Genomic DNA, 57671 nt, shown 5'->3' on the forward strand with positions numbered 1-57671 from the left:
CCCGCCGATGGAATCCTTCAAACGCGGCCGTGACTTTGCCGCATGGCTTGGCCTCGTTCCGAAGCAGCTCTCGACAGGCGGGAAGACCCGCTTGGGCCGGGTGAACAAGATGGGGCAGTCGGATATGAGGCGACTGCTCGTAAATGGCGCGACCGTCTGCATGCGATGGGCCGCTGCCAAGGGTGTCGATCCAGACAGCTGGCTCGGCCGCCTGATGGCAAGGAAACCATGGAAGGTCGCCGCGATCGCACTCGCGAACAAGATGGCGCGAGCACTTTGGGCCATGGTCACGAAGAAAGAGGAATACGCGGGCGGCCTGGTCACCTACGCCTGATCAAGCCACCTGAAGGATTTTGCCGAGGGCGCAACGCCTGAGGTGAAGCGCAAGGAGTTCTGAGGGGATTATGGGCTAACTGATCTCACGTTCAGCTTCGGGAAAACCATACTCTGGTCCAGGACCTTCGAGTCCGGAACGCTGATTTTGGAACCGGAGCCTCGAACACCATAACGGCCCGTGGCGGAAGGTGTCACATCGAGAGGCCTGACACACGGGCGATACCGATCACGACGCCAGGAATCCGAACCAGAGCAGACTTGCAAAACCGGGAGCATCCACACACGATCAGATCGAAGGTCTGCCGGACAGCTTTCATCCAGACCCCGCGCCGCCGCACAGTCACGCGATGCATGAACCCATCCCGCACATGCAGGATTTCTTCGAGGCGATCGACATTGTGACCAGCTTCACCGGGCGGGAGGTCTACTACATGGCCTCGGTCGACAAGGTCTACATGCCCGACATCTCCGGCATTATGGAGCAAGCTCACCAAATAAGGTTAGATAGCTATTCTACCTTTATTTGAAGGTCCATTGCCGCAAGGCATTGAAGCAAGAACGCGGAACTAAAGCCACCCCGGCTTATCTTGTTCGCCACGCCCCCAGAACTCATATCGACACCTATCAGAGCCAGACGGGCAGTAAGCTGGTCAACGGTCACGCCTTTTGATCGCATGGCCTCACGGACTAACTCACGCGCCCTATCTTCATACTCCGCATTCACCGGGCTAGCCTTACGCGCAACCGGCTTGGGTGGGGCAGGCCTCTGCGCTCTATCAATCGTATTCATGGATCACCTTTTTTGGAATAACCATATTCGGTGAATATAGTTCTTGACGCGGGTTCTGTCCACTGCCATAAGAAACTCACCAAATAAGGTGAGTATCATGTCACAGCACTTCCTCTTGTCACCCGCCGCAAAAACGCTTTCGCTTGTGAAAGTCATGCGCATGTCGCACGACGAAGCCCGTGATGCTTTCCGCAACATTCGCTTTGCTGACACCGATGGCGCACCATACTGCCCAGAATGTGGCTGCTGTGAAGCCTACGACCTCAAAACACGCCAAGTATACAAGTGCAAAGGCTGCGCTAAGCAATACAGCCTGACCTCCGGCACGATCTTCGCAAGCCGCAAACTGGCAATCCGCGATATTCTGGCGGCAATCGCTATCTTCATAAATGGCGCGAAGGGCTACAGCGCGTTGCAATTGTCCCGCGACCTGTCGGTTGATTACAAAACCGCGTTCGTTCTGCTACACAAGGTCCGCGAAAGCATAGAGATTGCCCGTGATGCTGGCGCTCTTTCTGGCTCGGTTGAGGTCGATGGCGCATACTTCGGTGGCTACGTGAAGCCTGCCAATGAAAAGAAGGATCGCAAGGACCGCCGCAAGAAAGTCCACCAGTCAGGCAAGCGCCAAAGCGTAATCGTGATGCGTGAGCGTGGCGGGCGCACACTTACATACGTGACAGCCACAGAGGCCGAGGGCGTGGCGCTGGTGGCATCCAAGGTGCAGCACGGCGCAACCGTACACGCTGATGAAGCCTCACATTGGGATCGGTTGGCCGCTTACTTCCCTATAAAGCGGATCAACCACCAAGTTGCGTATTCGAAGGACGGTGCCTGCACCAACCAAGCGGAGTCATTCTTTAGCCGCCTGCGTCGTGCAGAAGTTGGCACACACCACCATATCGCAGGCAAGTATCTGGGCGCGTATGCCGCTGAAATGGCGTGGCGTGAGGACGTGAACCGTCAAGCCAACGGCCACCAGTTCGCTATGGTGATCGGCGCTGTGACTGCCGCCCCCGTATCCCGCCAGTGGAAAGGATACTGGCAGCGTCACGCGCAATAAAAACGGGCGACGGTTTCCCGCCGCCCTAGTTGGATTCATACAAGCTACATGGACCGCTAACGCCTAGCCCAGTGCGGGGTTCAGATCAGCGCGAGTTAACGGCTGCGCCAGTGAGCGCAGACATGTTCAACTCGGCCAAAGCGGACGCGTTCATACGCGGTCACAAAGACACCAGTTCTCATGTCCCATTCTCCTTACGAGAGGGATTCCCCTTGAAAAGGGGCAGAACTTTTGTCATATTACGAGTGTCTAGTCCGCATTTTGACTTGGGCTCTGCCCCAACCGATTTGCCGCTAAGGGGGTCGATCCGCACTTTGCTGGTCGGCCTTTCCTTTCAGTCTCCCTGCAACGCCGCACGGCTTACGGAGCAGGGCTAGACAGGTATCTTCATTTTCGACTCCTTCTACATCTTGGGGCTCAACGCCCTGATGCCCATATTGCATACAGCCCAATCGGGCGTCAAGCCTGTATTCGGTCTGTATTCGATTGCAAGTTGACCAAGGCACCCCCTGTGTGCGATAAGGCTTGCAAGAAGGAGTGACTAAGATGTCTGATGAAGTCCAAGTAGAAAAGAAGAAACGATTCCGCTCCCCACCTTACCCTTCGTTTGATCTCGAGCGCGCAGTGGAGCGTACCACTTTGCTTGACAAGGTAGCACAGCACCACGAGGTCGGCGTGAACGCGCTGACGGAAGCGTGGGGCATGAAGTCAACAGACGGGCAGGTATGGCGAAGCGTAGCTGCGCTAATCCAATATGGGTTGGTCACAGATTCGGGAACCGGCAAGTCCAGGAAATTCAAAATTAGCGACTCTGGACGCCGAATCGTTCGCGACCCCCACCCTGATTCCGAAAAGCGCCTCAATGCTCTAAAGTCAGCCGCATTGCTTCCTATGATTCATAAAACGCTTTGGGATAGGTTTGGCGCAGCGCGTGATTTGTCTGAAACTGTTCTCAAGGGATACCTTACTCTAGATCGGCTTGATGAGGGTGACACGCCTTACAGTGACAGCGCCGCCGATGAGGTGATTTCTTGCTATAAGAAGACTTTGGCCTTTGCTGGACTCTCTGATTCCGATAGTATTCGTGATGAAGGCAGCGATGAAGCGAATACGAAACCTGAAGGCGGGGCTGCCACGCCAAATACAGTAGGTGTTAAGGTTGGTGACTACATCAAATGGACCTCAGGTGGCGTTGATCAGTTTACATCAAAGCCCGTTGATTGGATCGCAGAGGATGAAACTCATTTGCGCGTGTTCGGAAGCCCCACAGGAATCCCAATGAATGAAGTAGAAGTTGTCTCGGCACCAAAGATCCCCGCAAGTCCGCCAAGGACACCGGCATCTGGTCTTTCAAGCGCAGCGCAAGCTACCGGCGGGAAGGCAAATCTGAATGCGACGGGTTATGTTGTTGATGGAAGACTACAGCTTAGCGCTGACGTAGACGCGGATGAAATTGACGCTCTGAAAGACATGCTTACAAAGTATCAGGAAATCCTGCGTATGATGAATTAAGGCGGCTCACTTGCCGCCCTTTTTCAACTCCCAAAGTTTGCACACACCATCCATGCCAGCCTCAAAGATAAGTCCATCCTTCTTGATGGTGTTTATGGAAATGCCGATACGCTTCCGCAGCAATCGCAAGGTATCCGCATCACCATCTATCATCTGATCTATAACCCAAGCGTCCGCGATCTGGCGGGCTGACAGCGGATCAGAGGCTTCCCTTAACTGTGTCAGGATGAACCGCTTCAAGTGACCCTTGGGCGCTGTGTGGCGCGGCATAAACCCGTCATGGTAGGTGGTTGGTGGCTTGGCGCTTGGATCAAACAAGGCAACGCAGGCGTCGATATGCTTGATGCTAGTTCGCACCCGCTCTGCCTCTGCCATGATTTTGCCAAGCATCTTGGTCAGCTCTTTCCGCTTGGCGTTCAAGCCTGATACGGTGTTGGGGCGTTCATATTCTACAGTGTTTTCCATGCCCCCTTATGTCTAACCATTTAAGATTATGCAATAACCTTATTTGGTGAGCTTGCTCCATAATGCCGGACATCTCGCTCTTCGAGGATCCACGATCCTTCTACGGATTATGGGCGCATGAGCTGGCCCATGCCACGAAAGCACGACATCGGCTGAACCGATCCTATGGAGACGCGCGGTTTGGCAACACGGCTTATGCGCGGGAGGAGATCGTTGCCGAACTCACCTCGTGTTTTCTGGGGCAGGAGCTTGGGTTTTCTGCCCATACGCTTGAGATGAGTGCTGCCTATCTCGACAACTGGCTCCGTGTTTTGCGCTCGGACAAGACCGCGATCTTCAAACATGCCGCCGATGCGCAACGCGCCTGCGACTGGCTCATCATCGCGTCGAAAGCCGGTCGCAGAGCCGCGACCGATAAGGTTGCCTGACCCCCGTGTGAAGGAGATTTAGATGAGCCGCAGAGAACCGAAGACCTTGCGTGTCGCCTGCTTTCCTGATGGCGTGCGCACAACCATCACCTTCCGTCGTGGCGCGTGACCTGCTTCCACCGACATCGACTTCTGGGTCGCTGCGACGTCGCGCCATTCTGGGTGACAAAGGTCCGAATTGGGCAGATCGTTCCAGTTCTGACCCCGCGGTATGCCAGCCGTTTGCGGCGACCGGCAGCATTGCCTTTTCACAAGGCAGCCATACCGGCATCGAGTACATCATCGCTGTTCCTGTCCATCATCAGGAAATGGCTCCCGCCTCTGGCAACTGTTTTTGCGGTGTCGATGAAGCATGCGGAAACACCGCGCGCGCGCAGCTTGGCCACGGAGTCACGCCAGCCCTCCGCGCGATCAAACCAGTGTTGTGCGGTGTCGAGGTAGTCGCCGGCCAGAAGCGTGATGGGACAGGTCACATCGGATGGCGGAAATGCCGAAGGTTCGACGGCCAGAATGCCGAATACCTTGTCCGGTCTCGCTCGGAAGGCATCAAAGCCGACCTCTCCGCCTTGGCTGTGACAGACGAGACTGGCCGCGCCAAGGCGGTCGATAAGGGCGATCACCCCATTGGTCTGCAACTGTGTGGTGGAAAGCCAGCGCGGCACGATACGCTGCAGGAAACCGTCCAGCGCCGATACGGGAAACTGAGTGCCTTCAAAGGCGCGACGGCGGACAAACCCGTCAGACGGCCCGATGCGAAAGAGCGTCCAGGCCTCTTCAGCGGAGCGCAGGATGGGTGCATCGTCCCAAAGACCGGGCGCAAAGCCGGATCGGCCACGTTCGACCATATCAACCACGTGAACCTCCCGCCCCCGGTCGAGCAGCAGGTTGATCCATCCCGGCCGCCCGTCGGGTGTGGTTTCCCATGTGCTCCCGTGCATGCCGCCGCCATGGACCAGAACGACCGGCGGCAGATCCCGAGCGCGATCGGGGATGAAATACTGCACATAGGTCTGCTCCACCGCGAAATGGCCACGGGGATCGTAGGTGTAGCTTGCGGTACGGGTGAACTGCACCTCCTGCGGTTCGCCTTCCATCACCCGGTGCATCCGACCGCCCACGGTGTAGCTCCCGAAATCGCGTAGAGTGTAGCTCATCCGGCCTCCGGTTCGTTGCAATTGAAAGCTGGCCCCACCTGTACGTGGAGGCCAGCCTTGGCATCAGTCGAGGGAGGACAGCGACTGATACTCGTTATAGGCCGCCGCATAGGTGCGGTAGCTTTCGATCACACGGGCGAACATCTCATCCTCGGCGGCCTGTTCGGCGTAGACCTCATCCGCCGCGGCGCGCAGCGCCTCCAGAACGCTGTCGGGGAAACGTTGCACGATGGTGCCGCCATCGCGGAACTCCTGCAGGACCTCGGCCTGCGCGCCGGCGGCCACCCCAAGCGTCCAAAGGTTGATGTCATTGCACGACACTTCGATCGCGGTTTGCTGTTCTTCGGTGAAGCTGTCCCAGAGGTCCTTGTTGACGTAGAACTCGATGAAGCCAGCGGGCTGGTGCCATCCGGGGAAGTAATAATAGTCGGCCACCTGATTGAAACCGAGCAAACGGTCGACGAGCGGGAAGCTCAGCTCGGTTGCGTCCAGACGCCCGGTTTCCAGCGAGGTCGAAATCTCGCCAACAGGCAGGGACATTGCATTGGCACCGAGCCGCGACAGGATCGCGCCGCCAAGCCCACCGATGCGGATGTTGAGCCCCTGAAGGTCTTCGGGGCTGTTGATCTCGGACGTGTACCAGCCGCCAGCCTCGCTCAGGATCACGCCACAGGCCATGGGAACAAGGTTGTAGGGCTCGTAAAGCTCGCGCCACAGCTCGATCCCACCGCCATGATTCAGCCATGAGATATAGGACAGGGGGTCGCCGCCGAAGGGCACCGAACCGAAGAGCGCGGCGGCCGGTTCCTGACCAGAGGCGTATGCCGCGAAAGACCAGCCCGCCTCGATCGCGCCAACGCCGACATTGTCGAAGATCTCGAAGGGCGGCGACAATTCGCCCGCGCCCAGATGCTCGAAATTCACCTCGCCATTGGTCAGCAGCGACACATTGGCAACGAACCGGTCGGCCGCCGGGCCAAGAACCGGCAGCGTCGTGCCAAAGGCGCTTTGCATGTTGTAGTCCTGTGCGAGGACGGGTGTGGCGGCCACGGCCAGCGCCGCGGCGGTCAGATGCAGTTTCATGGGTCTCCTCCTGGGTTGAACATCTTTGTTCTTGGGTATTGTCATGTCAGTCCGGTGATCAGGCCGGGAAAGGCGACCAGCAGCCCGAGAATGAGGAGCTGCAGGCCGATGAACGGCAAGACACCGCGGTAGATCTCGGATGTGGTCAGCCGCTCACCGACGGCACCGCGCAGATAGAACAGCGAAAAGCCGAAGGGCGGGGTCAGGAAACTGGTTTGCAGGTTCACTGCCACCAGGATGCCGAACCAGATCAACAACGTCTCTCCGCTCAGGCCATTGGCGAAATCCAGCCCGGCGATAATAGGCGCGAAGATCGGGACGAGGATCAGTGAAATCTCAAGCCAGTCCAGCACGAAGCCGAGTACGAAAATCGCCGCCATAACCACGATCAGAACCGTGTAGGGCCCGTCGCCGAACGCCATCAGCCCGACCTCGACCACGTCGTCGCCGCCAATGGCCTTGAACACGGCCGCAAAGCAGGTGGCTCCGATCATCACCAAAAGAACCATGGAGGTCGTCACCACAGTCTGCCGGGCGGCCTCGAAAACCGTGGCCCAGTGGAACTTCCCGTAAATCAGTGTGATCAGGATCGCCCCGAAGGCGCCGAGCCCGCTGGCCTCGGTCGGGGTGGCTAGCCCGGCAATGATCGAGCCCAGAACACAGACCACCAGCGCGATCAGCGGGCCAAGGTCGATCAGCAGTCTCAACGGTGATGGCGGCGGCCCGGAGCGGACCTGACGGGCCAGGCCACGCGCGCGCCAGATGACCAACGCTCCGTAAGCTGCGACCAGCAACAGGCCAGGCCCGATGGCGCCGGCGAACATGTCGGGCACCGGGGTCTGCAACTGATCTCCAAGCACGATCAGCATGACGGAGGGCGGGATCAGAATAGCCAGCGTACCCGAAGAGGCAATCAGCCCGGCGGATGTGGCATTGTCATAGCCGGCATCCTGCAACTGCGGCAAGGCGAGCATCGCCAGCAAGACAACCGAGGCGCCCACGATCCCTGAAGAGGCTGCCAGCAACATCCCGATCACCAGAACCGAAATGCCCATGCCCGCCGCCGATCCGCCGAGCGCCGTTTGCGCGGCCCGCAGCGCCCGCTGTGCCACGCCGGATTTTTCCAGCACCAGCCCCATGAATATGAACATCGGTATCGCCACCAACAGCCAGTTTGACAGGACGTTGGCGTAGATCCGGCTGACCAGCAGGTTGAAATACGCCGTTGGCAGATCCGACAGCAGGATAAAAAGCGCCGCCGCCCCCGCAAGCACCATGCCGACGCGATAGCCCGCAAGGATGCCGGCCAGCGTCAGCGCCGCCATGGCCAGAGGCAAGACGGCTTCGCTCATTTCGCGGCCCGGATGAGACGCAGGGTTTCAAAAGCGATGTAAAAGGCCAGGATCGCAAGGCCGAGCGGCAGGACCGATTTGATCAGCCACAAATCCTCCAGCCCGCCATTGCGCGAACCTTCGTCCGAGCGCCAGGCGCGCTGCATGAAGGCCCACGAGGCAGGCAGGATCAGCGCAAAGAACGGTACTGCGAAAAGCAGATTTCCGGCCAGGTCCACCCGCGCTTGCCAGTTCGGGCGGTAGGCCTGATAGAGGAAGTCGACCCGGACATGGCGATCGCGGTGCCAGACCAGCCCGGCCGGGACCAGCCCCAAGATCACCAGCAGATGCCATTGCAGGTCCAGCAAGCTGTTCAAGGTCACGGCGCGCCCGATCAGCACCGCTGGCTCGGGCCGCGTCAGCAGGGGATTGATGTCCAGCGCATTGCAGATGACCTGCACGACCACCGCCAGCATCAGCACGATCAGGAGGACGGCCAACATCGCCTCGATTCTTCGCGACACGCGTTCCATGACAACTTGCATTCGGTCTCCCCTCCCCGACGAGACTTATTCGTTCCATATGGAGCAATATAATTCCACTTGGATCAATCTATTTCTTCGGCTTAAGGTCTTGCCATGAAGCTGATCGACATCGTAAGTGCGACGCCCTTCGAAATCGGGTATCGCATCGCCTTTCTGACAAACTTCCTGCGTGAACCGATCCTGCGCCGAATGGAGCGCGAGAAGGGGCTGATCCGGCCGGAACTGACGGTGCTGATGTGCCTCAAGTTCCGCAATGGACTAAACGCGCGTGACATAAGCGAAATCACCGAGCAACCGTCGAACACGATCAGCCGGGCAGTTGGCGCGCTTTTGGCGAAAGGCATGATCTCGCGCCGTGACGACCGCGAGGACGGACGGCGAAAGCTCCTGTTTCTGGAGCCGGAGGGTGAACGCGTTCATGATCAGGTGATCGCAATGTTCGTCGAGGCCGAAGACCATCTGACAGCATGCCTCAGCCCCGAAGAACGTGCACAACTTTTGTCGATGCTCGATCGAATGGCCAGGGATGTGCCGCGCTGGCAGAAATTACCGCCCTACAGGGACAAGCACCCCGATGACTGAAAACCTCTGCCCAGTCTCAAGGCCGGTCGTCTGTGCGGGCTTCGGGCGCGCGGTGAATGGAGCAATCGCCACCGAACCATTTTCGATTACAACGGCGACCGTCGTCATTCCCGCATCAACTGGCTCGACGTGGGCGGTTTCATCTCGCCGGCCGGGAAAGGCCAATGACCTCAGCGAGCCAATCTATCAGGGCAGTGCAACAGTGGAACAGATCAGGACTGCCAAGCGTCTGGCCGATGGCATGAGACTATTGCTCAAGCATGACCACCGTTTGCCCAAATGCGCTCGCCTGCTCGACGTGAAGATGCGCCTCGGCGCAGCGGTCGAGCGGAAATGTGGCGGCGATGGGGATTTCCAGCTCGTGGGTCGCAAGCCAGCGCTGGCCTTGCTTGCGCGCGTCTTCGGGTATGGCGAAGCCCTGGATGAAGCGGATATTCGCGCCTTTGGACGCGAAGGCGTAGTAGTCGAGGGCCGGCGTCGGATCCGACGTGCTTGAATAGCTGGCGATAACCCCGTTCGGTTTGATCAGCCGCACATCCACCGTCTGATTGGCCGCAAAATCGACTTCGACGATGCGATCGACGCCTGTCCCATCGGTGAGATCCCGGACTTTGCCGACGACGTCTTCGTCGTGGCGGTTGATCGGCGTACCGGCCAGGGCCCGCACGCGTTCGGCGTCCGTCGATCTGCCGACCGTTGCAATGACACGGGCGCCGTCCTTTCGGGCGATCTGCACCGCGAGATAGCCGACAGCGCCCGCACCGCCCTGAACCAGAACCGTTTTGCCCGCGACCGGTCCATCCGACAGGACCGACCGGTGGGCGGTCATCGCAGGCACGCCCAGACATGCGCCTTGCGCCATCGTGAAATGATCGGGTAGGGGGACTGCCTGCGCTTCGGGCAGCGCGACGAACTCGGCCGCCGTCCCGAAGGCGCGTCCGGCTTGTCCGTAGCCCCCTTGGGCATTCCACAGCCAGACGCGCTGGCCCACCCGATCGGCGCTGACGCCTTCTCCGACCGCTTCGATCGTGCCTGCACCGTCGCAATGCGGGATGATCAGCGGGTGGTTCATTTGCATGCCGCCCCAGCCCGCCCGGCGCTTGACGTCCGCAGGATTGATGCCGGAGGCCGCGACACGCACCAGGACGTCCCCCGGGCCTGCGACCGGCGTGGGGAAACGTCCCAATTGCAGCACTTCGGCCGCGGGGCCCGTGGTTTTATAGTGAACCGCGCGCATCAACCGGCGACGAGCGAGATGTGCCGCGTTGCCTGTCTGAGGGCGGCGACCAGCCGGTTCTGGCCACGCACCAGCTGGTTTTGAGCAAAACCGAGCGTGTCGTCGTGCTGGTCGAGCTCCGTTGCCGTGTGGATCGTCGGCAGGGGCGGGATCGTGGCCGCAGGGTCGTGGCGAAAGCGCGGCTCGCGACAGAAGTTGATCGGCACGAGAATGCGGGCAAGGTCCTGAATGACCGTGTTCGCCTTGTCTTCCGCCACTTTTCCCGCCCCGGCCGCTCCATAGAACGTCTCAAGCGCATCCAGAAGATGCTGCGCAGCCTCGGCCGACGGAGAGAGGTCGAACCGGTCGCCTGCGGCTGCCTGATACTGTTTTATCGTATTCTGAAACTCCCGCGCCGTTATACGCCAGTCGAAGGGCAGGATCCCGGCATTGACCGTGCGCAGGATTGCCAGGAGGTAAACCTTGATGTCGCGCTCAAGGATGTCCTTGTCGGCGATTTCGAGTGTGTCGTTTTCCGTATGCCAGGCGATGTTGGCGCCGCAGCCACCGACCGTGTAGTACCCCTTCTCTTCCCGCAAGACCGTCGGCATCGTGGAGGACAGCATGAAGTAGCCCGAGATCCCGATGTTGTTGAAGGAATAGTCGCCCGCCCTGTGCGGCCGTTCCCCTTCGGCGGTCTTGCCTGCAACCTCTTGGATGACGGCGCTGATCATGTCGTCGGTCTCTGGCATGCGCGACAGGTTCAGGAACTCGGTCGCCCAACGGCAGCCGGGGCTGTCGCAGTTGACCTGGGCCACACAGTTTTCTTCGAGGTCGAGAGCGAAGGCATCCGCGTACCATGTCGAGCCCGCATAGCGCCCCGTGGAGTGGCCGGGCCACCAGCAGATCCGCACCGACCGGCGCAGCTTGTCGCGGTTCGCCCAGAGGATGCGGGCAATCTCCAGCATGCAGGCATCTCCGACGGCATTGTCGCCGACGCCCACGTCCCAACTGTCGAGGTGACCGTGCAGGAGGACGTATCTGTCGGGCTCTTCCGTGCCGGGGATCACGACCTCGACCAGCTTGCTGTCGAACCAGCCCTCTTCCATTTCGGTGAATATCGTGGCGTCGCCGCCGTTCTTGGCCAGCGCGATCAGCGCCTCTCCGTCGGGCTTGTTGACCGCGACGGCGGGGATGCCCGGCTTTCTCGGCAGATCGTCAAGGTCCGGGACGCCCCAGATCGTCGTGCAGATCCCCCAGTGAATATCGACGCCCGGGTTGATCGCGATGACGCCGACGGCGCCCAGATCCTCGAACTGGCGCACCATGACCGGGCTTGCGAAACCCTCGGAGATCACGATTGCGCCTTTTGCAAGGCCTGCCATATCCGCCGCGCCATCAATCTTGATGTCGAACATGTCGTCGATGTCATCCACCGCATTGGCCCCGAGATATACGAGCGGGGCCGTCACCCCGCCACGGGCATCCGTGGCATAGGCCGGCGGCTTGGCGCGGTAGGTCGTGCCGGATGCCTCTACCCGCGCGGCACCGGGCAGGCTGAGATAGAGAGATGGCTTGTGGACCGTCGCGGGGACGCCATGGCGCGAGAGGCGCTCAACCACCTCATCCATTCCGCGGTTCACATCATCGGGGTGCTCCCGCTTGAACGTGGCGAAGCTTTCCACCAGACCCCAGGGCTCTTCCATTGTTACCTGGTCGAGAATTGCGGTTTCAGAAGTCTTCATGGCACACCTCGTTGTTTCATCTGTCAAAACATAGTTTCATCAAATGAAGCGTGACAGCCGAGGGGTGATTCGACAAGCGTGGGGTCGATTCGGATCAGGTGGCGCCCGTGAGACCGAGCTTGCCACTGATTTCAGCAGCGGCGTCTTCAATAAGCGCAAGATAGCGGCGGCGGCGGGTTTCATCGTACCGCGCCATCGCGCCCGCAACGGACAAGGACGCGATGACGTCCCCGGAGGCGCTTCGGATCGGCGCCGCGATGGAAAACGCCCCATCGTCGAGATCGTTGATGGCGATGTGGAAGCCATCAGCGCGGATCATGTCCAGCCGCGCGCGGAGGTCATCTGGGTCCGTTGCCGTGTTGGAGGTAAAGCGCTCCAGCGGTTCGGCCAGGACGGCTTCCCGGACATCTTCCGGAGCAAATGCGAGGAGCAGCATGGATCCTCCCCCGGCGTGCAGCGGCCCGTAGCGCCCCGGATTGGCGAAGATTCGCATGGCGTGATGGCCGGCGAGGGTCGCCAGAACAAGGGATTGGTGCCCATCCCGCAGAATCAGGTTGATGTTTTCCGTCGTGTCATCGCGCAAGCGCTCCATCACCGGACGGGCGGCCGTCATCAGGGTATTCTGCGCTCCGGCCTGTTCGCCGAGAACGCCTATCCGATAGCCCAGAGAATAGACGGCCTTGTCACCATCCCGAACCACGAAACCCCGTGCCTCAAGGGTCGAAAGCAGCCGGAAGACGATGGTTTTGGTCAATCCCAGGCGGGTGGCAAGTTCCGTCACGCCTTGTCTCGGATGGCTTGCCAAAGCTTCAAGCACGCGCAGGGCGCGGTCGACGGCAGCGATGGTGTAGTCGCGGGGTTCAGACATTTTCGGCCCTACTCTTTTTACGTGAGGCTTGCTTTGCAATAAATTTGCCGCATACTGACTTTAAAACAATGTTTCGCTTAGTGAAACACTGTTCTTGCGGGGGAATGGCGATGAAAATTGCATATGTTGTACCGGGGCCGATGTCGAAGGGTCCGATGGGGCGAACGGAGATGCAGCGCCGGGAAGCGCTGATGAACGACTGGGCGTTCGATGGCACCGAGGTGTCGGTGATCGATGTGCCCTCCGGACCGGCCTCGATCGAGATCCGCCTACGAGGAGATGCTCGCCATCCCACCGACCCTCGATCTGATCATGGAGTGCGAGAAGAAGGGTTTTGATGCGGCCATCATCGGCTGTTTCGGGGACCCGGGGCTGGAGGCGGCTCGTGAACTGGTCACGATGCCCGTTATCGGTCCATGCGAAAGCGCCATGCTTCTGGCCGCGGCGCTCGGGCACAAGTTCAGTGTCCTGACGATTTTCGAAAGCCTGATCGCCGGGCAGGAAATGCTTGCCGTTCAAGCCGGGGTCCGTGCGAAACTGGCGTCGGTCCGTCCGACCGATATTCCCGTTCTGGAACTCATGGCCGATCCCGAGGTGACAAAGAAGCGGCTGATCGACGTGGCCCGCGCTTGTGTCGAAAAGGACCGCGCCGACGCCCTTCTGTTCGGCTGCATGACAATGTCGTTCCTCGATATGGGCGATGAGATTGCCGCCGAGGTTGGCGTGCCGGTCGTCAATGCCGGGCGAGCCGCCGTGAAACATGCAGAAATGCTGGTTTCCATGGGATTGGCCCATTCGAAAAAAGCATGGCCCACGCCTGCAAAGATGAAGGCGGGCAAAACCGCCTCTGACATGCGCGTCGCTTGAACCTGCGCACATCCAACGTCGTCCGCCGGACGCCAACAGGAGAACCACAATGATACTGCCCTTAAGAACATCTGCCTTTGCCGCCATGCTGTCGGCCACCGTGCTGTCGCCCGTGATGGCCGATGAGATCCGAACCATCAACCTCGTCACACGACCGCAGGCCGCGCAGCCTGCCGAGTTCCAGTTCACCCAGCTGATTGCCCAGGAGTGGCGCAGGCTCGGTCTGGATGTGAATGTCGAGGTGATGCCCTGGGAGCAGATGATCCAGGCGATCTGGTTCAGCCGCGATGACTGGGACACGACAGCCTGGCAAATGGTCGGCCGCCCCGAACGTTCCGACCCCGACGAGATCGTCTACAACCTGTTCCATTCCACGACGGCGGAGCAGGGCTTCAACTTCATCGGCTACAACAACCCCGAATACGACGCGCTGGTCGAACAGCAGCGCGTGACGCTCGACCCCAACGAGCGGCGCGAGATTGTCCGGGCGGCACAGGCGCTGCTGGCCGAAGATCAGCCCAACATGATGCTTGCGCACCCGCAATCGACCTACGCGTTCAATACATCTGTCTGGAACCCCGACACCGTGGTGGACCAGTCCGGCATCGGCATCCGCAATACCTGGAGCTATCTCCAGATGGAGCCGCTGGGCGATGTCACCGACATCATCCTCAACTCGTCGGATAATGTCACCGCGATCAACCCGCTCTACATCTCCGGGGGCACGGATAGCTGGATCACGGAGCTTGTGTATGATCGTCTGATGCGGATCGGGCCCGATGGCCTGCCGCAGCCCTGGGCGGCCGAAAGCTACGAGTGGATCGACGACACAACCATCAGGGTCACGCTCCGCGAGGGGATGATGTGGCATGACGGCATGCCGGTGACGCCTGAAGACGTGGCATTCTCGTTCGAAGCTGCCGGATCGGGCGAAGCGCCCATGTATGGCCCCTTCGTCGGGAGCATTGCCGACATCACCATCGACGGCATGGACATCACCTTCTCCCTGACCGAGCCGTCGGCACCGTTCCTCACCGCGAGCCTGTCGAAGATCAACCTGATCCCGATGCATATCTGGGAGCCGGTGATCGCCGAGCAGTTGACCCTCGATACAAACGCCGAGTCGTTTCAGGAAGAGGTGCCGATCGGCTCCGGGCCCTACCGTTTCAGCAGCTGGACCCTGAACGAGGAGGTGGTGCTGGAAGCCAACGCCGAGCATTGGGCCGCCCCGAATGCGGATCGCTGGATCCTGCGGATCGTGCCAAATGTCGAGGCGGCGCTCGGAATGCTCCGCTCGGGCGAGATCAACTTCCTGTCCGACTTCCCCGGCGATCCGACCGTCGTGGTGGCGGCAGCCGAGGAAGATCCCAACCTGACCGCGGTCTCGACCGTCGATATCGGCTTCCGCTATGTCGCCTTCAACCACCGCCGGCCGCCATTCAACGATCCGGCTTTCCGCCGCGCGTTGTCGGCCTCGGTCGATCGTCGGCTCATCGTGGGCGCCGCATTCCGCGGGTTCGCCGTACCGTCGAATTCGGTGGTCTCTCCGGCGCTTGGCTTCTGGCACAATGAAGCCACGGTCGAAGGCATGGAGGCCGGGATCGAGTTGGCCCAGCAGATGCTGGAGGATGCCGGCTACACGGTGGTCGACGGCCGGCTGCACTACCCCGAAGGCGTGTCCGAGACGTTGGGCGAATGAGCCTGACTGAATCAAAGCAGAAGGGACTGGCAGAGTGAAAGCGATCACCGTCATCGGCGCGCGCTTGCTGCAAACAGCGTTCGTCCTGTTGGCGGTGATCACCATTCTGTTCTTTATGTTCCGGTTGATGCCGGGCAGCCCGCTCGCGGCCTATATCGACCCGAATTTCACGCCCGAGCAGCAGGCCGAACTGATGGCCCGCTTCGGCCTCGATCAGCCGCTCTGGCGACAGTACCTGATCTATCTGGGCAATCTCCTTCAGGGCGATCTGGGGGAGAGCTTCTTCTATCGCCAACCTGTGGCCGAGCGGGTGCTGGCGCTTTTGCCGAACACGCTGATCCTGACGTTCAGTTCCCTGATCATCGCATATGTATTCGGCGTTCTTGCCGGCGCGTATCTGGCGTGGAAGCGCGGCTCGGTCGTCGAGCAGATATGTGTGCCTCTGGTTCTGACCACCCGTGCGATGCCGGAGTTCTGGCTTGGCATGCTCTTGCTGGCGGTCTTCAGTTTCGGCATGGGATGGTTCCCCGCGGGCGGGACAAGGCCGCCGGGCGCGGAGTACGATTCCCTCTGGGCGCTCTACAGCTCTGCCGATTTCTGGTGGCACATGACCTTGCCGGTCATGACCTTGGCGATCTACAGTCAGGGACTGCCGCTGTTGCTCATGCGCTCGAACATGATGGACGTCATGCGGGAGGATTTCGTCACCATGGCGCGGATCAAGGGCCTCTCGACCTTTTCGGTCGTGATCCGCCATGCCGCGCGCAACGCGTTGCTGCCCGTCATGACATCCTTCGCCATCGCCGTCGGCTACCAGATCCAGGGCAATGTGGTGGTGGAAACGGTGTTCTCTTGGCCGGGGCTCGGGCGTGAACTGGTGCGCGCCGTCTCAACCGCGGACTACCCGCTGGCGCAGGGCGCGTTTCTGATGATCGCGGTTGTCGTGATCCTGATGAACCTCGTCGCAGACCTGCTTTATGCGGCCCTTGATCCACGGGTGACCCATGAGTGACGCCGTGACCTCCAAAATCCGGGCTCCTGGCCGGATTGCGCGCCTCCGCCGCACGCTCGGCTCGATCCGCCTGCCGCTCCACGATCCGCTCGCGGTGATCGGTCTGTGCATCTACCTGTTCTTCATTCTCATGGCGGTCTTTGCGCCCCTCATCGCGCCCCATGACCCCAACGAGATCCTTTTCACGTCCGAATTCGCCCTTGCGGCGGATCTGACACCGGGCACGGACGGGTACATTCTGGGGACAACGACGCTTGGCAGGGATATCTTCTCGCAAATCGTCTGGGGTGCCCGTTCCGCCCTGCTGATCGGGCTGACCGCGGCCTTCGTGGTGGCGCTCATCGGGTCGATCGTGGGCATCGTTGCGGGTTATTTTGGGGGCTGGGCCGACACGGTGCTGATGCGTCTGGCGGATGTGGCGTTCGGTATTCCGTTCCTGCCCTTCGTCATCGTGCTTGCGGCATTTCTCGAACCGTCGATCTGGAACGTCGTGATCGCCATGGCGCTGGTCTTGTGGCGCGACACGGGCCGGGTGATCCGAAGCCAGACGCTGACCCTGCGCAACCGTGCCTATGTGGAGGCCGCGCGTGTGGCAGGCTCCTCCGACCTGAAGATCATCCTGCGCCACATTGCGCCCAATGTCCTGCCGCTGTCCTTCCTCTATGGCTCCATCGCCATCGGCTGGGCGATCCTGACCGAGGCGTCGATCAGCTTTCTTGGGTTCGGCGATCCGGATTCCATCAGCTGGGGCTACATGCTTCAGGATGCTTTCGCCTCGCAGGCGCTTTCCAAGGGGTCCTATTACTGGTTCGTGCCTCCGGGCTTTCTGATCATCCTGATCGTTTCGGCGGGGTTCTTCATCTCCCGCGGATACGAGCAGATCCTCTTTCCGAAGCTTGACCGATGACCCAACCGCTCTTGACCCTCAAAGACCTCAGCATCGCGTACCGGGTGGGCGACCAGGACACGATTGCCGTCGAAGGGGCGAGCTTCGATGTGCAGCCGGGCAGCATCGTGGGCCTTGTCGGCGAAAGCGGCTGCGGCAAGACCACGCTGGCGCGCTCCCTGACACGGGTGCTGGCGGGCAACGCGCGGATTGCCGGCGGCGAGGCGATTTTTGACGGGCGCGATATCATGGCCCTGTCGGAACGCGCGATGAACGGCCTGCGCTGGCGCGAGATCGCGTTCATTCCGCAATCGGCGATGAACTCGCTTGATCCGGTTTACACGGTCGGCACGCAACTGGCGGAGGTGTTGATCCGCCGCGGCGGGCTGGGGCGCAGTGCCGCGCGTACGCGCGCCGAAGAGTTGTTTGAATGGGTGGGGATCGAGACCAACCGGCTGGGCGATTATCCGCACCAGTTCTCGGGCGGGATGCGTCAGCGCGTGGCGATTGCGCTGGCATTGGCGCTGGACCCGAAACTGATCATCGCGGATGAACCGGTGACCGCGCTTGACGTCATCGTCCAGCGTCAGATCCTCGACCAGCTGCGCGAGTTGAAGGAGCGTCTGGGGATCTCGGTCATTCTTGTGACCCACGATATCTCGGTCGTGGCCTATGTCTGCGACCGCGTGGTGGTGATGTATGCGGGCCGTGTGGTCGAAACCGGGCCGATGGCCGCGACGCTGACCGCCCCTGCGCATCCCTACACGATGGGCCTGCGCAACGCCTTTCCCGATCTGGCCAGCGCCGCCGGAGAGCTGACGCCGATCGAAGGCGCGCCCCCCGATCTGGCCAGCCCGCCGCCCGGCTGCCGGTTTGCGCCACGTTGTCCGTTTGCGGAGGCCCGGTGCCGCACGGATGTACCCGGTCTAGACATCTACGACGGTGATCATCTGGCGGCCTGCCACCGTATCGCTGAGGCGGAAACCCTGAGGGCGCGGGCCGTGGCATCCGAGACCTGGGAGGCACCGGCATGAAGGACGGACACGACCAGGATCCGCCGCTCGTCCGGCTTGACGCGGCGGAGCTGCACTTTCCCGTTGGCGGCGTGGTGGCGCAACTGCAAGGCCGCGCCACCGTGGTCAAGGCCGTCGACGGTGTCACCTTCGAGTTGCGCCGGGGCGAAAGCGTGGGCCTGCTCGGTGAAAGCGGATGCGGCAAGACCTCGACCGGCCGTATGCTGGTGCGGCTGGACAAGGCGACCGGGGGCCGTGTGGAGTTCGATGGCGAAGATGTCAGCGGGCTGACAGGGGATGCTCTGAAACGGTTTCGCAGCCGGGTCCAGCTCATCTTCCAGAACCCGTTCGAGGCATTGAACCCGCGTTTCACGATCCGCGATGTCCTGGCCGAACCGCTTGAGAACGCGCGCATTCCCAGAGCCGAGCACGAGGAGCGGATCCTGCGCTCCATGGCGCTGGTCAAGCTTGGCGATGCGGGGCAGTTCATGGACCGCTATCCGCACCAACTCTCGGGCGGACAACTTCAGCGGATCGTGATGGCCCGCGCCCTGATCCTTGAGCCGGAGTTCGTTGTCGCGGACGAACCCGTATCGATGCTCGACGTGTCGGTCCGCGCTGGCGTGTTGAACGTGTTTCGGGATGTGCGGGCGCAACAGGGGATCACGGCGATCTATATCAGTCACGATCTGGCGCTGGTGCGGTATGTCTGCGAACGCACCATCGTGATGTATCTGGGCCGGATCGTCGAAGACGGCCCGACGGAGGATATCGTCGCCAACCCGCTGCATCCCTATACACAGGCGCTGGTCGCGGCCGTGCCCGTGCCCCACCCGGATCAAAGCCACGCGCCGCTGCCCATCGGACGCGGTGCCCCCGATCCGCGCAACCCGCCCTCGGGCTGTACATTCCGCGACCGCTGTCCGCGCGCCTTCGACCGTTGCGCGGTTGAGGCGCCCGGCCCGACGTATGTCCAGAACCGGATCGTCCACTGCCACCTTCATGAACCGAAGACGTGACCCATGACCTATGCTGCCGACATAAACACCACCGCCGACCCGATCTGCGATCCGATCACGCTCGAGATCATTCAGGGCGCCATCCAGGCTGCGCAAAGCGAAATGGAGGCGTTGATCGAACGCACGGCGATTTCGGCGTTCATCCGCGAGAAGAAGGACTTCTACACCGCGATTTTCGATCGCAATGGCGTGATGGCCGTGGGCTCGATGGTGCCGATCTTTGGCGACATCACCACGCCGGTATTCGAGCATTTCCCGATTGAAACGATGCAGGAGGGGGACCTATATTGGTACAATGACTGCTACGGCTCCTACGGCGCGGTGAGCCATTCCAACGATCAGGTGCTGCTGGCGCCGGTATTCCACAACGGCCGGCGCGTGGCTTTCGTGATGAGCTGGGCGCATTTTGCGGATATCGGCGGCATGCGCCCCGGCTCGATCAGTCCCGACGCGACGGAGATCTGGCAGGAGGGGATCATTATCCCGCCGACCAGGCTGATCGAGGCCGGTGTCGTGAACGACGCCGCGCTTGCGATCTTTCACCGAAACTCCCGTTTTCCCGCGCAAAGCGAGGGCGATATGAGCGCGCTGATGGCCAGTGTGCGGCTTGGTGCGCAGCGTATGACGGAGGCGTCGGATCGTTTCGGGGCCGCGGTGCTTGAAGATGCCCTTGCCCAGCTTCTCGACCGGACGCGGCGCCTTGTCAGGCGCAAGCTCGCGGAAACCTTCGACTACGGCACGCATCGCTTCACCGATGCCATCGATAGCGACGGTCATGGCAACGGGCCGTTTCATCTGCGCTTCGCCATCATCCGCGAGAAGGGCCCGGACGGGGCCGACCGGTTCATCTTCGATGCCACCGAGACCGATGATCAGGCACCCGGGCCGGTCAACCTTCTGATGAACCGCTCCATCCCGGGCATGGCGTTGGGATTGTTCTATCTGGGCGGAGAACCCGGGCAGGTCTGCAACGCAGGCGGACCCCTTGCGCTGGACGAGGTGCGTCTGCGCGAAGGCTCGCTGGTGAAACCTAACTGGCCGGCGCCGCTTGGGATGCGCGGCCTGACGATGATGCGGGTGCTGGCGACGCTGAATGGGCTGGTCAACGCGGCCGGCGGGCAGGCGCCGGCAGCACAGGCGGCCTATGTCGTGGCGCTCATCCGGGGCAGCTACACCGCCGAGGACGGGACCGCGACCCCGTTCCTGCTGGCCGATGGCATCGGCGTCGGATACGGCGCGCGCGCCTTTGCCGACGGGATGGACGCCGTCTATTTCGTGGCGCAGGAAAACTATCCGATCGAGTTCACCGAGCTTGGCTATCCGGTGTCCTTCAGAACCTATGGCATGGTGATGGACAGCGGCGGGCCCGGCGCGTTTCGCGGCGGAACGGGAATATTGCGGGAGTACGAAATCCTTGCCGATCACGCGATGCTGGGCATTCGCATCGATGGCGTCGAAAACCCACCCTGGGGGATCAATGGCGGGAAATCGGGCGCGCCCGGGCGCATCGTCATCAACCCCGGCATGGCCGATGAAAGGGTTCTGCCGCCACTGTCGGATGGCACGATGCTCAAGAAGGGCGATGTGGTGCGCATAGAAACCGGCGGCGGCGGGGGCTACGGACATCCCTTCGACCGACCGGCTGCGAAGGTTCTGGAGGATGTGCTTTCCGGGCTTGTCAGCGCCGAGGCCGCGGCACGCGAATACGGGGTGGCCGTCAAGGGGCGACAGGTCGACGAGGCCGAAACTGCGCGGCTGAGAGCTTCGCGGCCCGTGGTCAAACCTTTCCACCGCAAGGAGTATCTCGATGTCCTTTGATGGTGTGGATCCCGCGCGCGGTGCGACACCGGCACTGACGCTTGCCGTGGATATTGGCGGCACATTTACCGATGTCGCCCTTGCGGATATCGCGACGGGGCAGGTCTGGCGGGCCAAGACACCTTCCCGTCCCGATGACCCGTCGGAGGCGTTCCTGACCGGGCTGCGCCTGGCCCTGCGCGCTGCGGGCGCGGCGCCCGGTGACCTGCGTCAGGTTCTGCATGGAACCACCGTCGCCACCAACATGATCCTTGAAGGCAAGGGTGCGAGGGCGGCCCTGGTGACGACCCGCGGGTTTCGCCACGTGCTTGGGATCGGGCGACAGGACATCCCTCGCGCGGCCAATCTCTACAACTGGATCAAGCCCGAGCGCCCCGTGCCGGCCTCACGGATCGTGGAGGTGGCCGAGCGTGTCCTGCCCGGCGGCGTCGTCGCGCAGCCACTGGACGAAGACAGCGTTGCAGCCGCCGCGGAGGCGCTGCGCGAGATGGAAGTGGATGCGGTGGCCATCTGCCTGCTCCACGCTTTCGCCAATCCCGACCATGAGCGTCGCACCGCCGAGATCCTGCGCGCGGCCCTGCCCGGTGTTGCGGTGACCGCATCCTCGGACGTGCTGCCGGTGGTGCGGGAGTATGAGCGGACATTGGCATCGGTGCTGAACGCCATCGTGATGCCCGGCGTCACGAAATATGTCGGACGAATCGAGGACAAGCTGACCGCCGAGGGGGTTCCCGCGCCGCTGCTTCTCATGCAATCGAATGGTGGCGTTGCCGGGGCGGGCAAGATCCGTTCTGCCCCCGCCCTGACAGCGTTGTCCGGGCCTGCGGCGGGTGTGGTCGGCGCAAGATCCGTGGCGGCAACATGTGGGATCGATGATATCCTGACTGTCGATATCGGCGGGACGAGCGCGGATATCTGCCTTGTCTCGGGCGGCGAGATCGGGCTGACGCAACAGGGACAGGTGGGGGACTGGCCCTTGCCTCTGCCGATGGTCGATATGGTCACGATCGGCGCCGGCGGCGGCTCCATCGCCCGTGTGGCCGACGGCGTGCTGACGGTCGGGCCGGAAAGCGCCGGGGCCACGCCGGGCCCTGCGGCTTATGGCCGGGGAGGGACCGAGGCGACGGTGACCGATGCCCATGTGGTGCTGGGGCACCTGCCCGCGCGCCTGCTTGGCGGGGACATGGCGCTCGACGTGGTGGCGGCGCGCCGCGCGTTGGAGGACGGGGTCGCCCGACCGCTTGGCATCGCCGTGGAGGACGCGGCGCGCGGCATTCTCGCCATTGCCGACAACAAGATGGTCGGCGCCCTGCGCGTCGTGTCGGTCGAGCGTGGCTTCGATCCGCGGGATTTCACGCTTCTTCCCTTCGGTGGAGCCGGCCCGCTTCACGGCTGTGCGCTGGCCGATCTGATTGGCACACGCCGAGTGCTGATCGTGCCCGCACCCGGCATTCTGTGCGCCGACGGGCTGATGGCGGCGGATCTCAAGTCCGAGTTCAGCCGCGCCCGGCCCCGCGCCGGCGTCGCCGATATGGCGGAGGCCGAACGGCTCTGCGCAGAGCTTGAGGCCGATGCGGCCGCGTGGTTCGATGCGGAGGACGTGGCGGAGGCCGACCGGCAAACCAGTCGCGTCGCTCTCCTGCGCTATGCCGGTCAGGGCAATGAACTGGCCGTCCCGTGGGCCGACACGGTCGAGGCGTTGGAGGCGGGCTTCGTGGCCGCCCACCGGGCCCTTTACGGGTTCGAGTTGAGCGCACCGATCGAGCTTGTGACGCTGCGGGTCGAAGCCCGCGCCACCATGCAGGCGTTTGCCCCGGCCGTGCTTGCCCCGGGGGACCCGCCGGTGCCGGTGGATCATGTGCCCATAGCCTTGCCATCGGGCCGGGAGACCGTGCCGCTTTTCGACCGGTCCACTCTGAGTGGCGGCGCGATCATTGAAGGCCCCGCAATCGTAAGCCAACTTGACACCACAACCCTGATCGCGCCCGGCTGGACAGGCACGGTGCAAACCTCGGGCGCCCTTCTGTTAACCAAGGCCGACACATGACCGAAGATACTGAAATCACCGACACGCTGGCTGCGGTCTTCGACTATATCGAGGCGAACCGCGAAGATCATCTGCAACGCGTCATCGAGTACGTCAAACACCCGTCGATCAGCGCCCATGATATCGGCATACGCGAAGTTGCGGCGATTCTGGTCGAACACCTGAGCGGGCTCGGTTTTGAGGCCGAAGCCGTTCCGACATCGGGCCATCCGATGGTTCTGGGCCACCGGTGCGATGCGCCCGGCAAACCGACCGTCCTGCTTTACGGCCATTACGATGTGCAGCCGCCGGATCCGCTGGAAGCATGGATCACTCCACCATTCGAGCCGACGATCCGCGACGGGCGCATCTACGCGCGCGGGATCGGAGACAACAAGGGCCAGCATTTCGCGCAGCTTCTGGCGCTGGAGGCCCATCTGAAAGTCACCGGGACCTTGCCGTGCAACGTGATTTTCCTGCTGGAGGGGGAAGAGGAAATCGGCTCCCCCCGGATCGCGGAATTCGTCGCCGCCCATACCGATCGTCTGAAAGCCGATCTGGTGGTGACCGCCGATGGCCCGCTGCACCCCTCGGGCCGGCCCATCGTGACCTTTGGCGTGCGTGGCATGGCGGGATTTGAACTGGTCGTCAAAACCGGACGGACGGACGCTCATTCCGGCAATCATGGCGGCACGATGCCCAACGCATTGTGGACGCTTGTTCACCTCTTGGGCACCATGAAGGATGCGGAGGGCCGGATCACGATAGAGGGCCTGCACGATCCGGTGCGCCCGCCCACCAATGCCGAACGGGCCGCCGCCGACTCCCTGCCGGTCGACGTGCCCGGATATCTCGAGTCCATGGGGCTTGGCCGTCTGGACGCGCCTGCCGACAGACCGTTCCACGACCGGTTGATGTTCCATCCGACCCTGACGATCAACGGCATTCACGGCGGCTATGGCGGCCCGGGCACGAAAACGGTGCTTCCTGCCGAGGCGATTGCGAAATGCGACATCCGCCTTGTTCCGGACATGACGCCGGAGCAGGCGGTGGCCTGCGTCCGCGCCCATGTCGAAAAACACGCGCCCGAGGGCGAGGTTGAGGTGGTCATGAGCGGCAGCGGCATGTTGCCGTCGCGCACATCGCTCGACAACAGGTTCGCATCGGCGGTCGTCGATGCCGTGCGGACGGCGCGCGGGGTCGAGCCTTATCTTTACCCGAGCATTGGCGGCAGCCTGCCGGATTACGCCTTTACCAAGACGCTCGGGCTTCCCGCCTTCGTCACGCCCTATGCAAACGCGGACGAGGCCAACCACGCCCCGAATGAAAACCTTGAGATCTCCCTCTTTCATGACGGCATCCGCACCGGCGCCGCGCTGCTCGACAGGTTGGGCAGAATGTCGATATGAACACGGGCCGCGATCCGGCGGAGACCGGCGTCACCGTCTTTCACAACGCCCGGCTCTGGGACGGTGTGTCCGATGAGGCGTTGGAGAATGCATCCGTCGTGGTCGAAGGGGCGCGCATCCGCGAGGTTGGCGGGGATGCGCGCCATACCGGTCCGGCGCATCGGATTGATTGCGGCGGCCTGTTTCTCATGCCGGGCCTGATCGACGCGCATTACCACGCCAACACACCAAGCTACGACTTTTACGGCACCGACCGCATGCATCCCGCGTTGCTTGCCGCCCATGCGGCGCGGCTGCTGACGGGGGCCGTCGACCGGGGCTATACCACGATCCGGGACGCAGGCGGCGGCGATGTCGGTCTTGCCCAGGCGCTTGATGCCGGGTTGATCGACGGGCCGCGGTTTTTCTACCCCGGCAAGGCCCTGACACAAACCGGAGGGCACGGTGACATGCGCCGGCGCGGCGAACCGGATCTGTGCGGATGCGGGGAATATGCGGGCGTCATCTGCGAGGCCGTCGATGGCCCCCATGAGATGCGCAAAGCCGTGCGCCAGCGGTTCCGGCAAGGCGCGACGCAGATCAAGATCTTCCTGTCCGGCGGTGTCTCGACGGAGCTTGCACCGCTGGAGATGCCCCATTTCACCGATGCCGAAATTCTGGTCGCGGTGGAGGAGGCGGCGCGGCGCGGATCCTACGTCATGGCCCATTGCCATACCGATGCCGGTGCGCGGCGGTGTGTCGAATTGGGCGTGCGGACCATCGAGCATGGCAGCCTGATCGAGCCCGAGACGGCTGCTTTGATCGCTGAGGCCGGTGCCTATGTTGTACCCACGCTCTCCGCCGGTGAGTTGATTGCCGAAAATGCCGAAGCGCTCGGGCTTCCCAAGTCCGCGACCCAAAAGGTGCGGGAGGTCAACAAACGCACGCTTGCCGCCATCGAGGCTTGTGTGGCGGCTGGGGTCAAGCTTGGCCTGGGTTGCGATCTGCACGGCGACGTTTTTCTTCAGACCCAGGGCCGGGAGCTGCTTCTGCGCGGACAGGTGCAGCGGCCTGTGGATGTCCTGCGGTCGGCGACATCGATCAATGCAGAGATCGTTCAGCGCGCGGGCGAACTGGGCCAGATCGCACCCGGCGCGCTTGCGGATCTCATCCTTGTCGATGGCGACCCGCTGAGCGATCTGTCGGTCTTCGTGTCATCCGCCAAGACCGTTCGATTGGTGATGATCGATGGCAAGATCCGCAGGGACCGACGCACCTGACTTCCATGGGCGGGGGGCACGGCGGGTCGCGGGTCCGGCGCCTTTCGGCGGTTCGCGTTCTGCATCTGTCCCGTCATTCCACCTTATCCAGCGCGCGCCGATCCGAAACCTCCCGGTGTCCGTAATGCCCGGCCTGAGCGGCCAACGATCCAGCGGGGGCGTGGCATCCCGAACACCGGGGTTTCGTTTTCCGGAGGCAACCTGCGCGGACGGTCGGCACGAGCGCAGCTTTCGCTCAGAACGCGCGGCAGCCGTCACTCCATCTGGCTTGGCAGGTAGGTCACCAGATCGGGGAAGGCGACAAGGATACCAAGGCGTATCAGGTCGCTGAGGACGAATGGCGCGACGCCTATGAAGATCGTCGTCAGCCCCACGGTCCGCAGCACGCTCTTGATCACGAAAACATTCATACCCACCGGCGGTGTGATCAGGCCCAGTTCGACCGTCATCACCATGATGATCCCGAACCAGATCGGGTCGAAGCCCAGCTCCAGGATCAACGGAAACACGATGGGCACGGTCAGAAGGATCATTGCGATCGGATCTAGCACACAACCGAGCAGCAGGAAGAAGACCAGAAGGATCCCGAGAACGACGTATCGGTTGAGTCCCATGTCGATGATCGCGTTGGTCAGGTCCTGAGGCACTTGGGTGATCGCCAGGAAGTAGCCGAAGATCAGGGCGCCGATCAGGATCGTGAAGATCGCCGCCGTCGTCCGAACCGTTTCGCGCAGCGCCTCCCAGAAATTCGCCCAGCTCATGCGGCGGCGTGCCAGAGCGATGATCAGGGCACCCATGGCCCCCATGGCGGCCGCCTCGGTGGCGGTGAAGATGCCGCCGTAAATGCCTCCGAAAATGAAGATGAACAGCAGCAGGATCGCCCAGATGCCGCGCAGGGCCGCAAACCGGACGCTCCAGGCCGCCTTCTCCACGCTTTTCATCTCGGAGCCGGAGAACCCGGCAATCACCCGGATTGTCAGAATGTACATCAACGCGGCAAGAAGGCCGGGAATGATCGCGGCAATGAACAGCTCGCCCACGTTCTGTTCCGTGAGGATGCCGTAGAGCGCAAGAGGGACGGAGGGCGGGATGATGATGCCGAGGGTACCACCTGCCGCGATGACGCCGGAGGACAGGCGCTCGGAATACCCCAGGCGGCGCATTTCCGGGAAGGCGACCTTGGAGAAGGTGGCCGCCGTGGCGACGGAAGAGCCGCAAATCGCGGCAAAGCCCGCGCAGGCCCCGATTGTCGCCATTCCGACCCCGCCCTTGCGATGGCCGAGCCATGCGCTTGCAAATCCGAAAAGCTCCCGGCTCATGCCCGAAGCGGTTGCGAACGCGCCCATCAAGATGAACATGGGGATCAGCGCCAGACTGTGCTTCGTTGCCGTGGAGATCGGCGATGAGGACAACAGGTTCAGTGCCACGTCCCAGTTGAACCCCGTGACCGCCGCGAAGCCTACGACACCGGAGATGCCCATGGCGAAGCCGACCGGCACGCGGAGAAGCATCAGGGTGAATAGAAGGCCGAAACCCAAGGCGGCAATGAGGTCACGATCCATGTCTGGGGTCCATTTGGAATGTCGGGTCAGTCGGCCGTCTGCACCGGGATTTCGGAGGGAGTGTCACCGCGTCCGCGAAGGATCCGCACCAGCCGGATAACGCCGAACACCTGCGCGGCCACCAGACCGAACCACGCGAAGGCGTAGAAACCGGCCACGGGCAGGTCGAGGTCGATCGTGCCGTGATTTGCGGTCCAGGTGTCGATCACCTTCTCGGTGAACTTCCACAAAAGAAAGGCGAGCCCGAGGGTGACAATCGCGTTGGAGAGTACGTCGATCACCCATCGCAGGCGCCTGGGCGAGAGCGCCCATACGGCATCCATCGTGATGTGATCGCCCCGATAACACGCGCTTGCGAGGCCCCAGAAGATCACGACGCCAAGAAGGTAGCGCGCGCCATCGAATGCATCGGGAATCCCGGTGTTGAAGACGTACCGGGCAACGACGGCCGAAAACGACAGCACCGTCACCACAAGAAGGGCTGCCGCCGCGATGTTTTCCACCGCGGCGACAATGCGCTGAAAGGCGCGGGACATTGCTTCAGTTCCCGTCCGCGGGCGTCTGGGCAAAGGCCTCGATCAGGGCGTCATAGGCGGCCTGGCCATCGTAGCCGGCGTCGTCGGCTGCCGCGAGCCACTCGTTGCGTACCGGTTCAACCGCATCCTGGAAGGCCTGAAGCTGCTCGGCACTCGGCACGTTGATGGTGTGGCCGTCGTCTATGAGGCGCTGCCGGCCATCTGCTTCCACGGCGAGCCAGCCCGAGGAGATACGCGCCGCCCATTCGCTCGTGCAATGGCTGTCCACCGCGGCCTTCGCCCGATCCGAAAGGCCGTCATAGGTCGCCTGGTTCATCACGAAGGCAAAGTTGTTGAAGGCCATGTCGATATCGAGGTGGTTCTGAACGACATCGTTGATTCCGAACGGGAAAAGGCTAGCCCACGGAAACAGGATCGCATCGGCCACGCCACGCTCCAGCGCCTCGCGGGACTCGGGCGCAGAAATCTGAATATTGGTCGCGCCCATCGCGCCGAAGTAGTTCGCAAGCGTGCGGTTCGGCAGGCGAATGCGCATCCCGTCGATGTCTTCGATGCTCACGACCGGTTCGACGGAATGCAGCGCGTAGAGACCGCCATTGAAGGTCAGGCAAAACTTGACCTCCGCCATCTCCTCTTCCGCATATTCGCGATACCAGCCGTCGAAGGCCTCGGTTTCCGCGGTCACGGGGTCGTCGATGAGAAAGGGCAGTTCGGCCACGCCGACCATCGGGAAACGGCCGGGCTGATAGCCGGTGTTGATGAAGGCTATGTCGGCGATGCCGTTGGCCGCCAGGTCGTAATGGTCGCCCGCCGCGCCAAGCTGGCGCGCGGGGAAGACCGCGACCTCGATTTCGCCGCCCGAGGCTTCGACGAGCGAGTCGATCCATGCGGGAAACACCGTGGTGTTCAGAACGTGCTGGGCGGGGAGCCAGTTTGCGAAACGGAGTTCCGTCGCACCGGCGGGTGCTGCGGCAATTGCAAGCGCGACCGCGCCGCCTGCTGCTATTCTCTGTGTGGTCATCATCGTGGTTTCCTCCCTTGGTGAGTTTCCGTGTCGTCGGCACCGCATGTCTTCTTTTTCTGTCCGGTGAGTGTTTGCGGTTGGGTTGTCGTTCCTTTGTTCCGATCAGGCCGCACCGGTCCGCTGGATGGCGATGTTCAGCAGGACTTGCCGCCTGTCCCGTGTCGCGACGTCGATCGCGCGTTCCAGCGCTGCGGGCAGCGCATCGCCGGTCAGGACCGTTTCGGTATAGGCACGGCTGGCCTCGGCCGTTTTCGTGAAATCCGGGCTGGGCCGGAGAGATGTGAGCGGGACTTCATTCGCCTTCGGCGCCAGCCCATCCTTGTAGAGCCCCTCGGCGGAGTGCCGGACGGCCGCCCACTCTTCGTTGTTCAGCACCAGCGTGATGACCGGAAGGGCCAAGGCCTCCGCGATCTGGTGGCAGGCGGTGGGATTGGCGAACATGTAGCTGCCATCGCCCATGGTCGCGAAAACGAGCCGGTCTGGATCGGCGAGTTGCGCGCCAAGCGCCGCCGGAAAGCCCCAGCCCAGCCCGCCGGAGTAAGGCTCCTGAAAATAGCTGTTGTGATGCTCCAGATCGAGCGGTTCCATGGGGGCGCCCAGTTCGTGAAACACCGTCGCCTTGCGGCCCTTGATCGCCTGGCCAAGGCAATGGCTGACCCACTCTTTCGTCATGGGCCCGCCGGAGCCAGATGTTGCATGTTCAAGTGCGGCCGCGCGGCGCGCCTCGGACCGCGCGGACATATGGCGATGCCGGCGGGAGATTGCCTCTGACCCGGCGGGCGGGGTGCCGATTTCCTCGATCAGTGCGATCAGCGCGTCCGACGTTTCCCCCGCAAGGCAGATATCGGCGGGAAAGTTGCGAACGGGTGTGCGGGAAAACAATGGATCCGGCCCCAGCTGGATCACCGTGGCGTCATCACGCAGGGTCGTGCCGTCCGGCCACCAAGGCGCCAACGCATTGATCACGAGGACGACATCCGCCTCGGCCAGCAGATCGGCCGGATCCGGCCCGATGCTCATCGGATGCCGGTTGGAGAGCGAAAGCTGGTTCGCCCAGTACTGGCAGACCGGAAACGCCCAATCGTCGACGAAGCCGGCAAAGGCCTCAAATGCCGCGTCCGAGCCGACGCCGCGCTGGCTGATGATCAGCGGATGCTCAGCCGCCCGCAAGAGTTGTGCCGCCTGGGTCAGCGCAGCCCGGTTCGGCGCCACGTCGGCTGGTTGCATCCTCGCCGGAGCGCCGGCCTGCTCGGTCGGGATCGGCTCGCACAGCACTTCCCGCGGAAGGCTGAGATAGACAGGTCCCCTGGGCGTCGAGTTGGCGATGGCGGCGGCCCGGTCAAGAAGCTCGGGGAGTTGCTCGGGGAACCGCAACTCATATTCCCATTTCGACACTTCCCGTACCAGTGCGGTCTGGTCATACATTTCCTGCCCCCAACCGATGGGCACGGTGCGGGCGCCAAACCGGTCCTTCTCCATGACGGGCGTCCGGCCTGACATAATGAGAACGGGGATCTGATCGCAGGCGGCGTTGATCGCCCCGGTCGCCCCGTTCGAGAGACCGACATTGGTGTGAAGGAGAACCGCCTGCATCTGCCCCGACACAAGGTAGTAGCCATGCGCCATGCCAAGGGCGGCATGCTCATGGGGGCAGGTGACCGGCGTGGGCAGGTCGATACCCTTCCGGGTCGCGTCGATCAGGCCTTCGATGATCGGCGGGAAGTCGGTGCCGGAATTCGCGAACACATAATCGACACCGAGCGTCTTGAGCTTGCTGAAGAGGGCGCCGCCCGCGGCGACCTCGGTCGGCTCGGCCACCGGCGCGATATCGATAGCGGTTTTGCGCGTCATGCCGCCCTCCGCCCGCGCAGTATGGGAACCGACCGGGCTGGGCCGGTGACTGTGCCGGTTGCGGTTTGGGCGACGATGGGCATGGCGCAGGTCCGGCGATGCGGGCGGCATCCGGCGCGGCCCGCGGGTCTCACGCTGGCGTTGTCGATGACCTGTGACACCTTCATGCCGCGACTGCCCCCTATCTCACTCTTTGACTTCGATGCTTCACCATATGCTTCAAAATAGGCCGGTCAATCGGGATTCTGAGAATTTAATCTCACATAGTGAGATATTGCTTTCCATGGAGCCTGCATGTGATATGTCTTTGTGAGCGGACGGGTGCCTTCAAGGCGGTCCCGCCGTTGGCCTGACATCGACCCGAGGATCAAGGATCAGACGTGCCGACAAAACCCAATGAATCGGTTCTCAAGAGTTTCGAAATCCTGAGCCTCGTTCGTGCCGACCGGCCCGAGATCACCTCCCAGATCGTCGTTCATGAGCTGGGAATGAACCCGGCCACTGCGCACCGGTTCCTGTCGACCCTCGTGATGGTCGGGGCTTTGGCGAGCTACAAACGGGGCAGCTATTGTCTGGGGCCACGCGCCGCCGAACTGGGCAGCCTGGAGCAGCTTACGAACCCGCTGTCGAATGTCGTCAAGCCGGTTATCGAAAGCGCCAGCCAGGAGTTGAACGAGTCCGTCATGGCAAGCCGCCTGTCCCGCGGCGGCCCGGTTTGCATGGCCGTGGCCACGCCGAACCGCCCGTTCAACATCGCCATCAAGGTCGGCACCATCTTGCCGCTCCACTCGACGGCGCAGGGGAAGCTATGGCTTTCGTCGCTGACCCGGAAGGAGCGTCTGGCACGTCTCGGCGCGTATCGGCTGGTCGCCTTGACCGATCGGACGATACAGGATCTGGATGTGCTTGAGCGGGAGCTTGACCAGATCCGCAGCCAGGGGTTTGCGATCAACAAGGGTGAAAACGAGGTGGATCTGGGCGCGGTCTCGATCCCCGTGAAAGGCAAAACGGGTGAGATCATCCTCACGCTCTCTCTTTTCGGTTTGTTGAGCCGGTTTGACGATCAGTTCGTGGCGCGCGCGATCGAGCGATTGAGGCGCGCGGCGCAGGAGATCCAGGATCAAGGCGGCTAATGAGGGGCACGTCGCAACGCAGCCTAAGGCCACGCGGCATATGACGCGCGCCTGTCATCGTCACCGCCCGTGGGCCTTTGCAGCCTGCGATACTTTCCGGGCGGCACCTCCTCATGCCGCTGGAAGAAACGATTGAAATAGGCCGCATCATTGAATCCCAGCCTGTAGGCAATCTGTGCCATCGGCAGGTCGGATTGCAGAAGCAGCGTCTTCGTCTCGTCCATCAGGCGCGCCTGGATGTGGGAATGCGGGCTGCGCCCGATGGCCCGGCGGACGACGGTATTCAGGCGATCGCGCGAAATGCCGAGCGCTTCCGCATACTGGCCGACCGTCCAGTGCTGGGTGAGGTGAAGCTCCACGAGTCCCAGAAAGTCCTGCACGATCCGGCTTGGCAAGGCCACCGATCGTTCGATCTTGGGGGCCGCCGCCCGCCAGATATGGATCAGCGCCAGCGACACCAGTGTCTGAACGGCCATGTCCGACCCCGGTGGCGCGCCGGAGAGTTCTGCTTCGATCTCGTCGAAGAGACTCCGCAGCCGGTCGAAGCTACGCGACCCGGCCGTGTTGAAGGCCAGAACTCTCCCTCCGATGGTGGAGCGGATATGGCCGGACAGGCCTCCCGCCGGCATCGCGCGGCCGATCACCGTCTCCGTAAGGCGCAGTGAAAACCCCGGCGTCCCGGCCGAGAGCTTCAGCCGCGCCGTGCTGCCCGCCGGCAGCCAGACGAGGCATGGCGCGTCCACCTTTGTTTCCCGCGCGCCCTCGATCAGCCGAACCGACCCTGCATCCAGCACGAACAGGCCGCACCGCCGCCCGCGCAGGGCGAACTCCGTCGCTGTCAGCGCGCTGCGGATACGGTCCGCCTGAATCGTCGGAACCTCGCCGATCTTCGCCTCCCCGGAACACCTCAAAAGTGCAATTTAATACTCAAATCGTCTATTATCGGCCCAACTCCTGCAAGCTATGATTTTAACGATACCGTGCCGCCCGCTCTGGGCAGCCCGGAAAAACACCGCGCAAAGCGGGTCGCAAATATAGGGAGGAACCAATGTCACAGACTGTTCTGAGGCGCGCTTTCTTGCGCTCCGTATCTGCGTTTGGCGCTGCCGCGCTTTTCTTGTCCGCGATGTCGGAGGGCGCGGTCGCGCAGGATGACCGCACGTCGGTCCGAATCGGATATGCCGTTTCCTTGTCCGGGGCAAATGCCGGCGGCGCGGGGATCACCACGATTCCGAACTATCGCCTGTGGGTCGAAGACGTGAATGCCGCGGGCGGCCTGCTTCTGCCCGATGGAAGCCGTCTGCCCATCGAGGTGATCGAATATGACGACCGGTCCTCGTCGGAAGAAGCCGTGCGCGCGGTGGAGCGTCTGGCCACCCAGGACGAGGTCGATTTCATCCTTCCGCCCTGGGGCACGGGCTTCAACCTGGCCATCGCCCCGCTGATGGCGCGCGCCGGCTATCCTCAGATCGCCGTGACCGCGGTGACCGACCGCGCGCCGGAATTCGTCGAGCGCTGGCCGTCGAGCTTCTGGCTGCTGGGCGGTGGCGCCGACTATTCGACTGCCCTGGCCGCGGTGATGGCCGAGGCGCGCGATGCCGGTGCGATCAACAATCAGGTCGCCATGATTTCGGTCGCTGACGGGTTCGGGATCGATCTCGTGAATGCCGCGCGGCCCGCTCTGACCGAGGCCGGATTCGAGCTTGTCTACGACGAGGTCTTCCCCGTCGGAACCTCCGACTTCTCCACCATCCTCAACGAGGCTCGGGCCACAACGGCCGACAGCTTCGTCGCCTTCTCCTATCCGCCGCACACATTCGCGCTGATGCAGCAGGCGCAGGTCGTCGATTACAGCCCGCCGCTCTTCTATCTGGGTGTCGGCGCGGGGTTCCCGGTGTTTCAGAACATGAACGCGGAAAATGTGGAGGGGGTGATGAGCCTTGGCGGCATCGACCCCAACAACCCGCTGAACGCGGCCTATCGCGAACGCCATCAAGAGGTCATCGGCGCGCCCGCCGATTACTGGGCCAGCGTCATCACCTATTCCAGCTTGCAGATGCTGCAACAGGCCATCGAACGGGTTGGGCTGGATCGGGAGGCCGTGACGCAGGAACTGGCGACTGGCACGTTCGAGACGGCGGCGGGCACGATCACGCTGGAAAACAACCAGCTTCGCGACCTTTGGTGGGTCGGACAATGGCAGGGCGGTACCTTTGTCGGCGTCGCGCCCACAGACCGCGAAGGGGCCAGCGCGCCGCAACTTCCGAAGCCGGGCTGGAACTGAGACTTCCGCAGGTCGGGCCCGCACGCGATCGTCACGCGCGGGCCCGATGCCGCTTCTTCCGGGGCTGACACGTCACCCCGGCTTGCCGTGAGAGACCACCGATGCTGATCGACACACTTATCACCGGGCTCGTCGCCGGAGGCACCTACGCGCTGGTCGCGATGGGCCTGACGATCCAGTTCGGCATCTCGCGGATCATGAACCTGGCCCATGGCGACACGATCATCGCCGCGTGTTTCGCCAGCTTCGTTCTGTTTTCGGTTTTCGGGCTGAGCCCGATACTGGCGCTGATGATCGTCGTGCCGGTCGGCTATGTGCTGAGCGACGCGGTCTACCGGATCATCATGCGCCCGTTGGTCGCCCGCGCGCCCAATGCGGGCGCACTGGAGGTCGACTCCATCCTTGTCACCTTCGGCCTGCTCTTCGTGATCCAGGGTGTTCTTCTGGTGGCTTTTGGAGGCAACTATACCGGCTACGCCTTTCTCAACACGCCGGTCGATCTCTTCGGCACGATCGTCGCCGCGAACCGTCTTCTGGCGCTTCTGCTGGCGCTCGTCTTCGGTATCACGCTGATCTTCGTGCTGAGCCGCACGAGGTGGGGCATGACACTGCGCGCCGTCTCCATCGCGCCGGAGAATGCCCCGCTTGTGGGCATCGACATCAATCGTGCGGCGCGCACCGCCTTCGCACTGGGCGGCGCTCTCGCCGCCACCGCGGGCGTCGTCGTCTCGATGTACCAGACCTTCACCGCCACCATCGGCGTCATCTTCACCATGAAAGCGCTCATCGTGGTGATCCTTGGCGGGAAGGGGAGCCTGACCGGCGCGCTGATCGGCGGGCTTCTGCTCGGCCTTGTGGAGACCTTTGTGGCCGCCTACATCGATCCCGGGCTGACCCTTGCAGCAACCTATGCGATCTTCCTTCTGCTGCTGATCCTTCGTCCCACCGGCTTTTTCGGACAGGCGGGGTAAGCGCATGAACACGACCGTTGCCTTCATCCTTGCCGCCGCCGCCCTTGCGGGCCTCGCCATCGCCCCGCTGTTCCTGAATGCCTACGGCATCGGGTTGCTGGTCGGCATGACGGGCTATGTCGTGCTGGCCTCGGCCTGGGCGATGTTCTCCGGGCCCACCCGCTATGTCTCGCTTGCGACGGTCGCCTTTTTCGGCATCGGCGCCTATACCATGGCGGTCCTGTCCGAAACCCTGCCTTACCCGCTGGTCCTGCTCTGCGCCTGCGCGATCGGCCTGACCGTCGCATTGATCGTGGGGCTGTCGACGCTGCGCCTTGCGGGCATCTATTTCGTGATCTTCACCTTCGGGCTGGCCGAACTGATACGCCAGCTTGTCACCTGGTACGAAGTCAACGTCACCGGCACGCTTGGCCGCTACATTTTCCTGCCGTTCGAGGGCATTCATATCTACTGGCAGCTTCTCGCGCTTGCCGCGGCCACGCTGCTTCTGTCCTGGTGGATCAACCGAAGCCGTCTGGGGCTGGCGCTGCGGGCGGTCGGCGACGATGAGGTCGTGGCGGCCCATGCGGGCATCAACGTCTCCCGCGCCAAGCTCATGCTCTTCGCGCTCAGCGCCACGATCATTACATTGGTCGGCGCCATCCAGGCCCCGCGCTGGGTCTATGTGGAGCCCGCCATCGTGTTCAATCCGACGATCTCCTTTCTGACGCTGATCATGGCGCTTCTTGGCGGCGCCACCCGGCTGTGGGGGCCGGCACTTGGCGCGATCCCGCTGTTCCTGCTGTTCGAATGGCTCTCGGCCAACTTCCCCAACTACTTCTCGATCATTCTTGGAGTTTTCTTCATCGGCATTGTCTTCTTCCTGCCGCAGGGGGTGCTTGCCAAGATCGAAGGCTTGCGTCGCCCGGCACGCAAGGCGCCGCCCGAGGACAAGGAACGGAGTGGCGCGGCATGAGCTCTCATCTGCAGATCACCCATTTGCGCAAGCGCTTCGGCGGCTTGGTGGCAGTCAAGGATGTCAGCTTCGACGTGGCGGATGGCGAGGTCGTGGGCCTGCTCGGTCCCAACGGGTCGGGCAAGACGACGGTCCTCAACATGATCTCCGGTGCCCTGCTGCCCACGGCCGGCGAAATCACGCTGCGGGGCGTGCGTATCAGCCGCCTGCGCCCCGATCGCATTGCCCGGCACGGCGTTGCCCGCACCTTCCAGCTTGTCCGCCCGCTGCCGTCACTGACCGTGGCTGAAAACGTTCTTGTCTCGCTCGCCTTCGGACGTTTCAAACATTGGGGGCCGGACGCCCGCGATCTGGCAGAGGAAAAGCTCGCCTTCGTTGGCCTTGGCGGTCGCGGTGGCGAGAACGTCGCCAACCTGACCTATATCGACCAGAAGCGCATGGAGCTGGCCCGGGCGCTTGCGTCCGAACCCGCGCTTCTGCTGCTTGACGAATGGCTTGCCGGCCTGACCCCATCCGAACTTCAGATCGGCATCGACCTTGTCCGCCGTCTGCAAAGCGCGGGCATGTCGGTTCTGCTGGTCGAACATATCATGGATGCGGTGCGCGCGCTCTGTGCACGCTGCGTGGTGATGAACGCGGGCGAGATCATCGCCCATGGTCCGACGGAAACGGTTCTGAAGGACCCCGGCGTGGTCGCGGCCTATCTGGGTGATGGTCATGCTTGAGCTTTCAGACGTCACCATCCGTTACGGCCAGCATCTGGCGGTCGACCGGGTCTCCGCTACCGTGGCTGCCGGCGAGACGGTGGTGATCCTTGGCGCCAACGGGGCCGGCAAGACCTCTCTCCTGAAGGCCATCTCGGGGATCATCGCCGCCCAGCCCGGATCGGCGATCCGGTTTCAGGACCGCGACGTAACGGGGACCCCGGCCCATGAGATCACCGGCGCCGGCATCGCTCTGGTGCCCGAGGGGCGGGGCCTTTTCGGCGGCATGACGGTGCGTGACAACCTCCGGCTTGGCGCCAACCCCGCTCGCGCGCGTGCGGTAGAGACGGAGCGACTGGAGCTTGTCCACGATCTCTTTCCGCGCCTTGCCGAACGGCAGGGACAGATCGTGCGCACCATGTCGGGCGGCGAGCAGCAGATGGTGGCGATTGCCCGCGCGCTGATGTCGAACCCCGATCTGCTGCTTCTCGACGAGCCGAGCCTGGGCCTCGCTCCGATTGTGGTGCAGGAGCTTTTTCGCGCGCTCGCCCGGATCCGCGAGACCGGGGTCAGCTTGCTGATCGTCGAGCAGAATGTGCGGCTGAGTCTGGGTGTCGCCGACCGGGGCTATCTGATGGAAGCCGGCCGTCTGACGGGCGAGGGGTCCGCCGACGACCTGTTGACCGACGACGCCGTGCAAAACGCCTTTCTAGGAACCGTGAGCTGACCGACAGGGAGATCGACTATGGAAATGCTGGAACTGCTGATCGCCGGAGAGGACGTGCAGGCCTCGGGCGGGCGCACCTTCACAAGGGATAATCCGCTGACGGGGGAGACGGCCACCGTTGCCGCGGCCGCGTCGGTCGAGGATGCGACGCGCGCGGCCGATGCCGCCGCGGCGGCCTTTCCGGGCTGGTCCGCGACGGGCCCGGGCGAACGCCGCGCCTTGATGAACGCGGCTGCCGATGCGCTTCAGGCGCGCGCGGAAGACATCGTCGCCGCCATGGCGGACGAGATCGGCGCGACCAAGCCCTGGGCGATGTTCAACATCAAGCTCGCCGGCGACATGCTGCGCGAGGCGGGTGCGCTGACGACCTCGATCAAGGGCGAGATCATCCCCTCGAACCGCCCGGGCAGCATGGCGATGGCAATCCGCCAGCCCGTGGGCGTCGTTCTGGGCATGGCGCCCTGGAATGCCCCGGTGATCCTGGGTGTCCGGGCGATCGCGATGCCTCTGGCCTGCGGCAACACGGTCGTGCTGAAGACCTCGGAAATCTGCCCCCGCACCCACCGACTGATCGTGGAGGCGATCCAGAGCGCAGGTTTCCCGCCGGGTGTCCTCAACGCGGTCTCGAACGATCCGGCAGACGCGGCCGAGATCGTCGAAGCGCTGATCGGCCATGCCGCCGTGCGTCGCGTCAACTTCACGGGCTCCACCCGCGTTGGCCGGATCATCGCGCAATCGGCGGCCAAACATCTCAAGCCCGCGCTTCTCGAACTCGGCGGCAAGGCGCCGCTGATCGTGCTGGACGATGCCGATATCGACGCGGCGGTCGCGGCGGCGGCGTTCGGGGCCTACATGAATCAGGGCCAGATCTGCATGTCGACCGAGCGGATCATTGTTCAGGAGTCCATCGCCGATACCTTCGTGGAGGCGTTGGCCGCCAAGGTTCGCACCCTCAAGACGGGCGACCCGCGCGAGGCCGCGGCCCCGCTCGGCTGCGTCGTGGACATCACCGCCGCGCAGCGTATCGAAGGGTTGATCGCCGACGCGGTCGACAAGGGCGCAGACCTGATCGCGGGTGGCACGACCGATGGCGTCCTGATCGAGGCGACGCTACTCGACAATGTCGTGCCGACCATGCGGATCTATACCGAGGAAAGCTTTGGCCCCACCGCCTCCATCGTTCGGGTCGGCTCCATTGATGAGGCGGTGCGGGTGGCCAACGACACCGAATACGGGCTGTCGGCAAGTGTGTTCGGCCGCGACGTGATGCGCGCCGTGGGTGTGGCGCGACGAATCGAGTCGGGCATCTGCCATATCAACGGCCCCACCGTTCACGACGAAGCGCAGATGCCCTTCGGGGGGGTGAAGGCCTCCGGCTACGGTCGCTTCGGCGGCACGGCCGGAATTGAGGAGTTCACGGAACTTCGCTGGATCACGATCCAGGAAGGTATCCCGCATTATCCGATATAGCGCCGGCCCCACTGGCCCCGGGGGAAGTTTGGCGGCCACGGTTTTCTGTGGCCGTCAGGAACGGGGCCGGCGGGAAAGGGACACCGCACCGCAATTGAGTGGAAAAGAGCGGCATGCCGATGCCAGGTGAGGTGCAAGGCTGGAAAAGCCCAACCGCTCGACTTGTCCTGCCTGGGCACTTGTCGGACGGAACTGGGATTTGGGTACCGGATGGTTCTGACTCATCCGGTGCCGCTCGTTCCGAAGGGCTCCGCCAGTCTCGTAGCGCTACGATATGGCGGCGAAATCGGGATATCGGCTCGACCGCTCCGCCCCTATCTCAACCGGTCACATGAACCTCGACACCCCAGTCGCGGCATTTCTCCGCAAGTTCACCGGGCAGCGGACGATCGGTGAAAAACGCATCCAGATCCGCGAGAGAGGCGATCCGCACGGGCGCCGTCCGCTGGAACTTCCAGTGATCCGCGACAAGGAATGACTGTCGCGCTTGGGCGATGATGGCCTGGCTCACGCCCACTTCCTGAATGTCGAAATCCAGGAGGTCGCCCTCCTGATCGAGGGCCGAACATCCGATCACCGCATAATCGAACTTGAACCGCCGCACCGCGTCCATGGTGAGCGGCCCGAGGAGCCCGCCATCGGAACGCCCGAGATTGCCGCCTGTCAGGATCACCTCGCACTGCTCCGCGGCGACCAGAATGCGCGCGACATTGATGTTGTTGGTCACCACCATGAGGTTTCGATGGTGCAGCAACTCGCTTGCAACCGCCTCCGTGCTGGTGCCGATATTCAGGAAAACGGAGCAGTCATCGGGAATTGCGCCGGCGCAGAGCCGGGCAATCCGCGCCTTCTCCTCCGAATGCAGGGAGCGGCGTTCTTCATAGGCGACATTGGTGGTTCCGGAAGAGATGATCGCCCCCCCGTGAACGCGGTCAAGCTGGCCTGCATTGTCCAGTTCCGTCAGGTCGCGGCGTATGGTCTGAAGCGTGACCCCGAAATGCCGGGCCAGGCTATCGACCGTGACCTTGCCATCGCGTTTGGCGATTTCGAGGATTTCGACCTGCCGAAAGCTAAGCGTCATAATGTGTCTCCGAAGGCCAAGGTGCGGGAATGTCCGAGGTTTCGCGAAGGGGAACGCAGGATCAGTACGTTCGGCGAGCTTTTCAGGCGCATCTGCGCGAACTCCTTGTCGCAAAGTCTGGCGTCCGCCGGTTGCTGCTGCCAGACCCCCCTGACCCGCTTGATAGCGAACCCATATCGAACAAAAAAGAAAATTCTGACTTTCCTTTTTATTCGGAAAGGCGCAGAACATGTGCGGATCTCAGGACATCAGCGCGCTGGCGCAGGAGAGGAATCCGTGGACGCAACCCCGACCACAACGCATATTCACGACCTTCTGATCATTGGCGGCGGCATCAATGGCTGTGGCATCGCGCGGGACGCGGCCGGCCGGGGCCTTGATGTGGTGCTGGTCGAAATGAACGATCTTGCCTCGGCAACCTCCAGTGCTTCGACGAAGCTGTTTCATGGCGGGTTGCGGTATCTGGAGTATTTCGAAGTCAGGCTTGTGCGCGAGGCACTGATCGAGCGGGAGACGTTGCTGCGCGCCATGCCCCATATCAGCTGGCCGATGCGCTTCGTGCTGCCCTATCACCGCGACATGCGGTTTGAGGGGGACACGCCGACTTCCAAACTGCTCGGCCTGACGATGCCCTGGATGAAAGGGCGCAGGCCTGCCTGGCTGATCCGGTTGGGCCTGTTTCTTTACGATAGCCTGGGCGGGCGCAAGATCCTGCCCGCGACCAAAACGCTCGATCTACGCACGGCGCCTGAGGGGGCACCGCTTGAGGACAAGTTCGAACGCGCCTTCGAATACTCCGATTGCTGGGTCGAGGATGCCCGGCTCGTGGTTCTGAATGCCCGCGACGCGGAGGCGCGCGGCGCGTGGATCCTCAGCCGCCGCAAGGTCCTGTCCGCAAGCCGCAAGGGCGCGATCTGGCAGGTCACGGTCGAGGATACGGAAACCGGGGCCACGAGTATCATTGAGGCCCGGGTTCTCATCAATGCGGGCGGCCCCTGGGCAGGCGAGGTCATCCACGGCACGCTCCGCCTCAACTCCCGGGAGGATGTCAGGCTGGTCCGCGGGTCGCATATCGTGACGCGCAGGCTGTTCGATCATGACAAATGCTATTTCTTTCAGGGAACCGATGGGCGGATCATTTTCGCAATCCCCTATGAGAGCGACTTCACCCTGATCGGAACGACGGATCAGGACCATGACGAACCGTCAAACCCGCCTGTCTGCACCGAGGAGGAGCAGCGATATCTGGTCGATTTCGTCAATCAGTATCTGAAACGCCACATCGGCCTCGATGATATCGTCTGGACCTATTCCGGTGTGCGCCCGCTTTATGATGACGGGGCGTCTTCCGCCACTGCGGCAACGCGGGATTACACGCTCAAGGTACATTCGGAGGGCGGTGCGCCCGTTCTCAACATCTTCGGCGGCAAGATCACAACCTATCGCCGCCTGGCCGAAGGCGCGATGGAAAAAGTCGCCCCATTCTTTCCCGGGCTTTCGGGGGCATGGACCGCGGGCGTGCCGCTGCCCGGCGGCGATTTCCCGGTGGATGGCGTGGCGGCACTGATCAGCCGGTTGCAGACCGAGCATCCCTATCTGAGTGCCGCCTGGGCGCGCCGTCTGGTGAAAGCCTATGGCACCGAGGCTTGGGACGTGCTGGGCGATGCGCAAAAGGCCGAGGATCTGGGCCTGGACTTCGGCGCGACACTCACCGAACGGGAAGTTATCTGGCTGATCGAGAAGGAATATGCCCGACGCGCGGCCGATGTGGTCTGGCGCCGGTCAAAGCTGGGCTTGCGGCTGTCGCCAGACGAGATCGAGGCGCTGGATCGCTGGATGGAACGGTACCTGGCAGGCCAACCGGCGATGGCCTCGGACAGCCAGTAACTGCGCGCAAAGGGTGAAGCGTGCCGGCATGGCCTGCCCGCCGCGAGGGCCCGGCGCAGGCGCGCCGAACCGGCGCCAACGCCGCCCGGAACGATAAGAAGGAAACCACCGCTTGGGATTTTTTGTTTCATATGAAACGGTTGGGCCCGCCCCTTGACTAGTTTCAGGGGTTTGCTTCATGGTCTCATATTCGTGTTTCAGAGTGATCAACTGGGAGAGAATTAATGAACAGACATTTGGTTGGCGCGCTTGTCGCGGCCACAACGGCCCTGGGCGCTGGCGCTGCTGCTGCGCAGGATCAGACCTTTATCGCCATCGGCACCGGCGGCGTCACGGGGGTTTACTATCCGACGGGCGGCGCGATTTGCCGTCTGGTCAATCGGGACCGGGCCGAGCACGGCATCCGCTGCGGCGTTGAATCCACCGGGGGCTCCGTCTTCAACATCAATGCCATCCGCGGCGGTGAGCTGGAATTCGGCGTGGCGCAGTCCGACTGGCAATATCACGCCTTCAACGGCACGTCGCGGTTCGAGGAAACGGGCGCGTTCGAAGAGTTGCGCGCGGTCTTCTCCGTCCATCCCGAACCGTTTACCGTGGTGGCCCGTGCGGATGCAGGCATCGAGACCTTCGAGGATCTGCAGGGCAAGCGGGTGAATGTCGGCAACCCCGGCTCCGGTCAGCGCGGCACGATGGAAGTGCTGATGGAGGCCATGGGCTGGACGATGGACGATTTCACCGTCGCTTCCGAGCTTCAGGCCGCCGAACAGAGCCAGGCGCTGTGTGACAACAACATCGATGCGATGATCTATACCGTTGGCCACCCCTCGGGTTCGATCCAGGAAGCCACGACCGCCTGCGACTCGATCCTCGTGACGGTGTCGAACGAGGCGGTCGACCGGCTGGTGGCGGAGAATTCGTTCTACCGCACCGCGACCATTCCGGGCGGCATGTATCGCGGCACCGATGAGGACGTTCAGACCTTTGGCGTCGGCGCGACCTTCGTGACGTCTGCCGATGTGCCCGAAGAAGTGGTCTATCAGGTGGTCCGTGCCGTGTTCGAGAATATCGACCAGTTCCGCAGCCTGCATCCGGCCTTCGCCAATCTTGATCCGGCGGAAATGGCCAATGACGGCCTGTCGGCACCGCTGCATCCGGGCGCTGAGCGCTACTACCGCGAGGCCGGATTGATCGAGTAACCGGTCGCCGGTCAGCGTGCATGAAAGACCGATCCCGGGCGCAGGCCCGTTTCCGCGTCCGGGATCCAATAGGTGGCCCATGAACGGCACCATCATGATGGGAGTGGCCCGATGACGGATCAGGACGGGCGCGAGGGGCGCCAATTTACCGACGAGGAACTGCAGGATCTGGTCGCCAGCACCGACAGCGGCGCGCGGGCCCCTGCAAATCGGAATGTGGCCCTGTTGATCGCCGGCCTGGCGCTGATCTGGTCGCTGTTCCAGCTTTGGATCGCGCAGCCGCAGCTCTGGTTTGCGGAATACCTGTCGGTCATGAACTCATCGCAGACACGCCCGATACATCTGACATTCGCCATCGTTCTGGCGTTTCTGGCCTATCCGGCGTTCAAATCCTCCCCCCGGGACCGCATTCCGATCTTTGACTGGATCCTGATGGGCGTCGCGGGGCTCTGTTCCTTCTATATCTTCCTGTTCTCCGACGAACTGGCCCTGACGGCGCGGTCGGGCCTGCCGACGCAAACCCAGGTGATCATCGGCGCGGTCGGCATCCTGCTGCTGCTGGAAGCCAGCCGCCGCGCCCTCGGGCCGGCACTGACCATCGTGGGTTCGATCTTCCTGCTTTATGCCTATCTCGGCCAGGGTTGGCTGATCCCCGAACTGATCGAGCATGAAGGATTGTCCTTCACGGCCCTGATCAACGCCCAATGGCTGGACACCGGCGGCGTCTTCGGCATCCCTCTGGGCGTTTCGACGGCATTCGTTTTCCTATTCGTCCTGTTCGGCTCGCTGCTCGACAAGGCGGGTGCGGGCAATTACTTCATCAAGCTGGCCTTCGCGGGGCTGGGCCATTTGCGGGGCGGCCCGGCCAAGGCCGCGGTGGTCGGTTCGGCCATGACGGGGCTTATCTCGGGGTCCTCGATTGCGAATGTGGTCACCACAGGAACCTTCACGATCCCGCTGATGAAACGGGTGGGCTTCACTAGCGAACAGGCGGGCTCTGTCGAGGTCGCCTCCTCCGTCAACGGTCAGATCATGCCGCCTGTGATGGGCGCCGCCGCGTTCCTGATGGTCGAGTTCATCGGCATTTCCTATGTCGAGGTGATCAAGCACGCCTTCATTCCAGCGGTGATCTCGTACATTGCACTGATCTATATTGTGCATTTGGAGGCGCTGAAAAAGGACATGCCCGCCCTTGGCAAGGCCAAGAGCCTGTCGGGCATGCTGGTGAAGTTCTTCATCGGTTTCGCGGTGGCCGGGGCCGGGTTCACCGCGCTGATCTACGGCGTGGGCGCCTTGCGCGACACGGTGCCGTCGCTGACCGGGCCGATCATGATGACGCTGCTTGCGGCGGTCTATGTCTGGCTGGTTGCCATCGCGGCGCGCAAGCCGGATCTGGAGGTCGATGACCCCAACGCCGAGGAGATCTCGCTTCCCGAGGTCAAGGACATCTACGCCACGGGCCTGCATTACGTTCTGCCCATCGTCGTGCTGGTCTGGTTCCTGATGGTCGAGCGGCAAAGCCCGGCGCGATCGGCGTTCTTCGCAACCGCCCTGATGATCGGCATCATCGTCACCCAACGTCCGCTCAAGGCGCTGTTCCGCGGCGAAGGCGCGCGGATGATGGAGGAGTTCAAGGGCGGTTTCAACGATCTGGTCGAGGGCCTGATCGCCGGCGCACGCAACATGATCGGCATCGGGGTCGCCACGGCAGCCGCCGGTATCATCGTGGCCACCGTGACCCGCACGCCGATCGGCACCGAGCTTGCCGGACTGGTCGAACAGCTGTCGGGCGGCTATCTCTTCGTGATGCTGGTCCTGATCGGGCTGTTCTCGCTGATCCTCGGGATGGGCCTGCCGACCACGGCGAACTACATCGTCGTCTCGTCGCTGATGGCCTCGGTCGTCGTGTCGCTTGGCGCGCAGGAGGGGCTGATCGTGCCGTTGATCGCGGCCCATCTGTTCGTGTTCTATTTCGGGATCATGGCGGATGTAACGCCACCGGTGGGGCTTGCCAGTTTCGCCGCCGCCGCGGTTTCCGGCGGCGACCCGATCAAGACCGGCTTCACCGCATTCTTCTACAGCTTGCGCACTGTGGCGCTTCCGTTCCTGTTCATCTTCAACCCGACGCTGATCCTATACGGTGTCGATCTTGGCACATGGGCCGGTATCGGACAGGCGGTGTTCGTGTTCATCGTGGCGACCTTTGCGATGCTGCTGTTCGCCGCCGCGACCCAGGGGTACTTTCTGGCGAAGTCGCGGATCTATGAAAGCGCGGCGCTGCTTCTGGTCGCCTTCACGCTTTTCGTGCCGAACGTCTGGCTCAACATGGTGCAGGACCCGTTCCGGGACGTCCCTCCGACCCAGTTTGAAACTGCGGTCGGAGAGGCCGAGGATGGCGCGCAGCTGCGCCTGCTGATCCAGGGCCCCGATTTCAACTCCGGCGAGATGACCGAGACGACACTGGTGCTCAATGTCGAAGGTGCCGATGGGGTGGAGCGGATCGCGAATTCCGGGCTGTTGCTGATCCCGGAGGGGGAGGCCGTGCGCCTGGATGAGCCCATGTTCGGTACCGCAACGGCGGAAAGCCTCGCGGATTTCGATTTCTATGCCGATACACCGGTGCAACTGGCCTCGGTCAGGGTGCCGCAGGCAAGGATGCCCGAGCAGGTGTTCTATCTGCCCGCCTTGCTGTTGTTGGGCCTTGTGATGCTGCTGCAACGGCGGCGCCAGACAAAACCGGCCTTCTGAGGAGAGAGAGATGTTCAAGACAATCCTTTTGCCCATCGACCTTTCGGCGGAAAACAGTTGGTCCAAGGCCCTGCCTGCCGCATTGCGGCTTTGCGATCCGGGGGCCGGCACACTTCATGTCATCACCGTGGTGCCCGATTTCGGGATGTCCGTCGTCGGCAGCTTTTTCGAGCAGGGGTTCGAGGAGAAAGCGCTCCATCAGGTTGGCGAGAAACTGACCGCCTGGGTGGCCGAGAACATCCCCGACACGGTCGAGGTGCACCCGCATGTCATGCATGGGCGTGTCTATGACCGGATCATCGAGGCCGCTGACCGCTTGCAGGTCGATGTGATCGTGATGGGTTCGCATACGCCCGAGCTGAGCGACTATCTACTTGGCCCCAATGCCGCCCGCGTCGTGCGCCACGCCAAGCAATCGGTTTTTGTCGTCCGCGGAGGATAGCGCAAGTGAGCCATGTTTTCGGTCGCGGCGGGGCAGGTTTGCCAACCGCGGTGCGCGGCGAGGGCTGTTATCTCTATGACAGCACCGGCAAGGCGTATCTGGACGGATCGGGCGGCGCCGCCGTGTCCTGCCTTGGTCATTCCGATCCCGAGATCCGCGCCGCAATACATGCACAACTGGATCAGCTCGCTTTTGCCCATACCGGGTTTTTCACTTCGGAGCCGGCCGAACGTCTGGCCGATCTGCTGATCGCGAACGCGCCCGAGGGGATCGACAAGGTCTATCTCCTGTCCGGCGGGTCCGAGGCCATCGAGGCGGCCCTCAAACTCGCCCGGCAGTATTTTCTGGAGATCGGGCAGCGAGATCGCCACCGCGTGATCGCGCGGCGGCAAAGCTATCACGGCAACACGCTCGGTGCCCTGGCTGCCGGGGGGAACGCATGGCGGCGGGAGAAATACGCACCGCTTCTGGTCGAGACCAGCCACATCGCGCCATGCTTTGCCTATCGCGAGCGCGCCGAAGGCGAGAGCCTCGCGGATTACGGCCAGCGTGCGGCGAACGAGTTGGAGGCCGAGATCGAACGGCTGGGCCCCGAAACGGTCATGGCCTTCATCGCCGAGCCGGTTGTCGGCGCCACGGCCGGGGCGGTTCCTGCGGTGGAGGGATACTTCACGCGCATCCGCGAGATCTGCGACCGTCACGGTGTGCTTCTGATCCTTGATGAGGTCATGTGCGGAATGGGACGGACCGGCAGTTTCTTCGCATGCGAGCAGGAGGGCGTGGCGCCCGATATCGTGACCATCGCGAAGGGTCTTGGCGCGGGCTATGCGCCGGTGGGCGCGATGCTGTGTTCTGGGGCGATCTACAATGCCATTCTCAACGGTTCCGGCAGCTTTCAGCATGGACATACCTATCACGGCCATCCGCTTTCCGCCGCGGCCGGCCATGCGGTGGTCAGCGCCATCCTGGAGCGGGGCCTGATCGCGCGGGTCGGAACCCGGGGCGCGCAGTTGGAGACGGCCTTGCAAGATGCGTTTGGGCAACACCCCCATGTCGGCGACCTGCGCGGGCGCGGCCTTTTCCGGGGGGTCGAACTGGTTGCCGATCGCGACAGCAAACGCGCCTTCGATCCGGGCCGGAAACTGCACGCGAAGGTCAAGGCCGCCGCGATGGAGGAGGGGTTGATCTGCTACCCTGCGGGAGGAACGGTTGATGGGCGGCACGGCGATCATATCCTTCTTGCACCGCCTTTCATTATTGAGGATGCGCAGATCGAAGAGCTTGTCGGAAAGCTTGCGCGCGCGGTCGACCGGGCAATTGCCTCCTGAGATGGCAGCCGCGGGTCGATTGTCCGCGGAACTGTTGTGCCCAAGATGGCCTTAGTTCAAACGTTTGGGGAGTTTCGATTGGTGGGGCATTCTGCACTTGCCTGCCTCGCCTCGGGCAGTTATCTAAAAAATACTTTAAGTGGTTAGTAAATCGTTAACCATTTGTTAGTTCTTATTAACAACATAGGATTGTCCTATAGTGTAGAGCTAAAGAAACCCGAGGGCAGGCAAGTGGTGGGCGTGCGGACCCTGCAACGACAAGGATAGAGATGACGCTCCTGAAGGCCGCAGTCTCCTATATTCGCTACCTCGCTGTTCTGATTGCCGCGATTGCCTTCGGCATCGTGCTGGACATGGAGAACTCCGATCATTTCCGGTCTGATCAAAGGCTTCAGCTGATCGAATCCAACAACGAATTCCAATCGGCTCTTGAGCGCGCGATCAACGAGAAGATCCTGATCACCGAAGGAATTATGGCGGCATTCGCATCCCGGCCGGATATGTCTCGGCGGGAATTCGAACGCGTGACAAGCCAGCTTATCCGGAACGTGGAAAATGTGATCAACGTCGCCGCGGCTCCGGATCTGGTCATCGAGTATGTCTATCCGTTTGCCCCGAACCAAGCGGCGCTCGGTCTTGATCTGCGCGAGCGGGCGGACCTTATGGACGCGGTCGAGAGATCCATCGCAACAGGTGAGACCATTATCGACGGCCCGATCGATCTGGTGCAGGGCGGGCGTGGTTTCGTCACCAGATCCGCGGTGTTCGGATACTACTCGAACTCTTTCGAAAACCAGTTCTGGGGCGTCGTATCGCTGGTGATCGACGCCGATGGGCTGTTCGAGACGGCCGGTCTCGCCGTCGAGAACCTCGACATTGCTTATGTGGTGCAGGATCGGGACGGGCGCATCCTGTCTGGCTCCAGTGAAGTCTTGTTCATGGACCCGGTTTCCACTTCGGTGATCGCGCCCGGAGTGAACTGGACCTTGTCGATGGTGCCGTCGGGCGGCTGGCCGGCCTTGCCGCCGGACCGGTATCAGATCTGGTTCATCGTGCTGGCCCTTGCGGCTCTGGTCATGGTGCTGATGAGGGTCTTCCAATGGGTCGTGGATCGCAAGGATGCCGCGGAGACGCAACTGTCCGAAGCCATCGAAGCGCTTGATGACGCCTTTGCGCTCTACGACAAATCCGGCCGTCTGATCATGTGCAACCAGCGCTACAAGGCGCTTTACCCCACATCTGCCGAATTGATGGTGCCCGGCGCGCGATTTGAAGACATTCTCAGTCGTGGAGTTGAGACCGGACAATATCCTTTATCCAAGGGTCGCGAGGAAGAGTGGATCGCGGAGCGCGTGGCGGCACAGCGCAACCCGGGCGAGATGCTTGAGATAAAGCTGTCGGATGGGCGCTGGCTCCGCGTGGTCGAACGTGCCACGCCGTCGGGCAGTGTGGCCGGTCTGCGCGTTGACATCACGGAACTGAAGGAAGCCGTTGCAAGATCCGAGGCCGCGAATGCGGCCAAGACCGAGTTTCTGAATACGGTCAGCCACGAGTTGCGGACACCGCTGACGGTCGTGCTGGGATACAATGCCTTTCTGAAAAAGCCGGACTCGCTGCCGAATTTCAAGAAAACGCAGAACCGGCTCGCGATAAAGGACTTCGATGGCGCGCAGGAAAGCCTTGAAAGCTTCAAGGCCGATCTGGAGAAATTCAGCAGGCAGATTGATGTCTCGGGCCGTCAGCTGATGGGATTGATCTCCGGCATCCTCGACATGGCCGCGATTGACGAAGGAACGCTGCAACTGCACTCGGATCGGCTGGAACTTGAGCCGATTGTCGATGAACTGGTGGAACAGTTCCAACTGGCCGCGTCGAAGAAGGGGATCGACATCATCGTCGAGACCGGTGCGCACGAGGTTCTGGCCGATCCATTGCGGCTGCGTCAGATCCTGCTCAATCTGATCGGAAACGCCGTGAAATTCACCGACAGCGGGACCGTGACCGTCCGGACGGGATCGGATGGCGGGCAGACATGGGTCGAGGTCGAGGATACCGGCTGCGGAATCGCACCGGATCAGATTGACCAGATTTTTGAGCGTTTTGTGCAGGTTGATGCTTCGAATAGTCGCAAACATGATGGCGTGGGCCTCGGCTTGCCGATTGCAAAACATCTCGCTGAACTTCATGGTGGCACCATCAAGGTGAGAAGTGTGGAGGGGCAGGGAAGCGTTTTCCGGGTGGAACTGGAAGCGCCACAACGAGAGCGGGGGGCGGCGGCGCGTTGACGATAAATGCCCGATAATCGCCCGCTATGTTGACGATTGTGTCTTATTTAGGCCTGAATTTCGCGTCAGTTTTCGCTGGAAAACAATAATGGCCGGCGCTTGAACTGTCGTTGCCAGCTGAGTGGTTGCCGAGGCAAAGAATGAAGAGAATCCGCAAGATTTCCCTGCTGGCGCTGGTGGTTAGCAACACCGCCGTCGCTCTGGGTCTGACGATGCTTCTTCATACCTGGGTTCCGTCCATCACGGAGGCGGGACCTGAGCGTTTCACATTGCTGTTCATCATGACATCCGCGCTGGTCGCGCTGATCACCGTGATCAGCATCGCTTACGCGAAAATCACCGATCCGAAGGCGGCCTCCGCGATGTCTGCGGCGTTTGACGAAGCGATTGGTCTGCGGGACCAGGCGCTGAGCGAGCATACGATTGTCAGCGTGGCGCATACGGATGGTCGTATCAAGGAGATCAACCAGAATTTCGTAAAGACGTTCGGATACGAGTTCGACGAGATTGTGGGCCAGCTTCCCGATATCCTCTATGACGAGGATGACGAAAACGCGAAATTCTACGATATCTGGGCCATCGTATCGAAGGGTGGCGATTGGCAGGGCGAGCAACGGCTCAAAGCCAAAAATGGCAACACCGTCATCGTGCAGACCACGATCATCCCGCGTTTCGACAAGGCGGGCGTTCATGTCGACAGCATCTCGGTCCGCACGGATCTGACCAAGGCCCGGGCGGAGGCCGCGTCGGACGGTCGGAATGCGGTTATCGAGGGGCTTCCCGATGGTGTGATCGTGTATGACCCGGACACGTTCGAGATCATCTATGCGAACAAGAACTGCCGGAAGCGCCTTGGCTGGGCGCAGGGCGATCTTGAAGGCAAGAAGATGTCCGACACCTTCACCAAGTTCGATCACGGTCTTTTCGAGCGCTACCTCGCACCGCTTTTGAATGGCGAAGCCAAGGAGGTGACGATCGAGGTGATGCACGATCAGGGGCCGGTCGAGATCCTCACGCATTTCGATACCGGTCCGCATGGCAAACCCAGCCTGATCTCTGTCATCCGCGACATCACCGAGCGCAAGCAGGCCGAGAGCCTCAAGCTCAACTCGGTCTCGATGGTCAGCCACGAATTGCGGACGCCTTTGACATCCATCAAGGGTGCCTTGCGATTGATAGAGTCCGGTGCGGTCGGGGAACTCAGCCCCGATATCAGCCGAATGATCTCCGTCGCGCACCGCAACAGCGACCGTCTTCTGGAGATCGTGAACGATATTCTGGCGCTGGAAAAAATCGATTCCGGTGAGATGAGCTTCGTCAACAAACAGATGGACCTGCGCGATCTTCTGCAGGAAGCTGCGGAGGCCAATGCCGGATACGGAGAACAGTTCGGTGTGGAATACGCCGTGGCCGCCATGGATACACCGGCCCTTGTTCGCGCCGATCAGTCGAGACTGATACAGGTGATGTCCAACCTGATGTCCAACGCGGCGAAATTCTCCCCCGCTGGCGCCAAAGTGGATCTCTATATCGAAGACCGGGCCGATGCATGGCGGGTCTGCGTTGCGGATCATGGTCCTGGCATTCCCGAATCCGCGCACAAGACGCTTTTCGACAGTTTTTTCCAGGTTGAAGGCACCAGCGAGCATTCCCGGCCCGGAACCGGGCTTGGCCTGACGATCAGCAAGAAGATCATTCAACGCCATGGCGGCACGATTGCCTTCGACACGCAGTTGGGCAAGGGCACCATATTCTATTTTGAACTGACGAAGCTTGATGCGGGCGAGGCGGACATGCTGATCGAAGCGGAAGGGCTTGAAGCGCGCGACGCAGCGGTGGCGTAGCAAAAAAGGCGTCAAGACGGACGCGGATGTGAGGGAGAGAGCCTTGTCTGAGCTGAAAACGATCCTGCATGTGGACGATGACGATGACATTCTGGAAATCGCCCGGATGGCACTTGAGATGGTCGACAGCTTCACGGTGCACCAGTTCAACAATGGCTCCGCGGCCCTCGAAAACATCAACGCGCTTGCTCCGGATCTCTTGCTGCTCGACATCATGATGCCGGGCATGACCGGTCCCGATCTTTGGGAGCAGATCAAGGCGCGGCCGGATTGCCCCGAGATCCCGACGATCTTCATGACAGCGAAAGCCGAGGATTCCCTGTCGCAGGATCTGCTCAATACTGGTGCCCTCGCGGTGATCACCAAGCCGTTCGATCCGATGTCGCTCGGGGCACAGATCCGCTCCGCATGGAGCCTGCTGGAAGAGGCCTGATCCGGCGATGGATCCGTGCCGGCAGATATTTCAGGCCGGAATGAATCCCCCAATTTCCCACATTCACGCCCCACTTATGCCACTGTCGACATTTAACTTTTAGTTAATGAGTGGTTAACTTTTGCGGCACTAAAACAGTGTCGCGCGCTAGAAGCTGAGGCATTGAATGAAGATCCTGGCCGTTGATGACGATCCCGATTTCCTGGCTCTGTTCGAGTCAACACTGACGCGACTGGGTTACGCCAACGTGACGTTCGTCACCTCCGGCGCCGAGGCGCTGGAGCTGTTGTCGAACACGCAGGTGCCGTTCGACTGCTTCATTCTGGATATCCAGATGCCGGAGATGAACGGGATCGAGCTGTGTGAGGAAATCAGGGCAATTCCGGAATATGAAGAAACGCCCATCGTGATGAACACGATCCTGGCGGACCGGGCCCATATCGATCAGGCCTTTGCCGCGGGTGCGACCGATTACCTGACAAAACCGATCGACGAGATCGAGATCAACACCCGGCTGGGTGTTCTGCACACGCTTGTGCGCGAACGTCTCCGCACGCAGCATGCAATCAACCATGGCGGGGCGGATGTGTTTGCCACGCCGTCCTACCGCTTTGCCGATCAGATCCCGATGCGGCGCGTGGCCGGTACGATCGAGTATCTCGCGCTGGAAAACTATCTGAAAACCCTCGGCGTGTTCCGAGCCTTGTCGACCAAGGCGGTGGGCTTCCATGTTCTGAACGGTCAACAACTGTTCGATGAGGCCGGTCCGTCGATTTTCAGCGAAGTGATGATTGATGTGGCGACCTGCATCTCCGACTGTCTGAAGACGAGCAGCCGGATGATCAGCTATGCCGGCAAAGGCGATTTTGTCTGCCTGTTGTCGCGGGTCGAGGCGCTTGATGCCTTCGAACTCGGGGATACCCTTCGGATCAGCATCGCGGAGTTCGGTCATATCTATGACGAGTTGAATATCCATTTGCCTATGGTCTCGGTTGGTCCTGCCGTGGGCTGCAAGGCCCTCCACATGGCCGCCCCGACACGGATTCTGGACGAGGCGATCCTGAATGCCCGCTCCGCGGCGCGGCATTTTACCGGATTCAGCCATAGCATGGACAGGTGATGCCCCTGACCGGATCTGTCCCATGTCATCCATGACGGCCAATTCCGAAATGATCGCGTCAGTGGTCGGCGGCGTTCGAGAACGATTTCTCGAACGTCTTGGCGATCGTTGTCTGGAGATCGAAACGCTGATGCTGGCCATCGACGAGCAGGGCCTTCAGCAGCGTTTGATCGACGAAATCGCCGGACGTGCCCACAAGACCGCCGGCGTGGCGCCGACACTGGGCTTCGAAGATCTGGGAAAGGTTGCCCTGGATGTCGAGGGGCGGCTGTCAAAGCCGCTCGATGCCGATGGTTGGGCCGATTGCCGCCAGCGGATCGAGACGCTGCTGGACGAAATGGAACTTGCCCTGGATATGGCGCCCTGACGCCGACCGGCCCGGCGGCTTCACTCCTGCTTGGTCGCTCCTTGGCCCGTGACGGCCGTGTCTCGAATGCTTCGGCCTTTCACGAAGATCTCCGCGTAGTTTCCGACTAAAAAACTCGGGATTGATTTATCCGACGAAATTGGTCACGCTTTGCGCGACTCGCGGCAAAGCTCATCGCCATGCCCTGGATAGATCCCGGAGAACTGGCCATGTGGTCCCGCCGCCAACGCTTCCAACGCGATCACGCTCCTTATCCGTCCGACAGGGGGGAGACCGTCTGGTCCGCACTCTGCCTCGACGGGTGTTGCGAGGCGGGGTTGGAGCCAATGCTGGATGCGCTGGAGCGCAACAGCCCGATCCGGGATTTCAGTCATTCCAATACTGACGGCAACCCTAAGGATTATTCCCGATGAAACGACTTCTTCTGACCGGCACGGCTTTGGTGGCGGGGCTTGCAACAGGCGCCCAAGCGCAGGATGCAACCGATGTGGTCAGCCACTATGCCGACATGGCGCAGGCGAAATACACCGACGCCCTGATCACCGCGGAGCGTTTGCAAGATGCTGTCGCGGCGCTGGTTGCCGAACCGTCGGCCCAGAACATGACCGCCGCCCGCGCTGCCTGGATCGCCGCCCGCGTGCCCTATCAGCAGACCGAGGTTTATCGCTTTGGCAATGCCATCGTGGACGATTGGGAAGGCCGCGTGAATGCCTGGCCGCTGGACGAAGGTCTGATCGACTATGTGGATGGCGCCTATGGCGGCCCGACCGATGAAAACGAGTTCGCGGCCCTGAACGTGGTGGCGAATGCCAGTTTCACCCTGTCCGGAACCGATGTGGATGCCGCCGAAATCACCCCCGCGCTGCTGCAGGACACCTTGCACGAGGCCGACGGGGTCGAGGCGAATGTGGCAACCGGCTATCACGCCGTCGAATTCCTGCTTTGGGGTCAGGATCTGAATGGGCACGGGCCCGGCGCGGGCGACAGGCCTTGGACGGATTATGCGGCGGGTGATGCCTGCACCGGCGGCAATTGCGATCGTCGGGCCGCGTATCTGACCGCCGCGACGGACCTTCTGGTCAGCGATCTTGAATGGATGGCCGCACAATGGGCCGAAGGCGGCGCTGCCCGCGAAGAGCTGCTCGATGACCCCCAAAGCGGACTTGCAACGATGCTGACCGGGATGGGCAGCCTGAGTTACGGCGAATTGGCGGGCGAACGCATGCGTCTTGGCCTGATGCTGAACGATCCGGAGGAGGAGCATGATTGCTTCTCCGACAACACCCATAACAGCCATTTCTACAACGGGATCGGGATGCAGAATGTCTATCTCGGCGAATATGTCCGTGTTGACGGTACGCTTGTGGTCGGTCCGTCCCTGTCCGATCTGGCCGCAGCGGTCGACCCCGAGCTTGACCGTGAGATGCGCACACGTCTCTCTGACACGCTGAGGGCGCTTGGCCGGATCAAGACGGTGGCGGAGTCCGGGTTTGCCTATGATCAGATGCTGGAACGCGGAGACGAGGCCGGGGAAGCCCTGATCATGGGCGGGGTAAACGGGCTTATCGCCCAGACCGAGAGTATTGAACGGCTCGTGGCCGCGCTCGATCTGGATCAGATCGCCTTCGAGGGCTCCGACAGTCTGGATAATCCCTCTGCCGTGTTCGAGTAATATGGGCAGTGGCGGTGTGGGATCTCGTCTCACGCCGCCCGCAACAGGTGCATTTCATGTATAAGGTCTTTCTTGCCTGCCTGCCGGTTGCCGTGGCTTTTGCCCTGCCGGCGCTGATCGCGGCGCAGACCGCGACACCTGCGCCGGCTGACTGGTCGGAGCTTCGCGATGTCCATCTGGACATTGTCCCCCGCACCGAGGAGGAGGCCGGCCGGATCGCGGCCGTGACGGCCCTGACCGACGATTTCAGCACCGCGCAACCTTTCGAGGAAAACTCCGGCGGCGCCGCCACGGTTCGGGCGCGCAACAACGCGGATGCGTTTTCGCAACCCTCGGCCAATCTGTCCTTTGAAGAGGAGCTGGATTTCCGCGTCGGCAACGGGCTTTTCCGGCGGCTCTGGGTTTCGCCACCGGCGTCCACCATCGCCAGCGATGGGCTGGGGCCGCTTTACAACGCGCGGTCCTGCCAGCGATGTCACCTGAAAGACGGCCGTGGACATCCGCCGGAGGGGCCGCAGGACAGTGCGGTCTCGATGTTTCTGCGCATCTCGATCCCGGGCGGTAGCCCGATGGACGAAATCGCAGGCTATATCGCAACGCAGGCCGACCCGAATTATGGCACACAGTTGCAGGATTTCAGCCTGCCGGGCCATGCCGCGGAGTATTCGCTTGGCATCGTGTACGAGGAAACCCTTGTCGAGCTGTCCGGCGGCGAAACGGCGAGCTTGCGGGCGCCGGTCTACACCGCGGAAGACCTTGGTTATGGGCCCTTGCATCCCGAGGCCATGCTGTCGCCGCGCGTCGCCCCGCAGATGATCGGGCTGGGTCTTCTGGAAGCGATCCCGGTCGAGGATATCTTGGCGCATGCCGATCCGGAGGATGCCGATGGCGACGGTATCTCAGGGCGTCCGCAGGTGGTGTGGTCCCTTGTCCACGATCAGCCGATGCTGGGCCGGTTCGGTCACAAGGCGGGCAACCCTACGGTGCTGGAGCAATCCGCGGGCGCCTTTGCGGGCGATATCGGGATTTCTAGCCCGCTTCACCCCAATGGCTGGGGTGAATGCACCCCGGCGCAGACCGATTGCCGGCAGGCGCTGGACGGGGCCAACCCCGAGCAGGACGGGTTCGAGATCGATCAGGTCGGCCTGGATCTTGTGACGTTCTACAGTCAGAATCTCGCCGTGCCCGCCCGCCGCGATGTGGATGATCCGGAGGTGCTGCGCGGCAAGGAGGTTTTCAATACGTCCGGGTGTGTCGCCTGCCACGTGCCCAGCCATGTCACCCATCGGCTTCAGGGCGATACGGCCCAGAGCTTTCAGTTGATCTGGCCATACACGGATCTGCTGCTTCATGATATGGGCGAGGGGCTGGCCGACAACCGGCCCGAGGGGCGCGCCGATGGCCGGGAATGGCGTACCGCCCCGCTTTGGGGGATCGGCATGACGGAGACGGTGAGCGGGCACACCTATTTCCTGCATGACGGGCGCGCCCGAAACCTGTTGGAGGCCATCCTCTGGCACGGCGGAGAGGCCCAATCGGCCCGCGATCAGGTGGTGGAAATGCCGCCCGAAGATCGGGCCGCCCTGATCCGTTTTCTGGAGAGCCTGTGATGCGGCTGGGAATTCCTTGTCTGGCGCTGTTTTTGCCCATGGCGGTGGCAGCCCAGCCGGCATCTGACGTGATCGACGACATTCTCGACAATCACATTCTGCCCGGGTTCGAGGCTCTGGCGGCCGAAACCGGCGATCTTGCCGCCGCGGCAGGAAGCGATTGCGATCCTTCCTCCGAGGCTCTGCGCGCCGCCTATGGCGATGCGTTCGATGCGTGGATCCGCGTCAGCCATCTGCGCTTCGGACCCGCCGAGACCGACAACCGCAGCTTCGCTCTCGCCTTCTGGCCCGACACGCGCGGGGCCACGCCCCGCAGCC

General features: G+C 62.3%; 52 protein-coding genes and 1 pseudogene (2 of these 53 only partly in view). 38 read left to right on the forward strand and 15 right to left on the reverse strand.

Annotation, left to right across the window (positions count from 1 at the left end):
• Both ACQ651_RS18565 and ACQ651_RS18570 read left to right on the forward strand, forming a co-directional pair.
• On the forward strand, positions 1-334 hold the 3' portion of the coding sequence (locus tag ACQ651_RS18565; protein WP_430448200.1) for an IS110 family transposase. 695 nt of this gene lie to the left of the window's left edge; the window shows 334 of its 1029 coding nt (coding positions 696-1029); its start codon lies beyond the left edge, outside the window; the stop codon is at positions 332-334.
• A gap of 349 nt (positions 335-683) precedes the next feature.
• Entirely contained in the window at positions 684-863 is a 180-nt protein-coding gene (locus ACQ651_RS18570) for a hypothetical protein (RefSeq protein ID WP_430450100.1), read from the forward strand.
• On the opposite strand, the gene ACQ651_RS18575 is transcribed toward ACQ651_RS18570, so the two are convergent.
• A complete protein-coding gene (locus tag ACQ651_RS18575) occupies positions 845-1126 on the reverse strand; it encodes a DUF6471 domain-containing protein (RefSeq protein WP_430450101.1) in 282 nt (93 codons plus the stop codon). The genes ACQ651_RS18570 and ACQ651_RS18575 overlap by 19 nt on opposite strands.
• Positions 1127-1223: 97 nt before the next feature.
• Between ACQ651_RS18575 and ACQ651_RS18580 the strand changes: the two genes are divergently transcribed.
• Both ACQ651_RS18580 and ACQ651_RS18585 read left to right on the forward strand, forming a co-directional pair.
• Positions 1224-2186, forward strand: coding sequence for an IS1595 family transposase (locus ACQ651_RS18580; protein WP_430450102.1), 963 nt, complete (start codon positions 1224-1226; stop codon positions 2184-2186).
• 546 nt (positions 2187-2732) lie between these two features.
• Positions 2733-3698 (forward strand): hypothetical protein, encoded by a 966-nt coding sequence (locus ACQ651_RS18585; protein WP_430450103.1) that lies wholly within the window; start codon positions 2733-2735, stop codon positions 3696-3698.
• A 6-nt stretch (positions 3699-3704) separates the two neighbouring features.
• Here ACQ651_RS18585 and ACQ651_RS18590 read toward each other — a convergent pair whose 3' ends face one another.
• Complete coding sequence (locus tag ACQ651_RS18590) at positions 3705-4163, reverse strand: hypothetical protein (protein WP_430450104.1); 459 nt, start codon at positions 4161-4163, stop codon at positions 3705-3707.
• A gap of 62 nt (positions 4164-4225) precedes the next feature.
• On the opposite strand from ACQ651_RS18590, the pseudogene ACQ651_RS18595 reads away from it, so the two are divergent.
• Positions 4226-4591, forward strand: a pseudogene (locus ACQ651_RS18595) (zincin-like metallopeptidase domain-containing protein); the annotation flags it as partial.
• Between the two features lie 22 nt (positions 4592-4613).
• Complete coding sequence (locus ACQ651_RS18600; protein ID WP_430450355.1) at positions 4614-4700, forward strand: DUF6330 family protein; 87 nt, start codon at positions 4614-4616, stop codon at positions 4698-4700.
• Positions 4701-4839: 139 nt separating this feature from the next.
• Here ACQ651_RS18600 and ACQ651_RS18605 read toward each other — a convergent pair whose 3' ends face one another.
• The 4 genes from ACQ651_RS18605 to ACQ651_RS18620 form a co-directional block, all read right to left on the reverse strand.
• Positions 4840-5745 (reverse strand): hypothetical protein, encoded by a 906-nt coding sequence (locus ACQ651_RS18605; RefSeq protein ID WP_430450105.1) that lies wholly within the window; start codon positions 5743-5745, stop codon positions 4840-4842.
• Positions 5746-5808: 63 nt separating this feature from the next.
• The gene (locus ACQ651_RS18610) at positions 5809-6828 is read right to left on the reverse strand and encodes a TRAP transporter substrate-binding protein (protein WP_227287438.1); all 1020 of its coding nucleotides are present in this window, start codon (positions 6826-6828) and stop codon (positions 5809-5811) included.
• A gap of 41 nt (positions 6829-6869) precedes the next feature.
• Positions 6870-8180 (reverse strand): TRAP transporter large permease, encoded by a 1311-nt coding sequence (locus tag ACQ651_RS18615; RefSeq protein ID WP_430450106.1) that lies wholly within the window; start codon positions 8178-8180, stop codon positions 6870-6872.
• A complete protein-coding gene (locus tag ACQ651_RS18620; RefSeq protein ID WP_430450107.1) occupies positions 8177-8704 on the reverse strand; it encodes a TRAP transporter small permease subunit in 528 nt (175 codons plus the stop codon). The genes ACQ651_RS18615 and ACQ651_RS18620 overlap by 4 nt, the downstream gene beginning before the upstream one ends.
• Before the next feature lie 93 nt (positions 8705-8797).
• Between ACQ651_RS18620 and ACQ651_RS18625 the strand changes: the two genes are divergently transcribed.
• On the forward strand, positions 8798-9286 hold the full coding sequence (locus ACQ651_RS18625) for a MarR family winged helix-turn-helix transcriptional regulator (RefSeq protein ID WP_430450108.1): 489 nt from the start codon (positions 8798-8800) through the stop codon (positions 9284-9286).
• Between the two features lie 247 nt (positions 9287-9533).
• Here ACQ651_RS18625 and ACQ651_RS18630 read toward each other — a convergent pair whose 3' ends face one another.
• From ACQ651_RS18630 to ACQ651_RS18640, 3 genes are all read right to left on the reverse strand, one after another.
• Positions 9534-10523, reverse strand: a complete 990-nt coding sequence (locus tag ACQ651_RS18630; RefSeq protein ID WP_430450109.1) for an NADPH:quinone reductase — start codon at positions 10521-10523, stop codon at positions 9534-9536.
• Positions 10523-12247 carry a M28 family peptidase gene (locus ACQ651_RS18635; RefSeq protein ID WP_375550839.1) on the reverse strand — a complete coding sequence of 575 codons (1725 nt, stop codon included), beginning with the start codon at positions 12245-12247 and terminating at the stop codon, positions 10523-10525. Before ACQ651_RS18635 ends, ACQ651_RS18630 begins: the two co-directional genes overlap by 1 nt.
• Before the next feature lie 94 nt (positions 12248-12341).
• Positions 12342-13115 (reverse strand): IclR family transcriptional regulator, encoded by a 774-nt coding sequence (locus tag ACQ651_RS18640; protein WP_375550838.1) that lies wholly within the window; start codon positions 13113-13115, stop codon positions 12342-12344.
• 234 nt (positions 13116-13349) lie between these two features.
• Between ACQ651_RS18640 and ACQ651_RS18645 the strand changes: the two genes are divergently transcribed.
• The 10 genes from ACQ651_RS18645 to ACQ651_RS18690 are packed head-to-tail and all read left to right on the forward strand — an operon-like array spanning position 13350 to position 26123.
• A complete protein-coding gene (locus ACQ651_RS18645) occupies positions 13350-13982 on the forward strand; it encodes an aspartate/glutamate racemase family protein (protein ID WP_430450110.1) in 633 nt (210 codons plus the stop codon).
• A gap of 49 nt (positions 13983-14031) precedes the next feature.
• Positions 14032-15681: an ABC transporter substrate-binding protein gene (locus ACQ651_RS18650; RefSeq protein WP_430450111.1), complete on the forward strand. Its 1650-nt coding sequence runs from the start codon at positions 14032-14034 to the stop codon at positions 15679-15681.
• 34 nt (positions 15682-15715) lie between these two features.
• Positions 15716-16693 (forward strand): ABC transporter permease, encoded by a 978-nt coding sequence (locus tag ACQ651_RS18655; protein ID WP_227287429.1) that lies wholly within the window; start codon positions 15716-15718, stop codon positions 16691-16693.
• Positions 16686-17600: an ABC transporter permease gene (locus tag ACQ651_RS18660; protein ID WP_227287428.1), complete on the forward strand. Its 915-nt coding sequence runs from the start codon at positions 16686-16688 to the stop codon at positions 17598-17600. Before ACQ651_RS18655 ends, ACQ651_RS18660 begins: the two co-directional genes overlap by 8 nt.
• Positions 17597-18613, forward strand: coding sequence for an ABC transporter ATP-binding protein (locus ACQ651_RS18665; protein WP_227287427.1), 1017 nt, complete (start codon positions 17597-17599; stop codon positions 18611-18613). Before ACQ651_RS18660 ends, ACQ651_RS18665 begins: the two co-directional genes overlap by 4 nt.
• Positions 18610-19611, forward strand: a complete 1002-nt coding sequence (locus tag ACQ651_RS18670) for an ABC transporter ATP-binding protein (RefSeq protein WP_430450112.1) — start codon at positions 18610-18612, stop codon at positions 19609-19611. Before ACQ651_RS18665 ends, ACQ651_RS18670 begins: the two co-directional genes overlap by 4 nt.
• 3 nt (positions 19612-19614) lie before the next feature.
• Positions 19615-21429, forward strand: a complete 1815-nt coding sequence (locus ACQ651_RS18675) for a hydantoinase B/oxoprolinase family protein (RefSeq protein WP_227287425.1) — start codon at positions 19615-19617, stop codon at positions 21427-21429.
• A complete protein-coding gene (locus tag ACQ651_RS18680) occupies positions 21419-23476 on the forward strand; it encodes a hydantoinase/oxoprolinase family protein (RefSeq protein WP_430450113.1) in 2058 nt (685 codons plus the stop codon). Before ACQ651_RS18675 ends, ACQ651_RS18680 begins: the two co-directional genes overlap by 11 nt.
• The gene (locus ACQ651_RS18685) at positions 23473-24864 is read left to right on the forward strand and encodes a M20/M25/M40 family metallo-hydrolase (protein ID WP_430450114.1); all 1392 of its coding nucleotides are present in this window, start codon (positions 23473-23475) and stop codon (positions 24862-24864) included. The genes ACQ651_RS18680 and ACQ651_RS18685 overlap by 4 nt, the downstream gene beginning before the upstream one ends.
• Positions 24861-26123, forward strand: a complete 1263-nt coding sequence (locus ACQ651_RS18690; RefSeq protein WP_430450115.1) for an amidohydrolase family protein — start codon at positions 24861-24863, stop codon at positions 26121-26123. The genes ACQ651_RS18685 and ACQ651_RS18690 overlap by 4 nt, the downstream gene beginning before the upstream one ends.
• Before the next feature lie 254 nt (positions 26124-26377).
• Here ACQ651_RS18690 and ACQ651_RS18695 read toward each other — a convergent pair whose 3' ends face one another.
• The 4 genes from ACQ651_RS18695 to ACQ651_RS18710 form a co-directional block, all read right to left on the reverse strand.
• A complete protein-coding gene (locus tag ACQ651_RS18695; RefSeq protein ID WP_227287421.1) occupies positions 26378-27685 on the reverse strand; it encodes a TRAP transporter large permease in 1308 nt (435 codons plus the stop codon).
• 26 nt (positions 27686-27711) lie between these two features.
• A complete protein-coding gene (locus ACQ651_RS18700; RefSeq protein WP_375550831.1) occupies positions 27712-28221 on the reverse strand; it encodes a TRAP transporter small permease in 510 nt (169 codons plus the stop codon).
• Between the two features lie 4 nt (positions 28222-28225).
• Positions 28226-29245: a TRAP transporter substrate-binding protein gene (locus ACQ651_RS18705; RefSeq protein WP_227287419.1), complete on the reverse strand. Its 1020-nt coding sequence runs from the start codon at positions 29243-29245 to the stop codon at positions 28226-28228.
• A 102-nt stretch (positions 29246-29347) separates the two neighbouring features.
• Positions 29348-31096, reverse strand: coding sequence for a thiamine pyrophosphate-requiring protein (locus ACQ651_RS18710; protein WP_430450116.1), 1749 nt, complete (start codon positions 31094-31096; stop codon positions 29348-29350).
• Between the two features lie 380 nt (positions 31097-31476).
• Between ACQ651_RS18710 and ACQ651_RS18715 the strand changes: the two genes are divergently transcribed.
• Positions 31477-32229 carry an IclR family transcriptional regulator gene (locus tag ACQ651_RS18715; RefSeq protein WP_430450117.1) on the forward strand — a complete coding sequence of 251 codons (753 nt, stop codon included), beginning with the start codon at positions 31477-31479 and terminating at the stop codon, positions 32227-32229.
• 23 nt (positions 32230-32252) lie between these two features.
• Here ACQ651_RS18715 and ACQ651_RS18720 read toward each other — a convergent pair whose 3' ends face one another.
• Positions 32253-33140 (reverse strand): helix-turn-helix domain-containing protein, encoded by an 888-nt coding sequence (locus tag ACQ651_RS18720; protein ID WP_430450118.1) that lies wholly within the window; start codon positions 33138-33140, stop codon positions 32253-32255.
• Between the two features lie 137 nt (positions 33141-33277).
• On the opposite strand from ACQ651_RS18720, the gene ACQ651_RS18725 reads away from it, so the two are divergent.
• From ACQ651_RS18725 to ACQ651_RS18750, 6 genes are all read left to right on the forward strand, one after another.
• The gene (locus ACQ651_RS18725) at positions 33278-34513 is read left to right on the forward strand and encodes an amino acid ABC transporter substrate-binding protein (protein WP_375550826.1); all 1236 of its coding nucleotides are present in this window, start codon (positions 33278-33280) and stop codon (positions 34511-34513) included.
• Between the two features lie 101 nt (positions 34514-34614).
• Entirely contained in the window at positions 34615-35484 is an 870-nt protein-coding gene (locus ACQ651_RS18730) for a branched-chain amino acid ABC transporter permease (RefSeq protein WP_227287414.1), read from the forward strand.
• A gap of 4 nt (positions 35485-35488) precedes the next feature.
• Positions 35489-36439 carry a branched-chain amino acid ABC transporter permease gene (locus ACQ651_RS18735; protein ID WP_430450119.1) on the forward strand — a complete coding sequence of 317 codons (951 nt, stop codon included), beginning with the start codon at positions 35489-35491 and terminating at the stop codon, positions 36437-36439.
• Positions 36436-37164, forward strand: coding sequence for an ABC transporter ATP-binding protein (locus ACQ651_RS18740; RefSeq protein WP_227287412.1), 729 nt, complete (start codon positions 36436-36438; stop codon positions 37162-37164). The genes ACQ651_RS18735 and ACQ651_RS18740 overlap by 4 nt, the downstream gene beginning before the upstream one ends.
• The gene (locus ACQ651_RS18745; RefSeq protein WP_227287411.1) at positions 37157-37870 is read left to right on the forward strand and encodes an ABC transporter ATP-binding protein; all 714 of its coding nucleotides are present in this window, start codon (positions 37157-37159) and stop codon (positions 37868-37870) included. Before ACQ651_RS18740 ends, ACQ651_RS18745 begins: the two co-directional genes overlap by 8 nt.
• Before the next feature lie 18 nt (positions 37871-37888).
• The gene (locus ACQ651_RS18750) at positions 37889-39340 is read left to right on the forward strand and encodes an aldehyde dehydrogenase (RefSeq protein ID WP_430450120.1); all 1452 of its coding nucleotides are present in this window, start codon (positions 37889-37891) and stop codon (positions 39338-39340) included.
• 319 nt (positions 39341-39659) lie between these two features.
• Here ACQ651_RS18750 and ACQ651_RS18755 read toward each other — a convergent pair whose 3' ends face one another.
• Positions 39660-40421: a DeoR/GlpR family DNA-binding transcription regulator gene (locus ACQ651_RS18755; protein ID WP_430450121.1), complete on the reverse strand. Its 762-nt coding sequence runs from the start codon at positions 40419-40421 to the stop codon at positions 39660-39662.
• Between the two features lie 276 nt (positions 40422-40697).
• Between ACQ651_RS18755 and glpD the strand changes: the two genes are divergently transcribed.
• The 14 genes from glpD to ACQ651_RS18825 form a co-directional block, all read left to right on the forward strand.
• On the forward strand, positions 40698-42308 hold the full coding sequence (gene glpD, locus ACQ651_RS18760; protein ID WP_430450122.1) for a glycerol-3-phosphate dehydrogenase: 1611 nt from the start codon (positions 40698-40700) through the stop codon (positions 42306-42308).
• A 224-nt stretch (positions 42309-42532) separates the two neighbouring features.
• Positions 42533-43504, forward strand: coding sequence for a TAXI family TRAP transporter solute-binding subunit (locus ACQ651_RS18765; RefSeq protein WP_121898962.1), 972 nt, complete (start codon positions 42533-42535; stop codon positions 43502-43504).
• A 111-nt stretch (positions 43505-43615) separates the two neighbouring features.
• Positions 43616-46252, forward strand: a complete 2637-nt coding sequence (locus tag ACQ651_RS18770) for a TRAP transporter permease (RefSeq protein ID WP_430450123.1) — start codon at positions 43616-43618, stop codon at positions 46250-46252.
• Positions 46253-46262: 10 nt separating this feature from the next.
• On the forward strand, positions 46263-46694 hold the full coding sequence (locus tag ACQ651_RS18775; protein ID WP_227287406.1) for a universal stress protein: 432 nt from the start codon (positions 46263-46265) through the stop codon (positions 46692-46694).
• 5 nt (positions 46695-46699) lie between these two features.
• On the forward strand, positions 46700-48022 hold the full coding sequence (locus ACQ651_RS18780) for an aspartate aminotransferase family protein (RefSeq protein ID WP_430450124.1): 1323 nt from the start codon (positions 46700-46702) through the stop codon (positions 48020-48022).
• A 269-nt stretch (positions 48023-48291) separates the two neighbouring features.
• Positions 48292-50307, forward strand: coding sequence for an ATP-binding protein (locus ACQ651_RS18785; RefSeq protein WP_430450125.1), 2016 nt, complete (start codon positions 48292-48294; stop codon positions 50305-50307).
• A 140-nt stretch (positions 50308-50447) separates the two neighbouring features.
• Positions 50448-52151: a PAS domain-containing sensor histidine kinase gene (locus tag ACQ651_RS18790; RefSeq protein WP_430450126.1), complete on the forward strand. Its 1704-nt coding sequence runs from the start codon at positions 50448-50450 to the stop codon at positions 52149-52151.
• Between the two features lie 43 nt (positions 52152-52194).
• Positions 52195-52584 carry a response regulator gene (locus ACQ651_RS18795; protein WP_227287402.1) on the forward strand — a complete coding sequence of 130 codons (390 nt, stop codon included), beginning with the start codon at positions 52195-52197 and terminating at the stop codon, positions 52582-52584.
• Between the two features lie 166 nt (positions 52585-52750).
• Positions 52751-53704 carry a response regulator gene (locus ACQ651_RS18800; RefSeq protein ID WP_430450127.1) on the forward strand — a complete coding sequence of 318 codons (954 nt, stop codon included), beginning with the start codon at positions 52751-52753 and terminating at the stop codon, positions 53702-53704.
• A 22-nt stretch (positions 53705-53726) separates the two neighbouring features.
• The gene (locus tag ACQ651_RS18805) at positions 53727-54071 is read left to right on the forward strand and encodes an Hpt domain-containing protein (protein ID WP_430450128.1); all 345 of its coding nucleotides are present in this window, start codon (positions 53727-53729) and stop codon (positions 54069-54071) included.
• Between the two features lie 179 nt (positions 54072-54250).
• The gene (locus tag ACQ651_RS18810) at positions 54251-54484 is read left to right on the forward strand and encodes a hypothetical protein (RefSeq protein ID WP_430450129.1); all 234 of its coding nucleotides are present in this window, start codon (positions 54251-54253) and stop codon (positions 54482-54484) included.
• A complete protein-coding gene (locus ACQ651_RS18815) occupies positions 54481-55743 on the forward strand; it encodes an imelysin family protein (protein ID WP_430450130.1) in 1263 nt (420 codons plus the stop codon). Before ACQ651_RS18810 ends, ACQ651_RS18815 begins: the two co-directional genes overlap by 4 nt.
• Before the next feature lie 56 nt (positions 55744-55799).
• Positions 55800-57353, forward strand: coding sequence for a di-heme oxidoredictase family protein (locus ACQ651_RS18820; protein WP_430450131.1), 1554 nt, complete (start codon positions 55800-55802; stop codon positions 57351-57353).
• Positions 57353-57671, forward strand: the start of a protein-coding gene (locus ACQ651_RS18825) for an imelysin family protein (protein WP_430450132.1). Its footprint extends 695 nt past the window's final position; the window shows 319 of its 1014 coding nt (coding positions 1-319); its start codon is at positions 57353-57355; its stop codon lies beyond the right edge, outside the window. Before ACQ651_RS18820 ends, ACQ651_RS18825 begins: the two co-directional genes overlap by 1 nt.

Origin of the sequence: Rhodophyticola sp. (assembly GCF_965284195.1) — a bacterium.
In the GTDB taxonomy this organism is placed as follows: domain Bacteria; phylum Pseudomonadota; class Alphaproteobacteria; order Rhodobacterales; family Rhodobacteraceae; genus Rhodophyticola.

Excerpts from the sequence above, each read along its gene's own strand:
- ACQ651_RS18670 (WP_430450112.1), top strand. The coding sequence starts at position 18,610 with ATGAAGGACGGACACGACCAGGATCCGCCGCTCGTCCGGCTTGACGCG.
- ACQ651_RS18725 (WP_375550826.1), top strand. The coding sequence starts at position 33,278 with ATGTCACAGACTGTTCTGAGGCGCGCTTTCTTGCGCTCCGTATCTGCG.
- ACQ651_RS18790 (WP_430450126.1), top strand. The coding sequence starts at position 50,448 with ATGAAGAGAATCCGCAAGATTTCCCTGCTGGCGCTGGTGGTTAGCAAC.
- ACQ651_RS18730 (WP_227287414.1), top strand. The coding sequence starts at position 34,615 with ATGCTGATCGACACACTTATCACCGGGCTCGTCGCCGGAGGCACCTAC.
- ACQ651_RS18630 (WP_430450109.1), bottom strand. The coding sequence starts at position 10,523 with ATGCGCGCGGTTCACTATAAAACCACGGGCCCCGCGGCCGAAGTGCTG.
- ACQ651_RS18580 (WP_430450102.1), top strand. The coding sequence starts at position 1,224 with ATGTCACAGCACTTCCTCTTGTCACCCGCCGCAAAAACGCTTTCGCTT.
- ACQ651_RS18710 (WP_430450116.1), bottom strand. The coding sequence starts at position 31,096 with ATGACGCGCAAAACCGCTATCGATATCGCGCCGGTGGCCGAGCCGACC.
- ACQ651_RS18675 (WP_227287425.1), top strand. The coding sequence starts at position 19,615 with ATGACCTATGCTGCCGACATAAACACCACCGCCGACCCGATCTGCGAT.
- ACQ651_RS18785 (WP_430450125.1), top strand. The coding sequence starts at position 48,292 with ATGACGCTCCTGAAGGCCGCAGTCTCCTATATTCGCTACCTCGCTGTT.
- ACQ651_RS18765 (WP_121898962.1), top strand. The coding sequence starts at position 42,533 with ATGAACAGACATTTGGTTGGCGCGCTTGTCGCGGCCACAACGGCCCTG.
- ACQ651_RS18805 (WP_430450128.1), top strand. The coding sequence starts at position 53,727 with ATGTCATCCATGACGGCCAATTCCGAAATGATCGCGTCAGTGGTCGGC.
- ACQ651_RS18615 (WP_430450106.1), bottom strand. The coding sequence starts at position 8,180 with ATGAGCGAAGCCGTCTTGCCTCTGGCCATGGCGGCGCTGACGCTGGCC.
- ACQ651_RS18685 (WP_430450114.1), top strand. The coding sequence starts at position 23,473 with ATGACCGAAGATACTGAAATCACCGACACGCTGGCTGCGGTCTTCGAC.
- ACQ651_RS18645 (WP_430450110.1), top strand. The coding sequence starts at position 13,350 with ATGTGCCCTCCGGACCGGCCTCGATCGAGATCCGCCTACGAGGAGATG.
- ACQ651_RS18585 (WP_430450103.1), top strand. The coding sequence starts at position 2,733 with ATGTCTGATGAAGTCCAAGTAGAAAAGAAGAAACGATTCCGCTCCCCA.
- ACQ651_RS18820 (WP_430450131.1), top strand. The coding sequence starts at position 55,800 with ATGTATAAGGTCTTTCTTGCCTGCCTGCCGGTTGCCGTGGCTTTTGCC.
- ACQ651_RS18775 (WP_227287406.1), top strand. The coding sequence starts at position 46,263 with ATGTTCAAGACAATCCTTTTGCCCATCGACCTTTCGGCGGAAAACAGT.
- ACQ651_RS18660 (WP_227287428.1), top strand. The coding sequence starts at position 16,686 with ATGAGTGACGCCGTGACCTCCAAAATCCGGGCTCCTGGCCGGATTGCG.
- ACQ651_RS18735 (WP_430450119.1), top strand. The coding sequence starts at position 35,489 with ATGAACACGACCGTTGCCTTCATCCTTGCCGCCGCCGCCCTTGCGGGC.
- ACQ651_RS18620 (WP_430450107.1), bottom strand. The coding sequence starts at position 8,704 with ATGCAAGTTGTCATGGAACGCGTGTCGCGAAGAATCGAGGCGATGTTG.
- ACQ651_RS18635 (WP_375550839.1), bottom strand. The coding sequence starts at position 12,247 with ATGAAGACTTCTGAAACCGCAATTCTCGACCAGGTAACAATGGAAGAG.
- ACQ651_RS18815 (WP_430450130.1), top strand. The coding sequence starts at position 54,481 with ATGAAACGACTTCTTCTGACCGGCACGGCTTTGGTGGCGGGGCTTGCA.
- ACQ651_RS18750 (WP_430450120.1), top strand. The coding sequence starts at position 37,889 with ATGGAAATGCTGGAACTGCTGATCGCCGGAGAGGACGTGCAGGCCTCG.
- ACQ651_RS18810 (WP_430450129.1), top strand. The coding sequence starts at position 54,251 with ATGCCCTGGATAGATCCCGGAGAACTGGCCATGTGGTCCCGCCGCCAA.
- ACQ651_RS18640 (WP_375550838.1), bottom strand. The coding sequence starts at position 13,115 with ATGTCTGAACCCCGCGACTACACCATCGCTGCCGTCGACCGCGCCCTG.
- ACQ651_RS18740 (WP_227287412.1), top strand. The coding sequence starts at position 36,436 with ATGAGCTCTCATCTGCAGATCACCCATTTGCGCAAGCGCTTCGGCGGC.
- ACQ651_RS18575 (WP_430450101.1), bottom strand. The coding sequence starts at position 1,126 with ATGAATACGATTGATAGAGCGCAGAGGCCTGCCCCACCCAAGCCGGTT.
- ACQ651_RS18695 (WP_227287421.1), bottom strand. The coding sequence starts at position 27,685 with ATGGATCGTGACCTCATTGCCGCCTTGGGTTTCGGCCTTCTATTCACC.
- ACQ651_RS18700 (WP_375550831.1), bottom strand. The coding sequence starts at position 28,221 with ATGTCCCGCGCCTTTCAGCGCATTGTCGCCGCGGTGGAAAACATCGCG.
- ACQ651_RS18590 (WP_430450104.1), bottom strand. The coding sequence starts at position 4,163 with ATGGAAAACACTGTAGAATATGAACGCCCCAACACCGTATCAGGCTTG.
- ACQ651_RS18570 (WP_430450100.1), top strand. The coding sequence starts at position 684 with ATGCATGAACCCATCCCGCACATGCAGGATTTCTTCGAGGCGATCGAC.
- ACQ651_RS18770 (WP_430450123.1), top strand. The coding sequence starts at position 43,616 with ATGACGGATCAGGACGGGCGCGAGGGGCGCCAATTTACCGACGAGGAA.
- ACQ651_RS18755 (WP_430450121.1), bottom strand. The coding sequence starts at position 40,421 with ATGACGCTTAGCTTTCGGCAGGTCGAAATCCTCGAAATCGCCAAACGC.
- ACQ651_RS18705 (WP_227287419.1), bottom strand. The coding sequence starts at position 29,245 with ATGATGACCACACAGAGAATAGCAGCAGGCGGCGCGGTCGCGCTTGCA.
- ACQ651_RS18600 (WP_430450355.1), top strand. The coding sequence starts at position 4,614 with ATGAGCCGCAGAGAACCGAAGACCTTGCGTGTCGCCTGCTTTCCTGAT.
- ACQ651_RS18650 (WP_430450111.1), top strand. The coding sequence starts at position 14,032 with ATGATACTGCCCTTAAGAACATCTGCCTTTGCCGCCATGCTGTCGGCC.
- ACQ651_RS18690 (WP_430450115.1), top strand. The coding sequence starts at position 24,861 with ATGAACACGGGCCGCGATCCGGCGGAGACCGGCGTCACCGTCTTTCAC.
- ACQ651_RS18745 (WP_227287411.1), top strand. The coding sequence starts at position 37,157 with ATGCTTGAGCTTTCAGACGTCACCATCCGTTACGGCCAGCATCTGGCG.
- ACQ651_RS18610 (WP_227287438.1), bottom strand. The coding sequence starts at position 6,828 with ATGAAACTGCATCTGACCGCCGCGGCGCTGGCCGTGGCCGCCACACCC.
- ACQ651_RS18625 (WP_430450108.1), top strand. The coding sequence starts at position 8,798 with ATGAAGCTGATCGACATCGTAAGTGCGACGCCCTTCGAAATCGGGTAT.
- ACQ651_RS18680 (WP_430450113.1), top strand. The coding sequence starts at position 21,419 with ATGTCCTTTGATGGTGTGGATCCCGCGCGCGGTGCGACACCGGCACTG.
- ACQ651_RS18605 (WP_430450105.1), bottom strand. The coding sequence starts at position 5,745 with ATGAGCTACACTCTACGCGATTTCGGGAGCTACACCGTGGGCGGTCGG.
- ACQ651_RS18665 (WP_227287427.1), top strand. The coding sequence starts at position 17,597 with ATGACCCAACCGCTCTTGACCCTCAAAGACCTCAGCATCGCGTACCGG.
- ACQ651_RS18800 (WP_430450127.1), top strand. The coding sequence starts at position 52,751 with ATGAAGATCCTGGCCGTTGATGACGATCCCGATTTCCTGGCTCTGTTC.